Genomic DNA, 55,336 nt, shown 5'->3' with positions numbered 1-55,336 from the left:
TTTCGCCTTCGACCACCCGGGTCAGGCTGCGGTCGACGGCCAGGGTGGTGCCGCGTGGCAGCAGCGGGCTCATGTTGTGCCCGGGCATGCTCAGGCACAGGGCATCGCCCGGGTCGACGCCGACGGCGTCGAGGGCACGCAGCGGCAGGCGCAGGTAACGGTCTTCGACCGGTTTTAGCTGGCGGGTCTGGATGCTGTAGAACGGCACCTGGATGTCGTTGTAGCTATGCGCCGCCAGCGCGCTGGCATCGGGGCCTTCGACGCCTGGGCGGGCGGCCTGGCTGTTGAGGCGCGGCAAAGGGTTGGGGTGCTTGGGGCCTTCGCCGTTGCGCAGCCAGCGGCTGCGCACGCACAGCAGTTCGGCGATTTCATCCAGCCGGGCCAGGGGCACGCCGCGCTTGAACCAGTTGTTGACGTGCTGCGGCGTAACCTTGCGCTGCGCAGCAAAGTCGGAAGGGGACAGGTTGCACTCGCTCAGGAGCGCTTTGAGACGATCACCGGATGTATTCATGAGGCCCGAGTTTAGTGGGCTCGTACAGCCCGGGCTATAAACGCGAGGTTCATTTTCAAGGCTGGAAAATGGCTGGATTACAGGTGGTTGCTTAGGCTCGCGTAGGAGGTTTCTCGGCAAAAAAATCCACTTGAATGACGTTCGGAACTATCCTACGCACGCTGCTGCCTTTTCACTGTTGTGATAAAGGTGCTACAGGGTTAGTTTCCTCGGGTCGCTACGTTGGCGACCGGGTGTGAGAGCTCGAGTAGATAGTAGAAGCAGCTAGTTATGGCAGCTGTGCGCGGGCAGACCTCGGTCTGGCCGGGTTTCCTATGTCTACCGGTCTCTCACCCCGCGTACGGCTGCCACCCTAATCCTGTGAGAGGGATGCGGAGGTAGCTCCTGATAGATATAGGAGGTACGTCATGAAGAAGATCGTCCCCGACCCACCGTATTCCGATATATCTCGCAACAACACCACCACCCCCTACTTCTCCATCCACAGCGACCTGATCCCTCCTGATTCCCTGGCCTATGCCAGCGAACTGCTGCGCGGTATCCATGAAACCACCGACGAATTCTGCCGAGCCCATGCCAACGAACCCGGCCAGGGCATGCTGGTGAATGTGCTGCATTCGGCCGAGATGGCCAGGGCGTTGGTCGAGCATGCGCTGAGCAAGCTGCTGGCCGTGGAAGAGGGAGTGATGGCATGAGCAAGGATTCGTACGACGAGACGGTAGGTATCGCGAGCTTTATCAGCAGCCAGCAATTGCCCATGGGGCTATTTCGGATTACGCCGGGCGTGCCGTGCGATTACGCGCTGGAGCAGGCTTCAACCCTGCTGGGATGTGTGCACAAGCTGATCCGGGCGGGGGTTATGGATGAAGACGGCGACATGATGTGGGCCGCTTTTTATCTGAGCGGGCTCGCCAAGGCGATTGTTGATGATGTGGGTTTGGGAATGAATCGGGCTTAAGAAGGTAGCTGTCTTTGCTGTGGGAGCGGGCTTGCCCCGCGATGCGATGTGGCTGACAGTCAGCTATCGCGGGACAAGTCGAGGCGTCGCACCGCCGCTCCTACCTTGATGGGTTGTTCTTGCCCTGAAACAAAAAGCCCCGCGTGTGCGGGGCTTTTTGCTCAAGCGCTTGCTTAGCCTTTGTAAGCGGCAACCGACTTGGTGATCGCAGCGCGGGCGGCGTCAGCGCCATCCCAGCCTTCGATCTTGACCCACTTGCCTTTCTCGAGATCTTTGTAGTTCGCGAAGAAGTGCTCGATCTGCTGGATCAGCAGGGCTGGCAGGTCGGTGTATTCTTTGACGTCGACGTACAGTTGCGACAGTTTGTCGTGCGGTACGGCGATGACTTTGGCGTCGCCGCCGCCGTCGTCGGTCATGTTCAGGATGCCGACCGGACGGGCGCGGATGACCGAGCCTGGCGCTACCGGGTACGGGGTAACAACCAGCACGTCGAGGGGGTCACCGTCGTCGGCCAGGGTGTTGGGGATGTAGCCGTAGTTGGCCGGGTAGAACATCGGGGTAGCCATGAAACGGTCAACGAACAGGCAGTCGCTGTCCTTGTCGATCTCGTATTTGATCGGCGCGTGGTTGGCTGGAATCTCGATGGCGACGTAGATGTCGTTCGGCAGGTCTTTGCCAGCCGGAATCTTGCTGTAGCTCATTGGGCAGTGCCCCCATGTTTGGCCAAAAATTGGTCGCGATTATAGGCACATTCCAGCGCGCTTGCCACGCCCGGGCGGATGTCCGGCAGGCTCAGTCCTGCGCGTCCTGGTAATGCGGGTGGTGGCGCTGCAACTGCTGCAGGCGGGCCAGCGGGTCCTGGCGGTAGAAGCCGCGCAATTGCTGGTACACCGCGGGGTAGGCGTCGTTGAGCAGGTCCGGGGCGCTGAAGAAGTATTCGCAGGTGACGGCGAAGAATTCTGCCGGGTTTTCCGCGGCATAGGGGTCGATGGCGGTTTCGGCGTCGGGGTTGCGGTCGAGCTGGGCGTTGAGGTCGTCAAAGGCCGCTTGCATGACCTGGGCCCAGTCGCTGACGCGCAGGTCACTGTGCAGCGGCGGCAGGCCGTTGGCGTCGCCATTGAGCATGTCGAGCTTGTGCGCCAGTTCGTGGATCACCAGGTTGTAGCCTTCCCAGCCGCCACTGGCCAGCACGCCAGGCCAGGCCAGGATCACCGGGCCCTGCTGCCAGGCTTCGCCGCTGTGCTCGCCGTCCCATTCGTGTTCGATGCCGCTGGCGTCGCGATGGCGCTGGGGGCTTACGAAGTCGTCGGGGTAGAGGATGATTTCGTGAAAACCCTGGTACCAGTTCAGCTCGCCCAGGTGCAGCAGCGGCAGTTGCGCCTGGGCGGCAAGAAACAGCCGCTGCTCGCCGTCCAGCTCTACCCCGGGCAGGGCGGTCAGGTGCTTGTGATCGAGGAACAACACGCAGGCTTCACGCAGCCATTGGTCTTCTTCGTCGCTCAGGCCATCGAGCATCGGCAGGCGCTCGCGCACCCGCTGCCAGCGCTGCGGGTCGAGCGGGTGTCGGGCCAGGGTGCGGCGACGGCGCCAGGCGCTCAGCGACCACATAAACCGGGCTTAGTGAACCTTGGCTTCGTTGCGGCCCATGCGGCTGCGCACGATGCCGATGATCATCGGCACCAGCGACAGCAGGATGATGGCGACGATCATCAGCGACAGGTTCTGCTTGATGAACGGCACGTTGCCGAAGAAGTAGCCGAGGGTGACCAGGCCGCCTACCCAGAGCACGGTGCCGGCGACGCTGAAACCGAGAAAGCGCGGGTAGTGCATTTTAGCGATGCCGGCGACGAACGGCGCAAAGGTGCGCAGGATCGGCAGGAAGCGCGCCAGGGTCACGGTCTTGCCGCCATGGCGCTCATAAAAGTCGTGGGTCTGCTGCAGGTAGTCGCGGCGGAAGATCTTCGAGTTGGGGTTGCGGAACAAGCGTTCGCCTGCTGTTCGGCCAATCACGTAATTGGTGCTGTCGCCCAGGATGGCCGCCGCCATCAGCAGGCCGCCGAGCAGTACCGGGTCCATACCGCCGCCTGCGGCCACGGCGCCGGCGATGAACAGCAGGGAGTCACCCGGCAGGAACGGCATGACCACCAGACCGGTCTCGCAAAAGATCACCAGGAACAGGATCGCGTAGATCCACGGGCCGTAGTTGTTGACCAACAGGTCCAGGTAGGCGTCGAGATGCAGAATAAGGTCCAGCGGGTTGAAATCCATGTACAGCACCTTGTGTTCTTGACCCGGGCGACGGGCTTGCGATGGCTGGCAGTGCGAATGCGGACGGTCGCTACCCGGAAGTTGGGTAAAGTTTCACACACAATGAAGAGGCGCATTATACGGCTACGAACAGATTGTGCCTGCGCAGTTTGTAGCGGCGGATGTCGAATGAATGTGAACGGCAGGCATCGCGCCTGCCGTTGCGCCCGGATCAGTCCGAGTGAATAGGCAGGATGTAGCTCTTGAACTCGGTGTCTTCGTGAAATCCGATGGACTCGTAGGTTTTCATCGCCACTTCGTTGTCGCTGCTGGTCGATACCCGCAGGCGCACGGCGTTGGTTTCCTTGGCCAGCTTCTTGGCTTCGCGCATCAGGTGGTCGGCCACCAGCATGCGCCGGGAGTCTTCGGCGACATAGATGTCGTTGAGAATCCACACGCGCTTGAGCGACAGCGACGAGAAGCTCGGATAGAGCTGGCAAAAGCCCATCAGTTTGCTGTCGTCATCGTCCGGCAGGGCCAGGTAGATGATCGACTCGCCACGCTCCAGGCGTTTTTCCAGGAACGAGCGCGAGGAGTCCGGGTAGGGCAGCTGGCCGTAGAACTCGCGGTATCTGACGAACAGCGGGGCAAGCAGGTCCAGATGTTCCAGGGTTGCTTTGATGATTCGCATAAGCAGGCCTCAGGGTCCATGGGAGTTTGCGGCGAATCGCCGGCAGCCTTGGCAGATGCTGCCTGAAAGCAATTAGAAAGCGCAATCTACGATCTCAAGGTTTACTCAACAGGAAATTTCCGCTTTTCGGCGCATCGGTGTCTGACTCAAGGGTTTGCACCTGGGCTTCGTCCTTCAGATTGACCCCCGACAACTGCCGCCGACAGGCCTCGCGCATCAGGTACAGCAAGCGGTGGGCGGCCATGCCGTAGCTCAGGCCTTCCAGGCGCACGTTGGAGATGCAGTTGCGGTAGGCGTCGGTGAGGCCGACCTTGGGGTTGTAGGTGAAGTACAGCCCGAGGCTGTCCGGCGAGCTCAAGCCCGGGCGTTCGCCGATCAGGATCACGGTCATTTTCGCCCCGAGCAGCTCGCCCACTTCATCGGCCACCGCCACCCGGCCTTGTTCGACCAACACCACCGGTGATGTCGACCAGCCGTCGGCGGCGCTCTGTTCTTCCAGGCGGGCGAGAAACGGCAGGGTATGGCGATGCACGGCCAGGGCCGAGAGACCGTCGGCAACCACGATGGCCAGATCGACGCCGCCGGGGTTGGCCTGGGCGTGTTCGCGCAGCCGTTGTGCTGAATCTTCGTGCAGGCGGCGCCCCAGATCGGGGCGTTGCAGGTAGCTGTGACGATCGGCGGCGGCGCTGTGCAGCAGCAGGCTTTCACGTCCGCGCTCGCTCAATTGCTGGCGCAGGCCGGCATGGTCGAAGGCCAGGTGCACGGCGTCGCGGGCCTGGGCGTGGGCGAACTGAAAGTCCAGCTGGGCGCCGGTCGGCAGGCTGGTGCCGGTGCGGCCCAGGGCGATGCGCGCCGGGGTCAGGCGGCGCAGTTCCAGCCAGGGATTGGCGCTGTTGTCGTGTTGGGGAGTATTGGCCATAGTCGACTCGCTTATCCCAGTTGCGCCAGGGCCTGGCGGAAGGCCGGTGGCAGGTTGTCACCGAAACGCACCCGGCCGTCGGCCTGGGTGAAGATACCCATGCGCGCCAGCCAGCTTTCGAACTCCGGCGCAGGCTTGAGGCCCAGGGTTTGCCGGGCGTAGAGCGCATCATGGAATGAAGTGGTCTGGTAGTTGAGCATGATGTCGTCGGAGCCGGGGATGCCCATGATGAAGTTGATACCGGCCACACCCAGCAGGGTCAGGAGCATGTCCATGTCGTCCTGGTCGGCTTCGGCATGGTTGGTGTAGCAGATGTCGCAGCCCATGGGCACGCCCAGCAACTTGCCGCAGAAGTGGTCTTCAAGCCCGGCGCGAATGATCTGCTTGCCGTTGTACAGGTACTCCGGGCCGATGAAACCGACCACGGTGTTGACCAGAAACGGCTTGAAGTGACGGGCCACGGCGTAGGCGCGGGTTTCGCAGGTCTGCTGGTCGACGCCATGGTGGGCGTTGGCCGAGAGGGCGCTGCCCTGGCCGGTCTCGAAGTACATCAAGTTCTGCCCGAGGGTGCCGCGGTTGAGGCTCAGACCTGCGTCGTAACCCTCCTTGAGCACATTGAGGTTAATGCCGAAGCTGGCGTTGGCCGCTTCGGTTCCGGCAATCGACTGGAACACCAGGTCCAGTGGCACGCCGCGGTTGATCGCCTCGATCGAGGTGGTGACGTGGGTCAGCACACAGGCCTGGGTGGGGATGTCATAGCACTGGATGATGGCGTCGAGCATCTCCAGCAAGGCGCAGATCGAGGCAATGCTGTCGGTGGCCGGGTTGATGCCGATCATCGCATCGCCATTGCCGTAAAGCAGACCGTCGAGAATGCTCGCGGCAATCCCGGCCGGCTCGTCGGTCGGGTGGTTGGGCTGCAGGCGGGTCGACAGGCGCCCGCGCAGGCCCATGGTGCCGCGAAAACGGGTGACCACGCGGATCTTCTGCGCCACCAGCACCAGGTCCTGCACGCGCATGATTTTCGACACGGCCGCAGCCATTTCCGGGATCAGCCCCGGGGCCAGGGCACGCAGGCTGTCTTCATCGGCGGCTTCGCTGAGTAGCCAGTCACGCAGCCCGCCGACGGTCAGGTGGCTGACGGCGGCAAAGGCATTGGCATCATGGGTGTCGATGATCAGCCGGGTGACTTCATCGTCTTCGTAGGGGATCAGCGCTTCAGTCAGAAAATGCTTGAGCGGGATGTCGGCCAGGGCCATCTGCGCCGCTACCCGTTCGCCGTCGTTGCTGGCGGCGACACCGGCGAGAAAGTCACCCGAACGCGCCGGGCTGGCCTTGGCCATGACTTCCTTGAGGCTGTCGAAACGGTAGGTCTGGTTGCCTGCCGTGTGAACAAAACTTGCCATACAGACTCTCCAGAACGCCGCAGGGCTGGCCTGCGGCGTAGGTGGCGTTGATCAGTGCAGGGCCTCTTCGGCCTTCTGGATCGCGGCGAATTCTTCTTCCGGGGTCCCGGCGACCAGGTGGTGCCGGCTGTAGAAAGCAAAGTAGGCAATCAATACCGCATAAATCGCCGCGGCGCCAATCACTACCCGTGGGTCGACCAGAAAGCCCGCCACCACCGCGATGCAGGCCAGCACCAGGGCCACGCCCGAAGTGAAGATGCCGCCCGGGGTGCGATACGGCCGCTCCATTTTCGGCCGACGGATGCGCAGGGTGATGTGCGCGGCCATCATCAGTACATAAGACAGCGTAGCGCCGAACACCGCGACCAGGATCAGCAGGTCGCCCTGGCCGGTCAGCGACAGGCCAAAGCCGATGATCCCGGGGATCACCAGGGCCAGTACCGGCGCTTTGCTCTTATTGGTTTCCGAGAGCTTGCGTGGCAAGTAGCCGGCACGCGACAAAGCAAAAATCTGCCGCGAATAGGCGTAGATAATCGAGAAAAAGCTGGCGATCAGGCCGGCCAGGCCCACCAGGTTGACGAAACCGCCCATCCAGGTCGAACCGCCGTAGGCCTTCGACAGCGCCTCCACCAACGGGTTACCGGAGGCTTTGAGCGCCTCGGCACCGGCACCACCCGGGCCGACCACCAGGATCAGCAGGGCAAAGGCCAGCAACACCAGCATGGCGCCGATCAGGCCGCGGGGCAGGTCGCGCTTGGGGTTCTTGGTTTCTTCGGCAGCCAGCGGCACACCTTCGACGGCGAGGAAGAACCAGATCGCGTAAGGGATCGCCGCCCATACCCCGACATAACCGAATGGCAGGAAGCTGCTGGCGCCGACGGCGTCGGTCTGGGCTATATCGAACAGGTTGTTGACGTCGAAGTGCGGCACCATCGCCACCAGGAACACGCCCAGGGCAATGGCGGCCACGGCGGTGATGATGAACATCAGCTTGAGCGCTTCACCGACCCCAAAAATGTGGATGCCGATGAAGATGATGTAGAAGGCCAGGTAGATCATCCAGCCGCCGATGCCGAACAGCGACTGGCAGTAGGCGCCGATGAACACGGCAATGGCCGCCGGGGCAATCGCGTATTCGATGAGGATCGCCGTGCCGGTGAGAAACCCGCCCCAGGGCCCGAAGGCGCTGCGGGCAAAACCGTAGCCACCACCGGCGGTAGGGATCATCGACGACAGCTCGGCCAGCGAGAAGCACATGCACAGGTACATGGTCGCCATCAGCAAGGTGGCGAGGAACATGCCGCCCCAGCCACCCTGGGCCAGGCCGAAGTTCCAGCCGGCATAGTCGCCGGATATCACGTAGGCAACGCCCAGGCCCACCAGCAATACCCAGCCGGCGGCGCCCTTTTTCAGTTCACGTTGTTGGAAATAGTCGGAGCCGACCTTTTCGAAGTCGACAGAAGAGCCTGCCGGCACGCTGCCGGTATGATCGCTTGGCATAGGATTCACCTGTTGTTTTTATCAATACCGGCGGGTGCCGGTTTGTCTGGTGATGGTCTTGCAGGAAGCGAGCCAGCGCGGCCCCGGTTCGAAGCCGCGCTGTATCTCGTTTAGAAGAAGCCCAGCGGGTTGATGTCGTAGCTGACCAGCAGGTTTTTGGTTTGCTGGTAGTGATCGAGCATCATCTTGTGGGTTTCACGGCCGACGCCGGACTTTTTGTAGCCACCGAACGCGGCGTGGGCCGGGTACAGGTGGTAGCAGTTGGTCCAGACGCGACCGGCCTTGATGCCGCGGCCCATGCGGTAGGCGCGGTTGATGTCGCGGGTCCAGACTCCGGCGCCGAGGCCGAACTCGGTGTCGTTGGCGATCGCCAGGGCTTCGGCTTCGTCCTTGAAGGTGGTGATGCTCACCACCGGGCCAAAGATTTCTTCTTGGAACACGCGCATCTGGTTGGTGCCCTTGAGCAGGGTCGGCTGGATGTAATAGCCGGTCGACAGGCTGCCTTCGAGTTTTTCCACCTTGCCGCCGGTGAGCAGTTCGGCGCCTTCCTTCTCGGCGATTTCCAGGTACGAGAGGATCTTGTCGAACTGTTGCTCGGAGGCCTGGGCGCCGACCATGGTGTCGGTGTCCAGCGGGTCGCCGCGCTTGATCTGCTTGATCTTCTTCATCACCTCTTGCATGAACGCCGGGTAGATCGACTCCTGCACCAGTGCCCGCGATGGGCAGGTGCACACCTCGCCCTGGTTGAAGAATGCCAGCACCAGGCCTTCGGCGGCTTTCTCGATGAAGCTCTGCTCGGCCTGCATGATGTCTTCGAAGAAGATGTTCGGCGACTTGCCGCCCAGTTCGACGGTTGACGGAATGATGTTCTCGGCGGCGCATTTCATGATGTGCGAACCGACCGGGGTAGAGCCGGTAAAGGCGATCTTGGCGATGCGCTTGCTGGTGGCCAGGGCTTCACCGGCTTCGCGGCCATAACCTTGCACCACGTTGAGCACGCCAGGCGGCAGCAGGTCGCCGATCACCTCCAGCAGCACGCTGATGCCCAGCGGGGTTTGCTCGGCCGGCTTGAGTACCACGCAGTTGCCGGCGGCAAGGGCCGGGGCGAGTTTCCACGCGGCCATCAGGATCGGGAAGTTCCATGGGATGATCTGGCCGACCACACCCAGTGGTTCATGGATGTGGTAGGCAACGGTGTTGCCGTCGATTTCGGCGGCGCTGCCTTCCTGGGCGCGCAGGCAACCGGCGAAGTAGCGGAAATGGTCGGCAGCCAGCGGGATGTCGGCGTTGAGGGTTTCGCGGATGGCCTTGCCGTTGTCCCAGGTTTCGGTGATGGCCAGCAGTTCGAGGTTCTGTTCGATACGGTCGGCGATTTTCAGCAGGATCAGCGAACGTGCCTGCACCGAAGTTGTGCCCCAGGCATCAGCGGCGGCGTGGGCGGCATCCAGGGCTTTTTCGATGTCTTCGGCAGTCGAGCGGGGGAATTCGGCGATCAGTTGGCCGTTCACCGGCGAGGTGTTTTCGAAGTACTGGCCTTTGACTGGGGCAACGAACTCGCCACCGATGTAGTTCCCGTAACGGCTCTTGAAGGAAACCTTGGCGCCTTCGGTACCGGGATGTGCATAACGCATGATGTTTCTCCTGGCTATTGTGCTTGTTGGGGAGGATGTAAAGCATAGAGCAAGGGTTGGGCCAGTGTGGCCGACCCCAGTTAAATCAAGGGCTTGGCAGGTTTTTACGCAGGTGCAGGAAGGGCGCTGTAGCGGCGCCGGTACAGCCTGGGTGACACTTTGTACCGTTGCTGACACAAAGCGTGACCCGGCGGTCAAGCCAGCATTGCATTGCGCCGACGGGTGGAGGATGCTGGGCTTATCTCGTCTGCGGAGAACAATAAAAAGTGCAGAGCAATCACCTTAGCCGGCATGCCCGGCAAGTCCTCACCGTGACCCAGGGCAAGGCCCTGGCACAGGGCCCCGGCAGCGATCCGTCGATTGCCCGTTCCTGGCTGCGTTGCCTTGAGGACTATCACCTGGATCCGGCCCAGAGCATGGCCCCGACCGTGCTCGAGCACGGCCGCGTGCTGGAAAGCCGCGAGCGCTTGCAGCAGGTACTGCAGATCGCAGGCAACGAGATGAACAGCCTGCACCAGCAGCTGTCCGGTGCCGGCCATGCGGTGCTGCTCACCGATGCCCGCGGGGTCATCCTCAATTGCGTCACCGCGCCTACCGAACGGCGCATCTTCGAGCGCGCCGGGCTGTGGCTGGGTGCCGACTGGAGCGAGGCACGTGAAGGTACCAACGGCATCGGCACCTGCCTGGTCGAGCGCCAGGCGGTAACCATCCACCAGGATGAGCACTTTCGTGGCCGTCATACCGGCCTGACCTGCTCGGCCAGCCCGGTGTTCGACCCGCACGGCGAGTTGCTGGCGGTGCTCGATGTCTCGTCTGCCCGCGCTGATGTTTCGCGCCAGAGCCAGTTTCACACCATGGCGCTGGTCAACCTCTCGGCGAAGATGATCGAGAGCAGCTACTTTTTGCGCTATTTCGATAACCAGTTCCTCCTGCGCTTTCATCTGCAGGCCGAATCGGTAGGAATGTTCAGCGAAGGGCTGCTGGCTTTTGATGGCGACGGGCGGATCTGCGCGGTCAACCAGAGCGCCTTGAACCTGCTGGGCACCATCCGTGGCGGTGTGCTCGGCAAGCCTGTGGATATGTTCTTCGATTGTGCCCAGGACGAGCTGTTCAGCCGCGCCACTGCCCAGGCCAACACCAGTTGGCCATTACGCACCCGCGATGGCCGGGTATTGTTCGCCAGTCTGCGCGGCCAGGTGCGTTCGCTGCCGCCGGCAGCGGCGCCGTTTGTTGCCCCGGCGAAAACCTCGCAGCCCGGTGGTATCTGCCTGGTCGATCCGGCCCTGCAGAACGATTTTCGCCGGGCCGTTCGTGTGTTCGAACGCGATGTGCCATTGCTGCTGCGCGGCGAGACCGGTTGCGGCAAGGAGGCCTTCGCCAAAGCCGTGCACCAGGCCAGCCAACGCAGCAGCAAGGCGTTTGTTGCCCTCAACTGTGCGTCGATCCCCGAGAGCCTGATCGAGAGCGAGCTGTTCGGCTATCGCGGCGGCAGTTTTACCGGGGCGCGCAAGGAGGGCATGCGCGGCAAGCTGCAGCAGGCCGACGGTGGCACGCTATTGCTGGACGAGATCGGCGACATGCCGCTGGCCCTGCAGACCCGTTTGCTCCGGGTGCTGGAAGACCGCATGGTGGTGCCCATCGGCGGCGAACCGCAGGCCGTCAACGTGCGCATCATCAGCGCCAGCCACCGCAACTTGCTCGAGCGGGTCGAGGATGGCAGTTTCCGCGAAGACCTTTACTACCGTCTCAACGGCCTGGAAATCGATCTGCCGGCCTTGCGCGAGCGCAGCGACAAGTCGCAGTTGCTCGACTTCATCCTGGCCGAAGAGGCCGGTGAGCAAAGCGTAAGCCTGGACCCTGCGGCGCGCCGGGCGTTGCTCGACTTCGCCTGGCCGGGCAACGTGCGCCAGCTGCGCAACGTCCTGCGTACCTTGGTGGCGCTGAGCGAAGAGGGGCACATCGAGTTTGCCGACCTGCCGGCGGTCGTTCGCCAGCCGCCGACACTTATCAAAAGCTCCTCACCTGTGGATAACCCCGCGCCGCTGCTGGACAGCGCCGAGCGCAACGCCTTGCTGGCAGTGCTGGAGCAGCAGCGCTGGCACATGACCCATGTCGCCGCGCAGTTGGGGGTTAGCCGTAATACCTTGTATCGAAAACTTCGCAAACACGGCATCGCCCGGGACGCCTGAGCGAAACACAGGATGCGATTTGTCGCGCCCTAGGCTACCCTGCCTCGACGTTTTGCGAGGTCGATCATGCACATTCATATTCTCGGTATTTGCGGCACTTTCATGGGTTCGCTGGCCGTGCTGGCCAAGGAGCTTGGCCATCGGGTCACCGGCTCCGATGCCAACGTCTACCCACCGATGAGCACCCAGCTTGAAGCCCAGGGCATCGAACTGACCCAGGGCTATGACGCCGCCCAACTGGACCCGGCGCCCGACCTGGTGGTGATCGGCAACGCCCTGTCGCGGGGCAACCCGGCAGTCGAGTACGTACTGAACAAGGGCCTGCCCTACGTGTCGGGCCCGCAGTGGCTGGCCGACCACGTGCTGCAAGGCCGCTGGGTGCTGGCGGTTGCCGGCACCCATGGCAAGACCACCACCAGCAGCATGCTTGCCTGGGTGCTGGAGCACGCCGGCATGAGCCCGGGCTTCCTGATCGGCGGCGTGCCGCAGAATTTCTCGGTCTCGGCGCGCCTGGGCGGCACGCCGTTCTTCGTGGTCGAGGCCGACGAATATGACAGCGCCTTCTTCGACAAGCGCTCGAAGTTCGTGCACTACCGTCCCCGTACCGCGATCCTCAATAATCTTGAGTTCGATCATGCGGATATCTTCCCTGACCTGGCCGCCATCGAGCGACAGTTCCACCACTTGGTGCGAACCATTCCAAGCGAAGGCCTGGTGATCCATCCGACCACCGAGCCGGCCCTTGAGCGCGTGATCAAGATGGGCTGCTGGACGCCGGTGCAGACCACCGGTGAAGGCGGGCAGTGGCAGGTCAAACTGCTCAGCGCCGACGGTTCGCGTTTCGAAGTCAGCTTCGAAGGCGAAACCCAGGGCGTGGTCGAGTGGGAGCTGACCGGGCAGCACAACGTCGCCAACGCCCTGGCTACTTTGGCGGCTGCACGTCATGTCGGCGTGGTACCGGCCATGGGTATTGCCGCATTGAGCGCGTTCAAGAGCGTCAAGCGGCGGATGGAAAAGGTCGCTGAAGTACAGGGCGTGACCATCTATGACGACTTCGCTCACCACCCGACCGCTATCGCCACCACCCTCGATGGCTTGCGCAAACGCATCGGCGATGCTCCGCTGATTGCCGTGATCGAGCCGCGCTCCAACTCGATGAAGCTCGGCGCCCACCGCGATGGCCTGCCCGAGAGCGTCAACGATGCCGACCAGGTGATCTGGTACGCACCGCCGAACCTGGGCTGGGACTTGGCCGCCACCGCCGCCGAATGCAAGGTGCCGGCTGTGGTGGCCGACAGCCTTGAAGCGATCATCGAACGGGTCAAGAGCCAGGCCAAGCCCGGCACCCAGGTGGTGATCATGAGCAATGGCGGCTTCGGCGGCCTGCACGGCAAGTTGGCCGAGGCGCTGAAATGAGCGGGCCGGAACGCATCACCCTGGCCATGACCGGGGCTTCGGGGGCGCAGTATGGGCTGCGCCTGCTCGATTGCCTGGTGCGCGAAGACCGCGAGGTGCATTTTCTGATCTCCAAGGCCGCGCAACTGGTGATGGCCACCGAGACTGATGTGTTGCTGCCGGCCAAACCGCAAGCCATGCAAGCCTTCCTCACCGAGTACACCGGCGCTGCCGCCGGGCAGATCCGCGTGTATGGCAAGGAAGACTGGATGTCGCCGGTCGCCTCGGGCTCTGGCGCGCCGGCGGCGATGGTGGTGGTGCCGTGCTCGACCGGGACCTTGTCGGCGATTGCCACCGGCGCCTGCAACAATCTGATCGAGCGGGCTGCAGACGTGACCCTGAAGGAGCGTCGGCAGTTGATCCTGGTGCCGCGTGAGGCACCGTTCTCGACCATCCACCTGGAGAACATGCTCAAGCTGTCGAACATGGGCGCGGTGATCCTGCCGGCGGCGCCGGGCTTTTATCATCAGCCGCAGACCATCGACGACCTGATCGACTTTGTTGTCGCACGGATCCTCAACCTGCTGAACATTCCCCAGGACATGCTGCCGCGTTGGGGCGAGCATCATCTGGGCGCGGATGAATGAAGCGCCTGCTGGGCGTGATGCTGCTGTGCGTGATGGCTAGCGGTTGCGCCAGCGTGCGCACCCTGGATGCGGCCAAGCCGGGGGCGCCGGTGGTGTATGCCGGTACGCGCCTGGATCTGTATGCGTTGCAGGGCGGTTGTTGCGCCATTGACCGCTTTGGCGCCGAGGCGCCGAAGTATCCCGGGCTGGACCTGCCGGGTAGTGCCTTGCTTGATACCGTACTGCTGCCGCTGTCGGTATTGACCGCGCTGGGAATTGGCTTTCAGGCGACGGGCGGGTTGTAGCGGCTGGCCTGATCGCGGGGCAAGCCCGATCCCACACACTCTGTGGGAGGGGGTTGCCCCGCGATTGCTACTTGCCCAACCGGCGCAATTCATCCGACTCGACAATCCGGATCCCGTCCTGCTCTTCCAGCGCCAAACGCCACAGCGCCCTGGCCAGTTGGCAGGCCTCGATGCCCCGGTACTTGCCCGGGATCAGCTTCGACAGCGGCCCGGCCAAGCGTTCCGACATCCGCGGTTCGATGCGGTCACCCAGCAGCAGCGAAGGCCGGGCGATGGTCAGTTGCGGCCAGTCCTGGGCCTTCAATGCGGCCTCCATTTCGCCTTTGACCCGGTTGTAGAAGATCGGCGATCTGCGGTCGGCGCCCAGGGCGCTGACCACCAGAAGGTGCCGCGCGCCCAACTCTCGGGCGCGTTTGCCGAAGGCGACGACCATGTCCAGGTCGACCGCGCGAAAGGCCGGCTCGGACCCTGCCTGCTTGATCGTGGTGCCCAGGCAGCAGAAGGCGATGTCGACGCGACCTGCCAGTTGCGGGAGGAACACCGCCGGGTCACCCACCGGGTTTTCCAGGTGCGGGTGTTCGGCCAGGGGGCGACGGGTGGGGGCCAATACGCGGCTGACGGTGGGCTCGTTGAGCAGCCGATCAAGTAAGTGTTCACCGGTAAGACCGGTGGCTCCGGCAAGCAGGATGTGCTGAGGCGTCAAGTACATGATGTCTCTCCCTTGATACAGTCAGCTTAGTGGTTGCCAGCATTTTTTGCATGCTCGGCCTGTTGCTTGCCCGCATCACTTTGCAAGGCTTTGCGCGCTTGTTGCTGGCGCAGGCGCTGCCAGTGATCGAGTACGCCCTTGGGTGCCCAGATCTGCGGCTCGGAGGCATCGAAGCCTTCGATTGCCTCACGCTCGGAGACGCTGGCGCTGGCCCGCTCGAAGGCCTGCTGCAGGTCGTCGGTCTGGTTCAGGGCCTGGGCGAACAGGGCGTCGCCAAAGTAGGTGAAGTCGGCTTCTTCGGAGCAGCCGAACGACACCCGGTCGGCGCGCGAGGCGGTCATGATCAGGGTCCGCTCGTCTTTGAGCGGGGCGATATAGCCGCCTGAATAACAGGCCGAGATGACAATGATCTTGTCGCGGTCTTTCAAGGGCGCCAGGGTCGTGGCCAGGGCATCGGCGGGCAGGTCTGCCAGTTGCAGGCGCGGCTGGTCGAGTACCAGTTCGTGCTCGTGGCTGCCGTGGCTGGTCAGGTAGATGAACACCAGGTCTTCCGGGCCGCTGCGTTCGGCCAGGGTGCGCACGGCGCGGGCAAGGTTCTCGCGGGTGGCCATGGGCCGGTCGCTGAGGTGGTCGCGGTGGTTGACCAGGCTGATCTGGCCGACCGCGCCAAAGCGGCTCTTGAGCATGTTGCTGACGTAATCGGCCTCGCGCAGGAACACGCTCTGTTTGCCATCGCCCCCCAGGGCCAGGCTGTAGAGTTCGATGTCCGGGGTCGAGGCCGGCACCTTGGCCAGCGCTTGGTCGAGCAGGCCGCCCTGGTTGAGCAGCGCCAGTTCCAGCGGGTCGGGCAGCAGTTTGCCGTGCTCGTCGCGCACGCGCTGGCCATTGAGCCACTGGCCGCTTTCATTGCGCCCGTCGAGCAGGGTCAGGCGGCCGTTGCCCTGGTAGGTGTCGTTCTCGAAGCCGCCGACATAGACACTGCCGTCCGGCAACTGCAGGCGCCCGTTACCGGAAAACCGCCAGTCGCGAAAATAACCCTTGTAGTGGCTGCCGTCGCTGCCGATCAGCTCGCCCTTGCCGCTGAGCGAGCCGTCCTTGAACTGGCCGATCCACACGTCACCATCGGTGTTTTCGTAACGGCCGCGGCCTTCCAGGCGGTTGTCATGGAAGGCACCGATGTACTGGTCGCCTTCGGCGCTGTTGAAGGTACCGCTGCCTTCGAGCTGGCCGTTGACGAAACGGCCGCTGAACTGGTTGCCGCTGGCGTCGCTGCGGATGCCTTCGCCATTGGGTTTGCCGCGGGCGAACAGGCCCTGGTATTGGCTGCCGTCAGCCAGTTCGAGATGGCCGGCGCCGTGGTACTGGTCGTCCTTGAACTGGCCACGGTAAAGCAGGCCGGGTTCCTTGAGGGTGCCTTCGCCGTCGCGGCGGCCGAGCTTGAACCCACCGGTGTAGCTGCTGCCCGGTGTTTTCAGGGTGCCCAGGCCGTGGAACAGGCCCTGCTGGAACCCGCCGCGGTAGACCTCGCCATTGCTACCATGCCATTCACCCTGGCCATGCCACTGGCCATTGAGGAAGTTGCCCTTGTACCAACTGCCGTTGGGGTAGTCGATGCGCCCGGCACCTTGCAGCAGGCCGTCGACCACCTCGCCCCGATAGCGGCCGCCATCGGGCAGGCGCGCATCGGGCGGCGACAGGGGTTCGCCGTCACCGCAAGCGGCCAGTAGCAGGGTCAGGGCAAGGGGAACGAGTGGGCGCATGGCGGGGTCCGGACAAGTGAGGCCCCGAGTATGCCGTAGAACGCGGGGGGTGAAACAGTCGCCAGGACGGTTTCACCCAGTGCCTGGCTCAGATGAAGCAGAGCGACAGCGGTTCGGCGATATAGGCAGGTTTTTCCTGGCCTTCGATTTCCAGGGTGGCGGTGACCTTGAGCAGCCACTGTCCGGGTTTCTTCTCGGTCACCTCGGCCAGATCGACCTTGAGCCGCACCTTGCTGTCGACTTTCACCGGCTGGATGAAACGCACGCTGTCCAGGCCATAGTTGACGGCCATTTTCAGGCCTTCAGGCACAACCAGAATGCCTTCCATCAACTTGGGGATCAGCGACAGGGTGAGAAAACCGTGAGCGATGGTGCTGCCAAATGGCGTTTTTGCCGCCTTGTCCGGGTCGACATGGATGAACTGAAAGTCGCCGGTCGCCTCGGCAAACAGGTTGATGCGCTGTTGATCGATGGTCAGCCATTCGGAACGTCCCAGTTCCTTTCCAACGTACTGCGAAAGCTCTGCAACAGGTACATAGGGCATTGTGACTCTCCAGATTGTCTTTGGTTTTGTTATGACTTCGGCAGATTCGAAAGTCTAAGATCAGCACGCCTGCAGGAAGTGGTCAAGTCGGCGAAGATCGGCTTATAGCCCGGTCGTTAGCGTGCTTATAATGGCCGCCAGGCCTCAAGGAGATGCTTATGCTGTTGCGTGGTTTGACCTGGCTGGTGCTGTTCCAGTTGCTCGGAACGGCGATCAATCACCTGGTGGTGCCGATCCTCCCCGGGCCGATCATCGGCCTGCTGTTGCTGCTGGTGTACCTGATGCTGCGTGGCGAGGTGGGCGCGCCCCTGAGCGAGGCGGCCAACAGCCTGCTGCGCTACTTGCCACTGCTGCTGGTGCCGCCGGCGGTGGGGGTAATGGTCTATGCCGCGGATATCGCCGCCGACTTCTGGGCCATCGTCGGCGCCCTGGTGCTGTCGGCGCTGCTCACCCTGGTGTTCGTCGGCGTGCTGATGCACAAGCTGATGGCCCGCCAGGGCAGCCATGAGGAGCAGCCATGAGCCTGGACTGGAGCGGCGCCGTTAACGCCGTCATCCACCATCCGCTGTTTGGCATCGGCATCACCCTGGGCGCCTACCAGCTGGTGCTGGCGGCCTACGAGAAAACCCGCTGGATCTTCCTGCAGCCGGTGCTGGTGTCGATGCTGGTAGTCATTGGCGTACTGCTGGGCTGTGGCCTGACTTACAGCGAATATCGCAAAAGCACCGAGATCATGAACATCCTTCTGGGCCCGGCGACCGTGGCCCTGGCGGTGCCGCTCTATCTCAACCTGCGGCGCATTCGCCAGCTGTTCTGGCCGACCTTTACTACGCTGGTAATCGGAGGGGTGTTCGCCACCGGCGCCTGCCTGTTGCTGGGCTGGTGGTTTGGCGCCGAGCACATGATCCTGATGACCATGGCGCCAAAATCGGTGACCTCGCCGATTGCCATGCTGGTGGCCGAGCAGATTGGCGGTGTGGCCGCGCTGGCGGCGGTGTTCGTGTTGATCACCGGGGTGATCGGGGCGATTTTCGGCCCGGCGCTGCTGTCGCGTTGTGGTGTGCACAGCCCTGAAGCGCGCGGCATGGCTTTAGGCGTGACTGCGCATGCGGTTGGTACTTCGGTAGCGCTGCAGGAAAGTGAAGAATGCGGGGCCTTCGCGGCCCTGGCGATGAGCCTGATGGGGGTTGCCACGGCGGTATTCCTGCCACTGGCGGTTAGCCTGGTTGCTTGAGGAGTTGCAATGACGTTACCCCTGTTTCCGCTCAATACCGTGCTGTTCCCGGGCTGCTTTCTCGATCTGCAGATCTTCGAGGCGCGTTACCTGGACATGATTGGTCGCATCATGAAGCAGGGCGGCGGTTTTGGCGTGGTGTGCATCCTTGAGGGCGAGCAGGTTGGCGCTGCGCCCAGCGGTTTCTCGCAGGTTGGCTGCGAGGCGCTGATTCGCGATTTTCAGCAGCAGGACAACGGCCTGCTGGGGATTCGGGTCGAAGGCACCCGGCGCTTTCGTGTCGGGCCGTTCGAGGTGCAGAAGGACCAGTTGCTGGTCGCTGATGTGTCGTGGCTGCCGGAGCTTGCCGACGAGCCGCTGGAAGATGACCATCACGACTTGCTGGCGCTGCTGCAAGCCCTGGGCGAGCACCCGATGGTCGAGGCGCTGGGCATGCCGGTGACGGTGCAAGGCCAGCAGGCCCTGGCCAACCAGCTCGCCTACCTGTTGCCGTTCGTTGAAGAAGACAAACTCGACCTGCTGGCCATCGACTCACCGCTCAAGCGCCTGGAGGCTATCCAGGCGCTGCTTGACCGGCTGCAAGGCGAGCTGTTCGCCTGATGCCTCAGTACTGGTAGCGCAGCAAGGCGTGCGGCAGCGAGTGCAGGGCGAAGAACGCCAGCAGGGCGACGCAGGCCGGCAGGATCAGCCACCAGACCCGTAGCGGCAGGGCGGTGAGTGGTTGCCGGTATTGGGTCAGGGTCAGGCTGGTAGCGCACACGCAGCAGGCGAGCATGGCGCCGGCGAGGATGTCGGTCGGCCAGTGCGCCCCCAGGTACACCCGTGACAGCGCGATCGCCAGTGCCGGAATGCAACCCAGCATGATCCAGGTCAGGCGCATGCGCGGCGGCTGCCCGCGCCCGGCCAGCACCGCCAGTACCAGGAAGAACGCAAACGACGCCGAGCTGTGGCCGCTGGGCATGCTGTAGGTGGTCAGCGGATCAGTGAGTACCTCCGGGCGCGCCCGGGCAAACAGCCACTTGAGGCTGCCATTGGCCAGGGCCGTGCCGATCAGGGTGCTGCCGGCGAAAATCGCCGGGCGCCACTGGCGGGCCAGCAATAACAGGCCGGTGAGCAGGCTGCCGAGGAAGAACTGGGTTCGGAAATCGCCGAGGCGGGTGATCAGTACCACTGTGCCGTCGATGGCGCGGCTGCGGTTCTCCTGGATCAGGGTCATCAGGCCCTGGTCGAACTGGGTCAGGTATGGCCAGCCGAGAAACAGCCCGGTCAGGGCCAGCAAGCTCATCCCGGCAATCAGCCGGGTGCCGCGGCGCATGCTGCGCAGGCTGCTGTTGATGCTCAGGCCGACCAGCACCGCCAGGCCGCCCATCACTACCCCAGCCTGTGGCCAGAAGCCTTCCGGCAACGGCAGGCGCATGGCCGCGCCGGTTGCCCAGCCCGGCAGCAGGTAAGCCACTGCCCAACCGGCCCCGGCCAGCAGGCTGACGGCGATAAAACGCGGCAGCGGCATGTCGAACATGCCGGCGACCATGGGCAGCATCGGCCGCAGCGGGCCGATGAAGCGCCCGACTAGCAGGCTGGCGATACCATAGCGCTGAAAGTAGGTTTCGGCGCTGCCGATCCATTCCGGATGGTGGCGCAGCAGCGGCAAGCGGCGGATGTTCTGGTGAAAGCGCCGGCCTAAGGTGTAGGAGATCGCGTCGCCGAGCAAACCACCGGCAAAGCCCAGCAACAGGGTTTCGCCAAGGCTCAAGGCACCGCTGCCGGCCAGTACCGCGACGGCGAACAGCAAAACGGTGCCGGGGACGATAATCCCGGCAATCGCCAGGCATTCCACGCAGGCCACCAGAAAAATCGCTAATCCCAGCCACTGCGGGTTGGCGCTGAGCCAGGTGGTCAGGCTGTCGAGCCATGGGCCCATCGTGTCAGTTTCCTTGTGTCAGTAAAAAGTAGTCCCGGCCTTCGACTTGGCCCCGGCGCAGCGGGTTCCGTGTGCAATGGCGGGCAAAGTCGGCGTCGACGAAACGGTAGGGCAGATGTTCATCGCGGCCGTGGGGAATCCCCAAGCGGGTGGTCTGGATAATTTGTTTCACTTTGATACCGCAGTCCTCGACAAACAGCTGCTCGGGATCAAAGCGTTTGCCGTCCCAGTGCGGCACTTTCAGGCCCAGGGCCTTGCACAGCAGGGTCTGGCCGGCGCACAGGCGTTCGGGCGGGCGCGCCTGGCCGCTGGCGTCAGGGTTGTTCAGTTGCATCTGTGCCAGGCTGTTGTCATCCGACAAGGCATCGACGAAGGGGTAGGCCGATTTGATCAACACCGCATTGCCCGGCCCGTGGGCGCTGAAGTTCAGCGAGTCGCCGCCCCGGGCGTAATACATGTAGATGTGCCCGCCGTCGAGAAACAGCGCCCGGCGTTTTTCGGTGTAGCCGAGCGAGGCGTGGCTGCCCTTGTCGCTGAGGTAGTAGGCCTCGGTCTCGATGATTCGCGCCGCCAGCCAGTACGGGCCGTGGCGGTGGCGGATGACCTTGCCCAGCAGGGCCCTGGCCAATTCGCCAGCGTCGCGGTCGAAGAAGCTGTCGGGCAGGGCCTTGGGCGGGCAGGGGGCGGAGTCTGGCATGCGGGCAGGTTCGCGGGTGGACAGGTGGGCGATGATAGCAATTTCTGTCTTAACCAACCCTGAATGGCCATTATGAAGCGAGGGGCCGGCACTCTTTTCGACCATCCGCCTGTCACCGCTGGGCGTGGGGCCACACGACAGTTATAATCATCCGATTTTCCCCTTCGCCAAGACCACTGAGCCCATGACTGAGTCCGTTCTTGACTACATGACCCGCCTGGGTCGCGCTGCCCGCGCGGCGTCGCGCGTGATCGGCCGTGCCAGCACTGCGCAAAAGAACCGCGCCCTGCAAGCCGCCGCCAACGCCCTGGACGCTGCCCGCGCCGAGCTGACCGCCGCCAACGAGCTGGACCTCGCTGCTGGCCGCGCCAATGGCCTGGAAGCGGCCATGCTCGAGCGCCTGGCGCTGACCCCGGCACGCATCGACGGCATGATCGTCGGCCTGCGCCAGGTGGCCAGCCTGCCGGACCCGGTCGGCGCGATCCGCGACATGAGCTACCGGCCATCGGGTATCCAGGTCGGCAAGATGCGCGTGCCGCTGGGGGTAATCGGCATCATTTACGAATCGCGTCCGAACGTGACCATCGATGCTGCCAGCCTGTGCCTGAAGTCGGGCAACGCCACCATCTTGCGCGGCGGCTCCGAAGCCATCCATTCCAACCGTGCCATTGCCGCCTGCATCCAGCGCGGCCTGGCCGAGGCCGGCTTGCCGGCGGCGGTGGTGCAAGTGGTCGAAACCACCGATCGCGAGGCGGTTGGCGCATTGATCAGCATGCCGGAGTTCGTCGACGTCATCGTGCCGCGCGGCGGCAAGGGCCTGATCGAGCGCATCAGCCGCGACGCGCGCGTGCCGGTGATCAAGCACCTCGATGGTATCTGCCACGTCTATGTGGCTGAGCACGCCGAGCTGGACAAGGCCCGGCGCATCGCCTTCAACGCCAAGACCTACCGCTACGGCATCTGCGGGGCGATGGAAACCCTGCTGGTCGATCAGTCGGTCGCGGCCGAGTTCCTGCCGGAAATGGCCCGCCAATTTCGGGAAAAAGGCGTCGAACTGCGCGGTTGTGAGCGCACGCTGAAAATCATCGAGGCGCTGCCGGCGACCGAAACGGACTGGAACACCGAATACCTCGCGGCGATTCTGTCGATCCGCGTAGTGGACGGTCTGGACCAGGCCATCGAACACATCAATCGCTATGGCTCGCACCATACCGATTCCATCGTTACCGAACACCAGGCGCAGGCTCGCCAGTTCATGGCCGAGGTCGATTCGTCGTCGGTAATGATCAATACCCCGACCTGCTTTGCCGACGGTTTCGAGTACGGCCTGGGCGCGGAGATCGGGATTTCCACCGACAAGCTGCACGCCCGTGGCCCGGTTGGCCTGGAAGGCCTGACCTGCGAAAAATACGTGGTGATCGGCGACGGTCAGCTGCGCGGACAGGAGTCGCTCTGACTTGGCCGAGCGCAAACCGCTCGCCCCAGTCTCGACGATGTCGCCCGCCCGGCGCATCGGCGTGCTCGGCGGGACTTTCGACCCGGTGCACATCGGACACCTGCGCAGTGCGCTGGAGGTCGCCGAAGTGCTGGCGCTCGACGAGCTGCGGCTGATGCCCAACGCCCGCCCGCCGCACCGTGATACGCCGCAAGTGTCGGCCCAGGACCGGCTGGCGATGGTCCAGTGCGCGGTTCAGGGCGTGCCTACGCTGTCGGTCGATGCCCGCGAACTGGCCCGTGACAAGCCGTCGTACACCATCGAAACGCTGGAACTGATGCGTGCTGAAATGGCCGCCTCGGAGCAGCTGTTTCTGCTGCTGGGCTGGGACGCGTTCTGCGGCCTGCCCAGTTGGCACCGTTGGGAAGAATTGCTGCAACACTGTCACATCCTGGTGCTGCAACGCCCGGATGCCGACGTCGAGCCGCCGGATGCCTTGCGCAACCTGCTGGCCGCACGTTCGGTCAGTGATCCGCAGGCCCTTGAAGGGCCTGCCGGGAATATTGCATTCGTCTGGCAGACGCCGCTTGCGGTGTCAGCCACGCAGATCCGACAGCTGCTGGCCAGCGGCAAGTCGGTGCGGTTTCTGGTGCCGGACGCAGTACTGGCCTACATCGATGCGCACAACCTTTACCGTGCGCCGAACTGAGGGTGCTGAGAAGCGCCTCATACTATTGAGTTGAATGAGTTTTATATGACCAAGCAAAAACACAACGTCAGCGCCGAAGAGCTGGTCGAACTGACCAAGTCCGCCCTGGAAGACGTCAAGGCCCAGGACATCCAGGTTATCGACGTAAAAGAAAAGCACAGCCTGACCGACTACATGATCATCGCCACCGGTACCTCCAACCGCCAGATCAGCGCGATGCTGGAAAAGGTCCGTGAGCAGGTCAAGGCCAAGGGCGTGCAGCCGTTGGGCGAAGAAGGCAAGGGCGACAGCGACTGGGTACTGCTGGACCTGAATGATGTCATCGTCCACATGATGACTGCCGCTGCCCGTCAGTTCTACGACCTTGAGCGTCTGTGGATGGGTGCCGAGCAGAGCCGTGCCGCCGATGGCAAGCACCACAGCCCGGAAAACACCCACGACTTTGCAGACAAGCTGAAAGATCGGGAATAAGGAAGGCTCGTGCGTCTGCGTCTGATCGCGGTCGGCTCGCGCATGCCCAAGTGGGTCGAGGACGGTTGGCATGAATATGCCAAGCGCCTGCCCGCGGAGCTGTCGCTGGAGCTGGTGGAAATACCGCTCAATACCCGGGGCAAGAATGCCGACGTCGCCCGCCTGATCCGTCAGGAGGGTGAGGCCATGCTCGCCAAGGTCCAGCCAGGGGAACGGATTGTCACCCTGGAGGTCCATGGCAAGCCCTGGAGTACCGAGCAACTGGCGGTCGAGCTGGACCGCTGGCGGCTGGATTCGCGTACCGTCAACTTCATGGTCGGCGGCCCCGAAGGGCTGGCGCCGGAAGTCTGTGCGCGGGCCGAGCAGCGCTGGTCGCTGTCGCCGCTGACACTGCCCCACCCGTTGGTAAGGATACTGATCGGCGAACAGCTGTACCGCGCCTGGACCGTATTGTCCGGGCACCCCTACCACAAATAAGCCTTAAGCCTTTTCAATGTCGCAGCCGATTCGCCTCAAGGATCACGAGAAAGACGCCCGTCTGGTGCGTAGCCGCGTCGTGGTCGGTGCAGTGGCGATCGTCCTGCTGATTTGCGTGTTGATCGCCCGCCTGTATTACCTGCAGGTGATCCAGTACGACTATCACTCGACCCTGTCGGAAAACAACCGGGTGCATGTGCAGCCGATTCCGCCGACTCGCGGGCTGATCTTCGACCGCAACGGGGTGATCGTCGCCGATAACCGGCCAAGCTTCAGCCTGACCATGACCCGTGAGCGCTCCGGCGACTGGCAGCAGGTACTCGATGTGATCGTCGAGGTGCTCGAGCTGACCCCGGACGACCGCACCCTGTTTGAAAAGCGCATGCGCCAGGGCCGCCGGCCGTTCGAGCCGGTGCCGATCCTGTTCGAGCTGACCGAAGAGCAGATCGCCCGGGTTGCGGTGAACCAGTTCCGCCTGCCCGGCGTTGAGGTGGTCGCCCAACTGGTGCGCCATTACCCGCAGGGAGCGCACTTTGCTCACTCGGTCGGTTATGTCGGGCGGATCAACGAGAAAGAGCTCAAGACCCTCGACCCGGTCAACTACAGCGGCACCCACCATATCGGCAAGACCGGCATCGAGCGCTTCTACGAGCCGGAACTGCACGGCCAGGTGGGTTACGAAGAGGTTGAGACCAACGCCCGTGGCCGGGTATTGCGGGTGCTCAAGCGCACCGACCCGATCCCCGGCAAAGACATCGTCCTGAGCCTCGACATCAAGCTGCAGGAAGCTGCCGAGGCCGCGCTGGGCGGGCGCCGCGGCGCCATTGTCGCACTCGACCCAAATACCGGCGAAGTACTGGCGATGGTCAGCCAGCCAAGCTTTGACCCCAACCCGTTCGTCACCGGCATCAGCTTCAAGGCCTATGCCGAGCTGCGCGATTCGATCGACCGGCCGCTGTTCAACCGCGTGCTGCGCGGCCTGTACCCGCCGGGTTCGACCATCAAGCCGGCAGTGGCCATCGCCGGCCTCGACAGTGGTGTGGTCACCGCCAGCAGCCGAGTGTTCGACCCGGGCTTCTACCAACTGCCCAATTATGACCACAAGTACCGCAACTGGAACCGCAGCGGCGACGGCTGGGTCGACCTCGACCTGGCGATCATGCGCTCCAACGACACCTACTTCTACGACCTGGCGCACAAGATGGGCATCGACCGTCTGTCCAGCTACATGAACAAGTTCGGCCTCGGGCAGAAAGTCTCCCTCGACATGTTCGAGGAGTCCGCCGGCCTGATGCCGACTCGCGAATGGAAGCGCGCCACCCGCCGCCAGGCCTGGTTCCCGGGCGAGACGCTGATCCTCGGTATCGGCCAGGGCTACATGCAGACCACGCCGCTGCAGATGGCCCAGGCCATCGCCCTGATCGCCAGCAAGGGCAAGTGGAACCGTCCGCACCTGGCCAAGACCATCGAAGGCCAGCCACCGGTGGACGAGAACCCGATGGAAGACATCGTCTTGCGTGACAAGTCCGACTGGGCCAGGGTCACCCATGGCATGGAGCAGGTGATGCACAACGCCCGCGGTACCGCCCGCGCCGCCGCCGCCGGTGCCCAGTACCGGATTGCCGGCAAGAGTGGTACCGCCCAGGTGGTAGCGATCAAGCAGGGCGAGAAGTACGACCGCAACAAGGTTCAGGAACGCCACCGCGACCACGCCCTGTTCGTCGGCTTCGCCCCAGCAGAGAACCCGAAGATCGTGGTTTCGGTGATGATCGAAAACGGCGAAGCGGGTGGCCGCGTCGCGGCGCCGGTGATGCGTCAGGTAATGGACGCCTGGTTGCTCGACGAGCATGGCCGGCTCAAATCCGAGTTCGCTCCCGCCACCGTCGTTCAGGAATCGGCCCAGTGAAGAACAATTTCGATCGCATGCTTTCCAGCGAGGACGTAATGCGTCGTCGCGCAAGCTTCCTGCAGCGCATCCATGTCGACGGCCCGTTGCTGATCCTGCTGCTGACCCTGGCTGCCGGCAGCCTGTTCGTGCTCTATTCGGCCAGCGGCAAGAACTGGGACCTGCTGCTCAAGCAAGCCAGTTCGTTCGGCATCGGCCTGGTGTCGATGTTCGTCATTGCCCAGCTCGAACCACGTTTCATGGCGCGCTGGGTGCCCCTTGCCTATGTGGTCGGGGTGATCCTGCTGGTGGTGGTCGACGTCATGGGCCACAACGCCATGGGCGCCACGCGCTGGATCAACATTCCCGGGGTGATCCGCTTCCAGCCCTCGGAGTTCATGAAGATCATCATGCCGGCGACCATCGCCTGGTACCTGGCCAAGCGCTCGCTGCCGCCGCATTTGAAGCACGTGGTGATCAGCCTGATCCTGATCGGCCTGCCGTTCATCCTCATTGTGCGCCAGCCAGACCTGGGTACCGCCTTGCTGATCCTCGCCTCCGGCGCCTTCGTGCTGTTCATGGGCGGCCTGCGCTGGCGCTGGATCCTCAGCGTGGTGGCGGCGGCAGTGCCGGTGGCGGTGGCGATGTGGTTCTTCGTCATGCACGACTACCAGAAGCAGCGGGTACTGACCTTTCTCGACCCGGAAAGCGATCCGCTGGGCACCGGCTGGAACATCATCCAGTCGAAAGCGGCGATCGGCTCGGGCGGGGTGTTCGGCAAGGGCTGGCTGCTGGGCACCCAGTCGCACCTGGACTTTCTCCCGGAAAGCCACACCGACTTCATCATCGCCGTGCTCGGCGAGGAGTTCGGCCTGGTCGGCATCTGCGCGCTGCTTTTGATCTACCTGCTGCTGATCGGCCGCGGCCTGGTGATTACCGCCCAGGCCCAGACGCTCTACGGCAAGTTGCTGGCCGGCAGCCTGACCATGACCTTCTTTGTTTATGTGTTCGTCAATATCGGTATGGTCAGCGGCTTGTTGCCCGTGGTGGGGGTGCCGCTGCCCTTCATTAGTTATGGCGGAACTTCGTTGGTGACGCTGCTGTCAGCGTTTGGGGTTTTAATGTCGATCCATACGCATCGCAAATGGATTGCGCAGGTTTGAATAAGGTGAAGAATTACATGCAAGCAATGCGTGGCTGGGCGGCTCGTTGTGCGCCCTGGGTCGGCTTTGTAGGTTTGCTCGGCGGCGCGCAAGGCGCTGCTGCCGGCGACTACGACGGCTCGCCCCAGGTAGCCGAGTTCGTCGGCGAAATGACCCGCGACTACGGTTTTGCCGGTGAGCAACTGATGGGGGTGTTTCGCGAGGTTCAGCGCAAGCAGTCGATCCTTGACGCGATCTCGCGCCCGGCTGAACGGGTAAAGCCCTGGAAAGACTACCGGCCGATGTTCCTCACCGACGCCCGCGTCGCCCGCGGCGTCGACTTCTGGCGCCAGCATGAGGCCACCCTGGCCCGCGCCGAACAGGAGTACGGCGTGCCGGCCCAGGTGATCGTCTCGATCATCGGCGTCGAAACCTTCTTTGGCCGCAACACCGGCAATTACCGGGTGATTGATGCGCTGTCGACCCTGGGCTTCGATTACCCGCCGCGTGCCGAATTCTTCCGCAAGGAGCTGCGCGAGTACCTGTTGCTGGCCCGTGAAGAGCAGGTCGACCCACTGACCCTCAAGGGCTCCTACGCCGGGGCCATGGGCTTGCCGCAGTTCATGCCGAGCAGCTTTCGCGCCTACGCCGTGGATTTTGACGGCGACGGCCACATCAACATCTGGAACAACCCGGACGATGCCATCGGCAGCGTTGCCAGCTACTTCAAGCGTCATGGCTGGGTAGCCGGCGAACAGGTGGTCAGCCGCGCCACGGTGCGTGGCGAACGCGTCGACGAAGGCCTGAGCCCGGGCATCGACGCGGTCAAGACGGTCGGGGAGTTGCGGGCACTGGGCTGGTCGAGTCATGATGCGCTGCGCGATGATCTGCCGGTCACCGCCTTCCGGCTCGAAGGTGACAACGGCCCGGAATACTGGCTGGGCCTGAAAAACTTCTACGCGATCACTCGCTATAACCGCAGCGTGATGTATGCCATGGCAGTGCATCAGCTCTCGGACCTGCTGGTTCAAGCACGGGGCGCCAAGTAATGCGCGTAATGTTCTCCGCTACATCGCTGAAACTGCTTGGTTGCGCGGCCCTGGGCCTGGTGCTGGTGAGCTGTTCGAGCAGCCGCCCGAGCACCTCCACCCCGGGTAATGCCAATGTCGTGCGGGCCAAGCCTGGCCTGGACATCAACCGGGCCCACAAGGACGGCGCGCCATGGTGGGACGTCGACGTCTCGAAGATCCCCGACGCGACCCCGACCGTGCACACCGGCAACTACAAGGCCAACCCCTACACCGTGCTGGGCAAGACCTACTTCCCGATCCCCGACTCGCGCAACTACCGCGCCGAGGGCACGGCATCCTGGTACGGCACCAAGTTCCACGGCCAGAACACCGCCAACGGCGAGGTCTATGACCTCTACGGTATGAGCGCGGCGCACAAGACCCTGCCGCTGCCGGCCTACGTCAAGGTTACCAACCTCGATAACCAGCGCAGCGTGATCCTGCGGGTCAACGACCGCGGGCCGTTCTATTCCGACCGCATCATCGACCTGTCGTACGCGGCGGCGAAGAAGCTTGGCTATGCCGAGACCGGCACCGCGCGGGTGCGCGTCGAAGGCATCGACCCGAAACAATGGTGGGCCCAGCGGGGCCAGCCGGCGCCGATGGTCCTCGACCAGCCGCAAGTGGCCCAGACCCAGGCGCTGCCGGCCAGCACCGGCACGGTCGAGCAATGGACGCCACCGCCGCAGCAGCACGCCGCTGCGGTCGTACCCCTGCAAGTCGCCAGCAACAACACGATGGCCAGCAATGGTCTTTACTTGCAGGTCGGCGCTTTTGCCAACCCCGATGCCGCCGAACTGCTGCGCTCCAAGCTCAGCAGCATGGTCAGCGCACCGGTGTTCATCAGTTCGATCGTGCGCAACCAGCAGACCCTGCACCGGGTCCGCCTGGGGCCGATCAACAGCCAGGGCGAAGCCCAGCAGATGCAGGACAGCGTGCGCCTGGCCAATCTGGGGCAGCCCAAAGTCGTCACGGCAGACTGATCGGGGGGACTGATCGGTTTGTCATGCAGCCGGGCGCAGCCGCCATGTACAATGGCGGTTTTGCCCGTCAGGCCATGCGCCTGTAAACGTTTTGCCCATGAGGGCATGAGCCCATTAGCCATTTCGAGAGACGGATGAACATAACCAGCTTTGCCAAACGCCTTTGCCTGCTTGTACCGCTGATGATTGCCCCTGCCGCCTTCGCGGCAGAGCAAATGATGCCGTCGCCGCCGCAACTGGCTGCCAAGTCCTACGTGCTCATGGAAGCCTCCAGCGGCAACATCCTGGTCGAGAACAATGGTGACCAGCGTCTGCCTCCGGCGAGCCTGACCAAGCTGATGACCGCCTACATCGCGACCCTGGATATCCGCCGCGGGCAGATCGGCGAAAACGACCCGGTCACTGTCAGCGAAAACGCCTGGCGCACCGGCGGTTCGCGGATGTTCATCAAGGTCGGCACCCAGGTCAGCGTCAGCGACCTGCTGCACGGCATCATCATCCAGTCGGGTAACGACGCCAGCGTCGCCCTCGCCGAGCACATCGCCGGCAGCGAAGACGCCTTCGCCGACATGATGAACAAGACCGCCGGCGACCTGGGCATGAGCAACAGCCACTTCATGAACCCGACCGGCCTGCCGAACCCCGAGCACTACTCGTCGGCTCATGACATGGCGGTGCTGGCGCGCGCGATCATCCACGAAGACCCGGCTCACTATGCGATCTACTCGCAGAAAGAGTTCTTCTGGAACAACATCAAGCAGCCTAACCGCAACCTGCTGCTGTGGCGCGACAAGACCGTCGACGGCCTGAAAACCGGCCACACCGACGAAGCTGGCTACTGCATGGTGTCTTCGGCAGTACGTGACGGCATGCGCCTGATCGCCGTGGTCTTCGGTACCAACAGCGAGCAATCGCGTGCGGCCGAAACCCAGAAGCTGCTGACCTACGGCTTCCGCTTCTTCGAAACCCAGACCTTCTACCAGAAGGGTACCGAGCTTGCCCAGGCACCGGTCTGGAAGGGCGCAACCAATCAGGTCAAAGCCGGTCTCGCCGAAGACCTGACCATGACTTTGCCTAAAGGCCAATTGAAAAAGCTGGCCGCAAGCATGACCATGAACCCGCAATTGATCGCTCCGATCAACAAAGGTGACGTGATCGGTAAAGTGGAAGTCAAACTGGATGACAAGGTTGTCCACAGTGCCGACCTGATCGCGCTGGATGGCGTTGAGGAAGGTGGTTTCTTCCGTCGTGTGTGGGATAGCATTCGGCTATTCTTCTACGGGTTGTTCAACTGATATCGTGACCTGCCACGCCCCCGCCACTCATGCGGGGGCGTTGTTGTTGCCACGGCTTACGAGGCCGTTACTGCTATGACCGAAGCTGACAAGTCGCACAAAATCGAATTCCCCTGCGCCGATTACCCGATCAAGGTCATCGGCGACACCGTGGTCAATTTCAAGGACACGGTGATCGAGATCCTCAAGAAGTACGCCACGGTCGACATGAGTACCCTGGCTGAACGTCAGAGCAAGGAAGGCAAGTACACCACGGTGCAACTGCACATCATCGCCACGGGTGAAGACCAGCTGCACGATATCAACAGCGCCCTGCGCGCGACCGGAATCGTGAAAATGGTGCTCTGATGCCCGCGTGCCTCGGCTTTCGCGACCTCGGCCTGCTGCCTTACGAGCCGGTGCTGGAGGCCATGCGTCGGTTTACCGACCAGCGTGGCCCGGGCACCGCGGATGAGGTATGGCTGGTTGAACACCCGGCGGTGTTCACCCAGGGCCAGGCTGGCAAGGCCGAGCATCTGCTGGTACCGGGTGACATCCCGGTGGTGCAGACCGATCGCGGCGGCCAGGTGACCTATCACGGCCCGGGTCAGCTGGTGGCGTACCTGCTGCTGGATGTACGCCGCCTGGGTTTTGGCGTGCGCGATCTGGTCAGCCGCATCGAGCGCTGTCTGATCGAGTTGCTGGCCAGTTACAACGTCGAGGCGGCGGCCAAGGCCGATGCCCCAGGCGTTTATGTCGACGGGGCGAAGATCGCCTCGCTCGGCCTGCGGATTCGCAATGGCTGTTCGTTCCACGGCCTTGCCTTGAACGTGGACATGGACCTGGCGCCATTCCGCCGGATTAACCCCTGCGGGTATGCGGGGCTGGCCATGACCCAGCTGCGCGACCAGGCAGGCTCGATCGAACTCTCTGAGGTAAGGGCAAGGCTGCGCGGGCAGCTGGTCAAGCACCTCGACTATGCTGAGCAGACGACCCTTACGGGCGGAATCTTCTGAATATGACTACTGTTGTGCAAGAACCAGTGCAAAGCGTGACGCCAGCGCCTCGGCCGAAGGTCGAGGCGGGTGTCAAACTGCGTGGCGCGGAAAAAGTCGCGCGTATCCCGGTAAAGATCATCCCCACTGACGAGCTGCCAAAGAAGCCTGACTGGATTCGCGTGCGTATCCCGGTTTCGCCGGAAGTCGACCGCATCAAGCAACTGCTGCGCAAGCACAAGCTGCACAGCGTCTGCGAAGAAGCCTCCTGCCCGAACCTGGGCGAGTGCTTCTCGGGCGGCACCGCGACCTTCATGATCATGGGTGACATCTGCACCCGTCGCTGCCCGTTCTGCGACGTCGGCCATGGCCGGCCGAAGCCCTTGGACGTCGACGAGCCGAAGAACCTCGCCGTGGCCATTGCCGACCTGCGCCTGAAGTACGTGGTGATCACCTCGGTGGACCGCGACGACCTGCGCGACGGTGGTGCCCAGCATTTTGCCGACTGTATCCGTGAGATCCGCGCGCTGTCGCCGGGTGTGCAGCTCGAGACCCTGGTGCCGGACTACCGCGGGCGCATGGATGTGGCCCTGGCGATTACCGCTGAAACCCCGCCGGATGTGTTCAACCACAACCTCGAAACCGTACCGCGCCTGTACAAGGCCGCGCGTCCGGGTTCGGACTACCAGTGGTCGCTGACCTTGCTGCAGAAGTTCAAGGAACTGGTGCCGCACGTACCGACCAAGTCCGGGCTGATGCTGGGCCTTGGCGAAACCGATGAAGAAGTGATCGAAGTGATGCATCGCATGCGCGAGCACAACATCGACATGCTGACCCTCGGCCAGTACCTGCAGCCGTCGCGCAGCCACTTGCCGGTGCAGCGTTTCGTGCACCCGGACACCTTTGCCTGGTTCGCCGAAGAAGGTTACAAGATGGGCTTCAAGAACGTTGCTTCCGGTCCGCTGGTGCGTTCTTCGTACCATGCCGACCAGCAGGCGCATGAGGCCAAGATCAAGCTCTGATCGACAGCCTGGTTGTCTCGATGCCGATGTCTGCTGCAAAGCGACATCGGCATTTTTGTTTGCCGACCTGTCCACACAAGGAGTCGTCTGGATGAACCTTCCCTTCACCCATCAGGCCGATGTGCTGTCTCACGCCCAGCCGTTGCCCATGGCCTTGCCCGCTGGCGGGCTGATCGCAATCATCGCCCCGGCAGGTCCCGCCCAGGTCGATACGCTCAAGGTCAACCAGTGGTTCGAAGCGCGCGGCTATCGCTGCCGGATCTACCCGGGAGTGACCGCCGCCGAGGGTTATCTGGCCGGTAGCGATGCGCAGCGCCTGCAAGACCTGCACAGTGCATTTGCCGCTAAGGATGTCGATGCCATCATCTGCCTGCGCGGTGGCTACGGCAGTATGCGCCTACTGGAAAACATCGATTTCGACTTGCTGCGCCGGCATCCCAAGCCGTTGGTCGGCTACAGCGACATTACCGCGCTGCACACGGCGATTGCCCGTCATGCCGGGTTTGTGACTTTCCATGGTGCCATGCTCAAGTCGGAGCTGCTGGGCAACAAGCAGGAGCCGACACTCTCTTCGCTGTTCGAGCAGCTGCGCGGCCAGCTGGGCGCCGGTGACCGTCTTGAGCACCCTCAGGCCTGGCCATTGACCAGCATCCTGCCAGGCTCTGCCAGCGGGCCTTTACTGGGGGGGAATCTGTCGTTGTTGTGCGCGACCCTGGGCACCCCGGCAGAACTCCACTGTGATGGCGGTATTCTGTTTATCGAAGACGTCAACGAGCCGCTGTACCGGGTCGACCGCCTGCTGACGCAATTGCGTCTGGCGGGTAAGCTCGAAGGGATTCGTGGCGTGCTGGTCGGGGATTTTGCCGGGATTGCACTAGAGGCGCTGGCGCCCTTGCTGCGCCAGTTCTTTGCACCGCTGCAGGTGCCGGTGCTGGCCGGCTGGCGCAGTGGTCATTGCGACCCGAACCTGACGTTGCCGATGGGGGCCAGGGTGTGCCTGGATGCCGATGGCAAGTGTTTGCGACTGGAGCAGGATTTGTTTGAGCGCCATCGCGGGCAGGCCAGAGTGACCTGCCCCGCGAGGTGCTTCAGCGCTGACGCAAGCTATCGAGCAGCTTGTGCGTCGGATAGCCATCAGCCGGCCAGCCCAGCGCCTGCTGGGCGCTGCGGATGGCCTTGCGGGTGTTGGCGCCGATAATGCCGTCGGCGGCGCCGGCGTCGTAGTTGCGGGCACTGAGCAGGGTCTGCAGCTCGACACGCTCGCTGCGGCTCAGTGGCAGGTCATCCTTGGGCCATGAGCCGGCAATGTAGCCCGAGCCATCGAAGCGCTGGCCGAGCAGGCCGACGGCCATGGCGTAGGACGACGAGTTGTTGTATTTGAGGATCGCGCGGAAGTTGTCCAGTACCAGGAATGCCGGGCCGCGATAACCGGCCGGCAACAGCAGGGCGGCGGACAGCTGCTCGCTGCCGGCTGGCAAGCGTACACCGGCGGGCAGTTTCAGGCCCATCTGCAGCCATTCCGATACCGGCTTGCGCTGGCTGCCATCGGCCAGCCAGTAGTCGAAGCCAGGCGCCAGCTGCACCTCAAAACCCCAGGGCTCGCCGCGTTTCCAGCCGGAGCTTTGCAGGTAATGCGCAGTCGAGGCCAGGGCATCAGCCGAGCTGTTCCAGATATCCCGGCGGCCGTCGCCGTCAAAATCCACGGCATGGGTGTTGTAGGTGGTGGGGATGAACTGGGTCTGGCCCATGGCCCCGGCCCACGAGCCCTTCATGGCGTCGGGCTGGATATCACCGTTTTGCAGGATTTGCAGCGCCGCGATCAACTGCGCCTGGGCGAATGCCGGGCGGCGGCCTTCATAGGCCAGGGTGGCGAGAGAGCGGATAACCGATTTGTTGCCCTGGAACTGGCCAAAGTTGCTCTCCATTCCCCACACCGACACCAGCACATTGCGGTCGACGCCGTAGCGTTGTTCGATCTGGCTCAGCAACTCGGCATGTTTTTCCAGCAGGCCTTTGCCGTTGCGTACCCGCAGTGGCGACAGCGCACCATCGAGGTACTCCCATACCGGCCGGGTAAACTCAGGCTGGCTGCGGTCGGCCTTGATCACATCCATGTCGGGTGTGACACCGAGGAATGCGCGGTCGAAGGTGCTGGCATTGATACCCGCTTGCAGGGCTTGCTGGCGGAATCCCGCCTGCCATTGGGCGAAGCTTTGCAGCGGCTGGATCTCGCTGAGCGTGTCGACGGCAGGGGTGGGCAGGGTGACGACTGGAGCCGGTTGGGCAGGGGCCAGCGGCAGCGCATCGGCGGCGGTGGGTTTCTCCGCGCAGGCGACAAGCAGGATGAGGCTGGAGGCGGCAATCAGCTGGCGAGGTTGCCAGCGACGGGAAAGACAAAGGGGCATGCACAGGTCCAGGTATTTCAGGTCAGGTGCCGACCATACCATGCCTGCCGGATTCTTGCCTTTATGCGGCCAAAAAGTAAGAAGCCTCCCAATCTCTCGATTGGAAGGCTTCGCGGCGGTAGCTGCCTTTGCCTTTGCCGGCGCGTTCCTGGCGGCTGCGGAACAAGGGCTGGGCGACGATGGATTTGGCCTTGTTGGGCCCGGGCTTTGCGGGTTTTTTGCTCATGACAGGGAGTCCTGCAGGGTGGGTGTGGGGCGCAATATAGGTGTGAAGTTATCGCGGGGCAAGCCCGCTCCCACACAAATCGGTAGGAGCGGGCTTGCCCCGCGATACATTTCACTCCGCCGGCAAAGCCAGGCGCTGCCCCGCCATCAACAACGACAAGCGCGCCAGGCTGGTCCACGCTGAACCCTGGGCCTGGCCCTTGATCTGCGCATCGATGCGCTGGGCATCCTGCAGCAACTGGCTCCAGCGCTGCGCCGAATGGCGTTGCAGGGCTTTGCTCATCAGCGGCTTGCGCTTGTCCCAGACCGGCGGCCGGGCCTGGCTGAAGGCCTTGTCCAGCGGCACGCCCTGGCTGAACTGCTGGGCAAGCCCGGCCAGCAGGCGCAGTTCCCGGGCCAGGGCCCAGAGAATCACCGGTGGCTCGACACCTTCGCCGCGCAAGCCCTCAAGCATGCGCAAAGCATGGGCTGCCTCGCCATTGAGGATCGCATCGACTAGGCCGAACACATCGAAACGGGCACTGTCGGCTACCGCCGCCTGGACCGTTTCAACCGTGATCTGATTGCCTTCGGCCAGCAGCTTGAGCTTCTCGATCTCCTGGGCTGCTGCCAGCAGGTTGCCTTCAACCCGGGCGGCGATCAGGTCAACCGCGTCGCGCTGGGCGCTCAGCCCGGCCTGGGACAGGCGCTGGCTGATCCATTGCGGCAACTGGTGGCTGTCTACCGGCCAGATCTGCACGAACTGGACGTGCTGGCCTTCGATCAGCGCCTTGCCCCACTTGGTCTTCTGCGCACTGCCATCGAGCTTGGGCAGGCTGATCAGCAGCAGGGTGTCTTCGGCAGGCTTGGCGCAGTACTCGATCAGTGCTGCCGCGCCCTTGTCGCCAGGCTTGCCGGAGGGCAGGCGCAGCTCGAGCAGGCGGCGCTGGGCGAACAGCGACAGGCTGGCCCCGGCCTGGAGCAGGGTGCCCCAGTCGAAGTTGGCGTCGGCGCTGAACACCTGGCGTTCATCGAAGCCTTGCTGGCGCGCCGCGGCACGCACGGCGTCGGCCGCTTCCTGGCACAGCAGCGGGTCATCGCCGCTGATCACGTAAACCGGCGCGAGGCTGCCTTGCAGGTGTTTGTTGAGCTGGGCGGGAGTTAGTTTCATGATGGCAGACGGGGCACCGAAGTGCCCCGTTCAGTCTCAGTTGCGCGGCAGTTGCAGCGGCGACTGCTGAGGCGTTTCGTCCTGGGCACGGCGGGCAGCTTCCAGGGCGTCGGCTTCGGCTTGCGCACGTTCGTCAGCCTTTTGTTGCAGGCCTTCAAGCTGGCTCGGGGTCAGCAGTTGCAGGCGTACGAGCATGTTCTGCACCAGGTCGCGGCGCATTTCCTTGCGGGTCTGGTTGGCTTCCTGGTCGGAACCGGTGATGTTGTTGCCGTCATGCACGTAGATCTTGCGCACTTCGAGCTTGTCGTTGAGCAGGTTGGTGTCGTTGTGACCTTCGATGCTGTAGCTCAGCACGGTGGTCAGTTCGTACTCGGCCGAGCGCCCGGAACCGGCGTAGGTTGCCGCACGCTGGGACTCTTGTTCGTTGGTCAGCACCAGCTTGTAAGGCGCGCCGGCGTGGACATTGACGCCGTTGCTTTGCAATGCCTGGCGCAACTGCAGCACGGTATCGCCGTAGGCGTTACGCGCGCTCAGGTCCAGTTCCTTGATCGCCAGTTCCGTGTTGCCGGTACCGCGCAGCTGGAAACCGCAGGCGCTGAGCATAACGGCCAGGCCCATTACCAGCAGATTGCGTTTGATCATGTTGTAGCTCCCTTGTGGGCCGATTCTGTGCGCCGGCCCGCGCTGTGGCGGGCCGGCTTTTCCTGTCAGTTGGCGACGATGTTGACCAGCTTGCCCGGTACCACGATGACCTTGCGGATGCTCAGGCCTTCGGTGAAGCGCAGCACGTTCTCGTTGCTGCGCGCGGCGGCTTCGACTTCTTCACGGCTGGCCGCGGCCGGCATTTCGATCTGGCCACGCAGCTTGCCGTTGACCTGGATGACCAGGACGATGCTGTCCTGGACCAGGGCGCTCTCGTCCAGTACCGGCCAGGCCGCATCGATCACTGCGTCCTGGTGGCCCAGGCGCTGCCACAGCTCGTGGCTGATGTGCGGGGTAATCGGCGCCAGCAGCAAGGTTACTGCTTCCAGGCCTTCCTGCAGCAGGGCGCGGTCCTGTTCGCTGGCTTGCGGGGCTTTCTCCAGTACGTTCATCACGGTCATCACCTGGGCGATGGCGGTGTTGAACTTGTGGTGCTGGCCGACATCGGTGCTGGCCTGCTTGATGGCTGCGTGGATGGCGCGGCGGATCACTTTTTGCCCGTCATCGAGGCTGGCGACATCCAGCTTGCCCGGCAGGCCCTGGGCCACGTGGGCCTGGGCCAGGCGCCAGACGCGGCGCAGGAAGCGGTTGGCACCTTCGACGCCGGAGTCGGACCATTCCAGGCTCATGTCCGGCGGCGAGGCGAACATCATGAACAGGCGGCAGGTGTCGGCGCCGTAGGCTTCGATCATCGCCTGCGGGTCAACGCCGTTGTTCTTGGACTTGGACATCTTCTCGGTGCCGCCGATCTCGACCGGCAGGCCGTCGGTTTTCAGCGTGGCGCCGATGATCTTGGCCTTGGCGTCGCGCTCGATCTCGACGTCGGCCGGGTTGAACCAGTCCTTGCCGCCGTTGCTGGCAACGCGGTAGTAGGTTTCGGCAACGACCATGCCCTGGGTCAGCAGGTTCTTGAACGGCTCGTTGGAGGTGACCAGACCTTCGTCGCGCATCAGCTTGTGGAAGAAGCGCGCGTACAGCAGGTGCAGGATCGCGTGTTCGATACCGCCGATGTACTGGTCGACCGGCAGCCAGTGGTTGGCCGCTTTCGGGTCGACCATGCCGCCTTCGTAGTTTGGCGAGGCGTAGCGGGCGAAGTACCACGACGACTCGACGAAGGTGTCCATGGTGTCGGTTTCACGCTTGGCCGCGGTGCCGCATTTCGGGCAGCTGCACTCGTAGAACTCGGGCATGCGCGCCAGCGGCGAGCCGGCGCCATCGGGCACGACGTTTTCTGGCAGGATGACCGGCAGTTGCTCTTCCGGTACCGGCACATCGCCACAGGACGGGCAGTGGATAATCGGGATCGGGCAGCCCCAGTAGCGCTGGCGGCTGATGCCCCAGTCGCGCAGGCGGAACTGGGTGCGGGATTTGCCCAGCTCTTTCTTGATCAGCGCCACTTCGATGGCGTCGAACGCGCCGGCGAAGTCCAGGCCGTCGAATTCGCCGGAATTGATCAGCTGGCCGTGCTCGCCATAGGTGGCCAGCCACTCGTTGCCGACTTCATCGCCAGCGCTGGTGCGCACCACTGCCTTGACCGGCAGGTTGTACTTGTGGGCGAACTCGAAATCGCGCTCGTCGTGTGCCGGTACCGCCATTACTGCGCCATCGCCGTAGTGCATCAGCACGTAGTTGGCGACCCACACCGGCAACTTCTCGCCGGTCAGCGGGTGCTCGACGAACAGCGAGGTGGCCAGGCCCTTTTTCTCCTGGGTGGCGATGTCGGCTTCAGCGACGCTGCCGCTCTTGCATTCATCGATGAAGGCTTGCAGCTCGGGGTTGCCCTGGGCAGCCTGGGTGGCCAGCGGGTGCTCGGCGGCAACGGCCACGTAGGTGGCGCCCATCAGGGTGTCCGGACGGGTGGTGAAGACTTTCAGCACCCCGGCGTGGCCGATGCTGGCCTGGTCGTAGGGGAACTGCACTTCCATGCCGCGGGACTTGCCGATCCAGTTGCGCTGCATGGTCTTGACCTGCTCAGGCCAGCCCGGCAGCTCGTCGAGGCTTTCCAGCAACTCGTCGGCGTAGTCGGTGATCTTGAAGTAGTACATCGGGATTTCGCGCTTCTCGATCAGCGCGCCCGAACGCCAGCCGCGACCGTCGATGACCTGCTCGTTGGCGAGCACGGTCTGGTCGGCCGGGTCCCAGTTCACGGTACCGTTCTTGCGGTAGATCACGCCTTTTTCGAACAGGCGGGTGAACAGCCACTGTTCCCAGCGGTAGTAGTCCGGCTTGCAAGTGGTGACTTCACGCGACCAGTCGAATGCCAGGCCCAGGCTCTTGAGCTGGGTCTTCATGTAGTCGATGTTTTCGTAGGTCCACTTGGCCGGGGCGACGTTGTTCTTCATCGCGGCGTTTTCCGCCGGCATGCCGAAGGCGTCCCAGCCCATTGGCTGCAGGACGTTCTTGCCGAGCATGCGCTGGTAACGGGCGATCACGTCACCAATGGTGTAGTTGCGCACGTGGCCCATATGTAGCTTGCCGCTTGGGTACGGGAACATCGATAGGCAGTAGTACGTGTCCTTGCCTGGCTGTTCACTGACTTCAAAAGACTTTCGCTCATCCCAGTAAGACTGGGCGGCGGCTTCGATTTCGCGGGGCTGATAGAGTTCGTGCATGGCTACTTTGCGCTGAGAAATGGGAGACCTTATCCAGGCAGCGATCAAACCGCTGCATCGGCAATCCGGTGTCAAGTATGGTGAACGCCCTAGCATACATGACCCCTGTCCACCGAGGGAAACCCTGATTGCACCGCCTTTGGCGCGGCGGGCCGTTGGTCGCGGCGTCCGGCTGCTTTTGCGAGTAACGCTAAGCTCATGTGTGGGGGGAGATATATTTATCTTCAATGAGGTGAACGGATGGGAGAGTCGCAGCAACAAGTAACCAAACCGGAGCTTTACGAACGGCTGATCGATCGTCTGGGCCTGGCCCTCGAGGTCGCCAGAACCTCCGTTCGATTACGCGATGAAGTGCCTGCTGAATTGGAGTTGCGTGGTTTGAGCCGCGCTGAATTCGAAGTGATCAAGGCCTATCTGGAATCCCTTCCGGAGGGCGGGCATGGACGCGTCGGCGCATTGCCACACGTGGAGACGCCACCTGCGGCCAGAGTTGTCTGGCTCAAGGACAAGCGCTCCGCTACCACAGCGAAGTCCAGGACGCTGCATTTCAAGTAGCTGTTCGGGTTTTTCCGGCGCAAGGCGGAGTGCGCCACTGCAGCAAAAACTTCCCGGAGCGGCACCTGACTATTGTTGCCAGGTGCCGTTCCTCTTAGGCTGCGCACCTCCAAGGAGGTGTCCTGTGCCCATTCGCTATCTCATCAAACAAATGATCATGCCGCCCGGCATCCTGTTTCTTTTGCTGATTGCTGCCTGGTGGCTGCCCAAATCCTGGCCGCGGCTGTCGACCCTGTGCTTTGTCCTGGGCCTGGGCGGCTTGTGGCTGATGAGCCTGCCGATCGTGGTGGAGCAGGCTGCCCGGCAACTGGAAAGCGAGCCGGCCCTGGCCAGCAGCCAGTGGGCGGGGCTTGCGCAGCAGGCCGATGCCATCGTCATCCTCGGGGCCGGGCGCGAGCGCGGCGACCCTGCCTGGGACTCGCAGGACCAGCCCACGGGCGTGGCCATGGAGCGCATGCGTTACGCCGCGCAACTGGCCAAGGCCTCGGGGTTGCCAGTATTGACCAGCGGCGGATTGCATTACGGTACGCCGCCCAGCGAAGCGCAGCTGATGGCCGATTCCTTGCAGCGAGACCTCGGGGTCAGCGTGCGCTGGAAGGAAGAGCGCAGCCGTACCACCTGGGAAAACGCGCAGATGAGTGCCGAGTTGTTGCAGCCTCTGGGGATCAAGCGCGTAGTGGTGGTGACCCAGGCCTGGCACATGCAGCGTTCACGCTGGAGCTTCGAACAGGCGGGGTTTGTCGTGGTGCCGGCACCGGTGGGCTTTCTGGGTCGTGACCATGCCCGGCCCTTCGGTGGCTGGCTGCCGGAAGGCAAGTCGCTGTGGCAGAGCGGCCAACTGCTCAATGAGGCAGTCGGCCTGCTCGGCTACAAGCTGTTCTACTAGACGGTCTTGGCGATCCGGCTGGCCAGCAGGGCCCAGCCCAGCAGCAACGCGCAGAGAATCACCAGTGGCCAGGAGCGCCACTGCAGGTACGGGGTGAGTTGCTGCATCGGCACCACTTCGCCATAGAGGATGCCACGCTCGAACTGCGGGATCTGTGCGGTGATGCGCCCGAACGGGTCGATCAGGCCGGTGACGCCGTTGTTGGTGGCGCGGATCATCCAGCGGCCGGCTTCCAGGGCACGCATCTGCGCCATCTGCAGATGCTGCAGGGGGCCGATCGAGGTGCCGAACCAGGTGTCGTTGCTGATGGTCAGGAGGATATCGCTGCGGGCCGCCAGGCTTGCGGCAAACTCCGGATAAACCACTTCGTAGCAGATGTACGGCGCGATTTGATAGCCCTTGGCCTGCAACAGTGGCTGATCGGCCGGGCCACGGGCGAAGTCCGACATTGGCAGGTCAAAGAAGGCGATCAGGCCACGGAGCATGTCCTGCAGCGGCACGTACTCGCCAAATGGCACCAGTTTTTGCTTGAGGTAGGTGCCATCGCCTTCGCCGGTGACAGTGATGCCGTTGTAATAGCGGCGTTGCTCGTGCACCACTTCACGTACCGGAACCCCGGTGATCAAGGCGGTACTACGCTCGGCGGCGAAGTTGCCCATCATGTCCAGGTAGCCCTGGGCCTGATCCTTGAGGATCGGCACCGCGGTTTCCGGCCACACCAGCAGGTCGACCGGCTTGGAGCTGAAGCTCATGTCGCGGTACAGGGCCAGTTGAGCATTGACGTGTTCGGGGTTCCACTTCATTTCCTGCTCGACGTTGCCTTGCAGCGCAGCAACGGTCAGCGGCTTGCCCGCCGGGCTGGTCCAGGCGTGGTTTTTCAGCGCCAGGCCGATGGCCCAGGGCGCCAGCAGCAAGACCACGGCCACTGCCAGAAACGACGTGCGCGCGCGCAGGCGTGGCAGGTTGCACAGCAGCGCCGCGCACAGCGCCAGGCAGAACGAGATCAGCCACATGCCGCCCAGCGGCGCCAGGCCCGACAGCGGGCCGTCGAGCTGGCTGTAACCGGAGTACAGCCAGGGGAAACCGGTAAGGAACCAGCCGCGGAACGCCTCCTGGCCGACCCATAAGGCGGCGAAGCACAGGGCATCGGCCAACGGCGCCTCGTTGCGCCGTAGCCAGCGCGCCCAGAGCCAGGCGGGCAGGGCGAAGAACCAGGCAATGGCGGCAAAGAACGCCAGCAACAGCCCGGTGGCCAGCAGCGGCGTGGCGCCGCCGTAGGTATTGATGCTGACGTAGATCCAGCTGGTGCCGGCGGCGTACAGGCCAAAGCCGAAGCACCAGCCGCGGCCCAGGGCCTGGCGCGGGCTGAGCTCGCGCAGGCCGAGGTAGAACAGGCCGGCCGCAAGCAATGCCAGCGGCCAGATGTCGAACGGCGCCAGGGCCAGGGTGGTGATTGCACCGGCCGCCACGGCCAGCAGGTTACCGGGCCAGCCGGGGCGGGTGATCCAGCGCATGGTTGTCCTTAACGGGTGATAGGGGTCAGACGCAGCAGGTGAATCCGGCGGCTGTCGGCGTTGAGAATACGGAAACGGTACGGGCCGATCTCGGTGGTCTCGTTACGCTTGGGCAGGTGGCCGAAGGCGCTCATCACCAGGCCGCCGACGGTGTCGAACTCGTCGTCGGAGAACTGGCTGTCGAAGAACTCGTTGAAGTTCTCGATCGGCGTCAGCGCCTTGATCAGGAAGTCGCCGCTGGGCAGTGGCTTGATGTAGCTGTCCTCCTCGACGTCATGCTCGTCTTCGATGTCGCCGACGATTTGCTCAAGGACGTCTTCGATGGTCACCAGGCCCGCCACGCCGCCGTACTCGTCGATGACGATGGCCATGTGGTTGTGGTTGGCGCGAAACTCGCGCAGCAGCACGTTCAGGCGCTTGGACTCGGGCACGAAGGTGGCCGGGCGCAGCAGGTCCTTGATGTTGAAGCTGTCGCCGTTCTCCTTGAGGATCAACGGCAGCAGGTCTTTGGCCAGCAGCACGCCGAGCACGTCATCGTGGCTTTCGCCGACCACCGGGTAGCGCGAGTGGGCGGCGTCGATCACCGCCGGCAGGAACTCACGCGGCGACTGGGTCGCCTTGATGCTCATCATCTGCGAGCGCGGCACCATGATGTCGCGCACCTGCAGGTCGGCGACCTGGATGGCGCCCTCGACAATGGTCAGCGCCTCGCTGTCGAGCAGCTTGTTCTGATGGGCTTCGCGCAGCAGCTCAAGCAGCTCCTGACGGTTTTTCGGCTCGTGGGCAAAAGCCTGGGTCAGTTTGCCCAGCCAGGACTTTTGCCCGTTGCTCGATCGATCTTCGCTCATGGCGGTTACTCGTGATCCTTTGCAGATATCAGTGTTGAATTGTCGTCGTGTTCGTCGTCGGCGTACGGGTCCGGATGACCCAGTTCAGCAAGCAACGTTCGTTCCAGTGCTTCCATTTCCTCGGCCTCATCGTCGTCAATGTGGTCGTAGCCCAGCAGGTGCAGGCAACCGTGGATGACCAGGTGCGCCCAGTGGGCCTCGAGCGCCTTGCCCTGTTCGACAGCCTCGCGTTCGACCACGGCGATGCAGATCACCAGGTCGCCGAGCAGCGGAATGTCGAGCAACTCGTCAGGCACATCGGCCGGGAACGACAGCACGTTGGTGGCGTAGTCTTTGTGCCGCCAGGTGTGATTCAGTTCGCGGCCTTCGGCTTCATCGACCAGACGGATGGTCATTTCCGAGTCGGCCGTGCGCTGGCGCAGGGCCAGCTCGCACCATTGGCGGAATTGTTCTTCGGTCGGGTGGTTCGCATCGCTTGCCAGCTGCAGATCGAGCTCAAGCATCGCGGTGTTTGCCTTCAGCCGGGTTCTGCTGCTGGCTGTCGAAGCGCTCGTAGGCCTCGACAATGCGCTGCACCAACGGATGGCGGACCACGTCCTTGGGCTGGAAGTGCGTAAAGCTGATGCCCGGCACGCCCTTGAGCACCTCGATGACATGGGCCAGGCCCGACTTGGTGCCACGCGGCAGGTCGACCTGGGTGATGTCACCGGTGATCACCGCGGTGGAACCGAAACCAATGCGGGTGAGGAACATCTTCATCTGCTCGACCGTGGTGTTCTGGCTTTCGTCGAGGATGATGAAGCTGTTGTTCAGGGTGCGCCCGCGCATGTAGGCCAGCGGTGCGATCTCGATCACCTGGCGTTCGATCAGCTTGGCCACGTGTTCAAAGCCGAGCATCTCGTACAGCGCGTCATACAGCGGGCGCAGGTACGGGTCGATCTTCTGTGCCAGGTCGCCGGGCAGGAAGCCGAGTTTTTCACCCGCTTCGACCGCCGGACGCACCAGCAGGATGCGTCGCACCTGTTCACGCTCCAGGGCATCAACCGCGCAGGCCACGGCCAGGTAGGTCTTGCCGGTACCGGCCGGGCCGATGCCGAAGTTGATGTCGTTGCCGAGGATTTCCTTCACGTAGCGCTGCTGGTTCAGCCCGCGCGGACGAATCATGCCCTTGCGCGTGCGCAAGGAAACACTGACTTCGTTGACGGCCGGGTTCTCCAGCTCTTCGACGGCCGATTCCTGCAGGTACAGGTGGACCATTTCCGGCGACAGCTCGGTGGCCTTGGCCTCGCGATAGAGGCGGCGCAGCAGTTGCTCGGCAGAGGAGGTGTGCTTGGGTTCGCCGATCAGTTCGAACTGATTGCCGCGGTTGCGGATTTCGATGGCCAGGCGCTGTTCGATCAGGCGCAAATGCTCGTCGAACTGCCCGCACAGGTTGGCGAAGCGATGGGCCTCGAAAGGCTCGAGGATGAAACGATGTGGTTCGATAGGTGCGTTCAAGGTCGTTTTTCAGCCGCCCAACGGCAAAGGATATGGTCTCAAGGATAACCCTAGCCGCTGCAGGGCGAAAGCGCTGAAACGATCAAGGGTCGCCGGGCCTGTAACCAGGCCCGGCAGGACAGCTCAGTGGGCCAGCGAGCCGAACAGCGAGTGTGGGCGCGCGTCGTCGATATGGATATCGACGAACTGGCCGATCAGCTTGGGATTGTCGCAGCGAAAGTTGACGATACGATTATTCTCGGTACGCCCCTGCAACTGGCCAGGATCGCGGCGCGAGTAGTCGGTGACCAGAATGCGCTGGACCGTACCGACCATTTGTCGGCTGATCTCGAAGCCCTGGGTGTCGAGGCGGTGCTGCAGGGCCTTGAGGCGCTCTTTTTTCAGTTCTTCCGGGGTTTCGTCCGGCAAGTCCGAGGCCGGGGTGCCCGGGCGCTGGCTGTAGACGAACGAGTAGGAAAAATCGAAACCGACGTCGGCCACCAGCTTCATGGTCTGCTCGAAGTCTTTCTCGGTTTCGCCGGGGAAGCCGACAATGAAGTCCGAGCTGATGCAGATGCCCGGTACCGCCGCCTTGAGCTTGCGCAGCTTGGACTTGTACTCGAGGACGGTGTGGTTGCGCTTCATCGCCGCCAGCACCCGGTCGGAGCCCGATTGCACCGGCAGGTGCAGGTGCTTGACCAGCTCCGGCACCTCGGCGTGGGCCTGGATCAGGCTGTCGGAAAATTCCAGCGGGTGCGAGGTGGTGTAGCGGATGCGCTCGATGCCATCGACGGCGGCGACCACGCGGATCAGCTCGGCAAGGTCGGCCAGGCGGCCGTCGTGGGTCTGGCCGCGGTAGCCGTTGACGTTCTGCCCCAGCAGGGTGACTTCACGCACGCCGTTCTCGGCCAGGTGGATGACCTCGGCCAGCACGTCGTCGAACGGCCGGCTGACTTCCTCGCCGCGGGTGTAGGGCACCACGCAGAAAGTGCAGTACTTGCTGCAGCCTTCCATTACCGAGACATAGGCGGTGGGGCCGTCGATGCGTGGCTCGGGCAGGTGGTCGAATTTTTCGATCTCCGGGAACGACACATCGACCTGCGGCAGGCGCGTGGTGCGCGCCGCGTCGATCATTTCCGGCAGGCGGTGCAGGGTCTGCGGGCCGAAGACCACGTCGACATACGGCGCGCGCTTGCGGATCGACTCGCCTTCCTGGCTGGCCACGCAGCCGCCGACGGCGATGACCATGTCCGGTTTGAGGTCCTTGAGTTCACGCCAGCGACCCAGCTGGGAGTACACCCGGTCCTGGGCACGCTCGCGGATCGAGCAGGTGTTGAGCAGGATGACGTCGGCGTCTTCGGCGCGGGCCGTGACTTCAAGGGCTTGATGTTCACCCAGCAGATCGACCATGCGCGAGCTGTCGTACTCGTTCATCTGGCAACCGTGGGTTTCGATGTAAAGCTTCTTGGCCATGGGAGATCATCTGGTAATTCGAAGAACCGCACATTATAAGGGGCCGGCGCCGTGGATCCTAGCGTTGTCGGCCCGGTGCCTATGTTATAGTTTGCGACTTCTTTACCACCCTTGATTGTCCCCGCCCAAAATGACCAAACGCGAAGCTCCGATCTACAAAGTGATCTTTCTCAACCAGGGCCAGGTGTACGAGATGTACGCCAAACAGATCTACCAAAGCGATCTGTGGGGCTTCCTTGAGGTCGAGGAGTTTGTCTTTGGCGAGCGCACCCAGGTGGTGGTCGACCCGAGCGAAGAAAAGCTCAAGGCCCAGTTCGAAGGCGTGGTGCGCAGCTTTGTGCCGATGCATTCGATCGTGCGTATCGACGAGGTGGAGCGTCTGGGCACGCCGAAGATCAGCGAAGCACGCGGTACTGGCAATGTAATGCCATTCCCGATGCCAATGCCGGAAAAGTAAGCGGGGATCAGGGCAGCGGCGAGAAGGGCGTGCGGCCTTCGGCGGTCTGCAGCTCCAGCAGGTACTTGCGGAAAATCTGCCCCAGCACCTGGGTGGCGACTTCCAGTTCATCGCGGGGCATCTTCGCAGACACCTCGTCGGCCATGTCCAGGGCATCTTCGGCGCCGTTGACCGCCGCCATCTTCAGCACGATGTAGGCCTGCACATTGTTGGCCGCCACACCTTCACCCTTGTAGAACATGCTGCCCAGGCGGTATTGCGCCTCGGCGTGGCCTTGCAGCGAGGCTTGCTCGAAGTAGCTCAGGGCCTGGTTGAGGTCGCGCGGGGTGTTGGTGCCCTCGTAGTAGAACTCACCCAACTCGTACTGGGCCTGGGCATCCCCGGACTTTGCCGCGTCCTGGCAGGCGGCGAGGGCTTGCGGCAGGTCTTCGGGCTGGGAATCGAGGGTGCAGCGGCCCGTTGCCGGAATCAGCAACGAGTTACCGCCTGCCGTGGCCAGCAGGGGCTGAAGAAGCAACAGGCAGCCCAGGGCGAGGGCGCGGCCGGTGCGGTTCATGGGGATCGACATACCTCTGCAAAGCTGCGGCCAAAGTGTCTGGTGGCACATTATGGGATAAGCAGCGCCTACCTTACAAAGTCTTTACTCGATTTTCTGCTTTGCAAGGCCCCATCGCGGGGCAATCGTGCGCCTGCAGGCACACGATTGCCCCGCGATGGTCCACTGAATTACAGCTTGGCAAACGCCTTCTCAGCCGCATCCAGGGTGATCTGCAGCTCGGTGTCACCGTGGGCGATCGAGGTAAAGCCGGCTTCGAAGGCGCTTGGCGCCAGGTACACGCCACCTTCGAGCATCAGGTGGAAGAAGCGCTTGAAGTGCTCGGCATCGCTGGCCATGACGTCATCGAAAGTAACGATATCGTCGGCGCCACTGAAGTACAGGCCGAACATGCCACCGGCCTGGGTGGTGACGAACGGGATGCCAGCAGCATCGGCGCGCTGTTGCAGGCCATCGAGCAGGCGGCTGGTGAAGGCGCTCAGCTCGTCATGAAAGCCCGGGCGGCTGATCAGCTTGAGGGTGGTCAGGCCGGCGGCCATGGCCAGCGGGTTGCCCGACAGGGTGCCGGCCTGGTAGACCGGGCCCAGCGGCGCGATCTGTTCCATGATCTTGCGCTTGCCGCCGAAGCAGCCCACCGGCATGCCGCCGCCGACGATCTTGCCGAAGGTCGACAGGTCCGGGGTAACGCCGTAGTGCGCCTGGGCGCCACCCAGGGCGACGCGAAAACCGGTCATCACTTCGTCGAAAATCAGCACCACGCCGTGCTTGTCGCACAGTGTGCGCAGGCCTTCGAGGAAGCCCGGCGCCGGCGGTACGCAGTTCATGTTGCCGGCTACCGGCTCGACGATGATGCAGGCAACCTCCTGGCCGACTTCGGCGAGCATCTTCTCGACCGCGTCGATGTCGTTGAACGGCAGGGTCAGGGTGTGTTTGGCAAAGGCTGCCGGCACGCCGGCCGAGCTTGGCACGCCCTGGGTCAACAGGCCGGAACCGGCTTTGACCAGCAGGCTGTCGGAGTGGCCGTGGTAGCAGCCTTCGAACTTGATGATGCTGTCGCGGCCGGTGTAGCCACGGGCCAGACGGATGGCGCTCATGGTCGCTTCGGTGCCGGAGCTGACCATGCGGACCATTTCCATCGAGGGCACGATCGAGCAGACCAGGTCAGCCATTTCGGTTTCCATGGCGGTTGGCGCGCCATAAGACAAACCGTGTTCCAGCTGCTTGCGCACCGAGTCGAGCACGTCCGGGTGGCTGTGGCCAAGGATCATCGGGCCCCATGAGCCAACGTAGTCGACGTAGCGTTTGTCATCTTCATCGGTGACATAGGCGCCAGCGGCATGCTTGAAGAACAGTGGCGTGCCGCCAACGCTCTTGAACGCCCGCACCGGCGAGTTGACGCCACCGGGGATGTGTTTCTGGGCGTTGGCAAACAGGGTTTCGGAACGAGACATGATGGGCTCTCTCAATCAGGCAGAAGCGAACAGGGCGTTGAAGGCGCGTGCACGGCGGGTGACTTCCTGCGTGCTGTCGGCGCCAAACAGGCCGTGAATCACCGCAAGCAGGCTGGCGCCGTGGGCGACCAGCGGGGCGGCGTTGTCGAGGGTGATGCCGCCGATCACGCAGATCGGCAGCTTGATGCGGGTGCGCGCTTGTTCCAGCAAGGCGATGTCGGCGGCGGGCACGCCCGGCTTGGTCACCGAGTTGAAGAAGCGGCCAAAGGCGACGTAGCTGGCGCCTTCGCGGGCGGCCTGTTCGGCCAGCTCAAGCTGGGCATGGCAGGTCGAGCCGATGATCGCTTCGCGGCCGAGCAGGGTGCGCGCTGGCGTCAGCGGGCCATCGGTCTGGCCTAGGTGCACACCGACACCCAGGCGCGCGGCCAGCTCGGCATCGTCGTTGATGATCAGTTGGGTCTTGTAGCGTGCGCAAAGCTCGGCCAGGGCTTCGGCTTCGCGCAGCCGGTGGGAATCGTCCTGGCTTTTGTCACGGTACTGCAGCAAGGTCACGCCGCCTTCAAGCGCCGCTTCGACATAGGGCAGGAACTTGCCGGCCAGCAACTGGCTGTCAGTGATGGCATACAGGCCGCGTAACTTCATGGTGTAGACCTCAAGCGAAGATCAGGAACAGAAATCCAGGGGCAGGCGGCGCGGCACGTACTGGCCTTTGCCCAGTTGCTCGGCGTCGCGCAGGGTCCGCCAGGTGTAGTCCAGGGCCGAACGCACCGCGCTTTGCAGTTGCTCGCCAAGGGCCAGGCGGCCGGCCAGGGCGCTGGCCAGGGTGCAGCCGGAGCCGTGGTAGCTGCCGGGCAGGCGCTGGCAGGTCCAGGTATGACGCTGGCCGTCGCGGCTGTACAGGCGGTTGTGGATTTCGTGTTCGTCACCGTGACCGCCGGTGATCAGCAGGTGTCTGACAAACGGCAGGAGTTTTTCGGCGCATTCATCGGCGCTGCCGTCGGGCAGCTCGGCCAGGATGCGCGCTTCGGGAAGGTTGGGGGTAGCAATGGTTGCCAGCGGCAGCAGGCGTTCGCGCATGGCGTAGCCGACTTCATCCTTGCCCAGGCGGCCACCGCCGCCAGCGCGCAGGACCGGGTCGCAGACCAGCGGCAGGTGCGGGTGGGCACTGAGCAGTTCGACCACGGTATCGACCATTTCGGTCGAGCCGAGCATGCCCAGCTTGACCGCCGCTACGGTCGAATCGGCAAGCACGGCATTGGCCTGGGCCAGTACCCACTCGCGGTCGAGGACGCGGAAGTCAGTGACATTGACGGTATCCTGAACGGTCAGGGCGGTCACGGCCGGAGCGGCATGACAGCCTTGCGCAATCAGGGCTTCGATATCTGCCTGCAAGCCGGCACCGCCACTGGGGTCGTGGCCGGAGAGACAGAGGACAACGGGGCGGGAGCTGTAGGTATTCATGGTGCGCGAGCTTATCACCAAACGCTTTTGCTGGGTCCGCCCCGGCGCCGGGGATTTTTCAACGGGCGTTTGAACTGTACTTGTGAAATCGCTGAAAGTGGCGTTCTAGAGCCTTCGGCGTAAAGTTTTCAGTGGCATCTGGCAGGCTCGGAAAGCTATGCTAGAGTGCTCGAATAAACCGATAACGGTTACTGCCGGATTGCATCGCCTCAAACGGACAGGAGGCTACGCGACGCGACCGGGACAGGCCATGCTGGGGCTGTATGCGCTATTTGCTGATTGTTGTGCTGGGCTGGTTGCCGTTACTGGCCCCGGCGGTCGATTTCGACGACTCCACCCGCAGCTTGCCGCTGGGGCAAGTGATGCAAGTGTTCGAAGACCGCGATGGCAATGCCAGCATTGCGCAGGTCAGTGCGCCCTCGTTCGCCGAGCATTTTCGCCCGCATCGGGCTGAGGTCCTCAACGCCGGTTACTCCACCTCGGTGTTCTGGCTGAAAGTCCAGCTGCGCTACACCGCCTTGCCCTCGGCTGCGCCCCGCGCCTGGTTGCTGGAACTGGCCTACCCGCCGCTCGATCACCTGGAACTCTACCTGGCCGACGCCAGCGGCACCTTCCACCTGGCCCAGCGCACCGGCGACGCCTTGCCCTATGCCAGCCGGCAGATCAAACAGAACAACTACCTGTTCGAATTACCGTTCACCCCCGGCCAGACCACCACCGCTTATTTGCGCCTGCACAGCGAAGGGTCGGTGCAAGCGCCGCTGACCCTGTGGTCGGCCCAGGCCTACCTCGAAGCACAGCCCACCCGCTTGTACGTGTTGGGCCTGATCTACGGCGTATTGCTGGGGATGCTGGTGTACAACCTGTTCATCTACCTGAGCGTACGCGACACCAGTTACCTGTACTACATCCTCTACATCGCCTCGTTCGGCCTGTACCAGGTGTCGGTCAACGGCGCTGGCGTTGCGTATTTCTGGCCGGACAGTCCCTGGTGGGCGAACGCCGCCACGCCGATGTTCATCGGCGCGGCAGGTTTGTTCGGTTGCCAGTTTGCCCGCAGTTTCCTGCAACTGCGCAATCACAGCCGTGCCTTCGATGCAGTGCTCAAGGTGCTGATGGGCTGCGGCGCGCTGGTCATGCTGTTGTCGCTGACCAGCAGCTACGGTGTTGCCCTGCGCCTGGCCACCGCTTTGGCCCTGCTGTTTACCGTGTGCATTTTCGCCGCCGGGATTTTCGCCTGGCGCCGCGGTTTGCGCGTGGCCCGCTACTTCATCATCGCCTGGTCGGCATTCTTGCTCGGCGGCCTGGTCAACACCCTGATGGTGCTGGGTTACCTGCCGAACGTGTTCCTGACCATGTATGCCAGCCAGATCGGTTCGGCGCTGGAGGTCGGCCTGTTGTCCCTGGCCCTGGCCGACCGCATCAACAGCATGCGCGACGAGCAGGCCCGCACCCTGCGCGAAACCGGCCGCACCCTGGAACAGCTGAACATCGAGCTGGCCAACAGCAACCGTCTCAAGGACCAGTTCCTGGCTACCGTCACCCACGAACTGCGCACGCCGATGAACGGCGTAATCGGTTCGCTGGAGCTGATGCAGACCATGTCGCTGGACGGCGAGCTGGCCCAGTACCAGCACACCGCAAGCTCCGCGGCCCAGGACATGATGGGCATGGTCGATGACATCCTCATCCTCACCGAACTGCAGGCCGGCCGCCTCAGCGCGCAAAATGCACCGTTCAGCCTGCGCTCGCTGCTGCAGGAAGTGCGTGCCGAATACGCCGCGCCGGCCATGGCCAAGGGCTTGTACCTGAGCCTGGATATCCCGGCGGAGCTGCCTGACGTACTGATCGGCGATCGACACAAGCTGGCCATGTGCCTGGGTTACCTGATGGACAACGGCATCAAATTCACCCACCAGGGTGGAGTCATGTTGCAGGCCCGCGGCACACGGCTGGGGCCGGACCTGTTGGGCCTGAGCATCAGTGTCAGCGACAGCGGCATCGGTTTTGACTGCCTGGACGAAGCCACGCTGTACCAGCGCTTCTTCCAGGTCGACGGTTCGATGACCCGTGAATACGGCGGCTTGGGCATTGGCCTGGCGATTTGCCGGCAGCTGGTCGAGTTGATCGGTGCACGCCTGCAGCACGAATCCAACCCGGGCCTGGGCAGCCGTTTCGAGCTGAACCTGAGCGTGCCCTTGAGCCCTCCCCAGGCGCAGTTGGGCATGCCTCGGCCAGGGTTAAACCACGGCTAGTTAGGCGTTTTTGTCACTTTGACAGGGGGGCAGGGCGTGATTCACTGAAAATTCAGTCACGCCAGGATCCAGGAGGCCCCTCGATGAACCTGCACCAGTACGCTGAAACCCATGAGGTCACCAACCAGCCGCCGTCCCTGGACGGGGCCAACCTGTACCGCATCGACCTGCCACTGCAGGAATGGTCGCGGCGCTACGGGGCGGGTTGGGCGCAGGAGCGCATCGACGCGTACGGTGCCCTGGCCGGCGGGCCGCTGATGGCCGCAGGCTTTCTGGCCAACCAGAACAAGCCGCAGTTCAGCAGCCATGACCGTTATGGCCATCGCATCGATCTGGTGGAGTTCCATCCGGCCTATCATGAACTGATGCGCACGGCCATCGAGCATGGCCTGCCGTCCTTGCCCTGGACTGACCCGCGTGAAGGCGCGCATGTCGCCCGCGCCTCGATGACCTACCTGCACAGCCAGGCCGAAGCCGGCAGTGGTTGCCCGCTGACCATGACCTTTGCCGCGGTGCCGGCGCTCAAGTTGCAACCTGAGCTGGCCGAGTACTGGCTGCCGAAAGTGCTGGCCACCGAATACGACCCGCGCAACCTCGGCGATCGCCACAAGGTCGGCGTGACCCTGGGCATGGCCATGACCGAGAAGCAGGGCGGCACCGATGTGCGTGCCAACACCACCCGCGCCTATCCGGTGGGAGCACCCGGCCCGGGCCAGGCCTATGAGCTGGTCGGGCATAAATGGTTCTGTTCGGCGCCGATGTGTGATGCCTTCCTGACCCTGGCGCAGACTGACAAGGGCTTGAGCTGCTTCCTGCTGCCGCGCCACCGCCCGGATGACAGCCGCAACCAGTTCTATATCCAGCGCCTGAAGAACAAGCTCGGCAACTGCTCCAACGCCTCCAGCGAGGTCGAGTTCCGTGGCGCCCTGGCCTGGATGATCGGCGAAGAAGGCCGCGGCGTGCCGACCATCATCGAGATGGTGGCCATGACCCGCTTCGACTGCATGGTCGGCTCCAGCGCCCTGATGCGTCAGGCCCTGACCCAGGCTGCCCATCACTGCGCCCATCGCCAGGTTGGCGGGCGCTTGCTGGCCGAGCAGCCATTGATGCAGAACGTGTTGGCCGATCTGGCCCTGGAAAGTGAAGCGGCGCTGGCCCTGAGCCTGCGCATGGGCCGTGCCCTCGACCAGCCGGATGATCCGCACCAGGCGCGTTTTGCCCGCTTGATTACCGCCGTGGGCAAGTACTGGATCTGCAAGCGTGCGCCGGCAATGATCAACGAAGCGGCCGAATGCATGGGCGGCGCCGGTTATGTCGAAGACAGCATCCTGCCGCGGCTGTACCGCGAAGCGCCGGTCAACTCGACCTGGGAAGGTTCAGGCAATGTCCAGTGTCTGGACGTGTTGCGGGCACTGTCCAAGGAGCCAGGTGTGCTCGACACGTTGTTCGCCGAGCTCGGTGATGGCCACGGCGACCCGCGCCTGGCCGCACATATCGGTAACCTCAAGGCGGCCTTTGCCGACACCGCGGACATCCAGTACCGCGCCCGCCAGCTCACCGAAGACATCGCCGTCGGCCTGCAGGCCAAGCTGCTGCTCGAAGCCGGTAACGCCGCGGTCAGCGATGCCTTTATTGCCAGCCGCCTGGGCGGCAATGGCCGGGTGTATGGCGTACTGCCCCGTGGCGTCGACGTCGCCGCGCTGGTGCAACGCTCGACCCCGAACTGGCCGCTCTAACGTGCGTGCCTTTGCCGCCGGATATAGGCAAGATGGGCGTATGCATGTCAGACAGGAAGTACATTGTGAGCCGTACTGATGAAGCCTTCGTTGTCGTAGAAACCGCCGAGCAGGCCGTCGATCGCCTCGCCGCCCTGCACGAACAAGCCACCGCGGCCCTGAGCCAGGCGCTCAAGCGCTACCTCAAGGACCGCACCGAGCCGGATGCCGAGGAGCGCGCACTGTTCCGCTACCCCGAGCTGCGCCTGACCTACCAGTACCATGGCGAAGTGCCGGCGATCACCCGCGCCTACGCCAAGGTCCAGTTGCCGGGCACCTACAGCGTGACCGTGACCCAGCCGGCGGCGTTCCGGGGTTACCTGCTGGAGCAATTGAAGCCGCTGATGCGCGACTTCACCGTCACGGTTGAAGTGGGCGTCAGCCAGCAGAACATTCCGTACCCCTATGTGGTCGAGCAGGGCGACGAACTGGCCGGTACGGGCATTACGGCTGCGGCGCTGGCGCGGGTGTTCCCCAGCACCGATCTTTCTGCCGCCACCGATGGCATCGCTGACGGCCTGTACGACTGGGCCAACGTCGACCCGCTGCCGCTGGCGCTGTTCGACGCCGCGCGGGTGGATTTTTCCCTGCGCCGCCTGGTGCATTACACCGGCAGCGACTGGCGCCATGTGCAGCCGTGGATCCTGCTGACCAACTACCACCGCTATGTCGACCAGTTCATCAGCCACGGCCTTGAGCGGTTGCGTGACGACCCGCGTTTCGTACGCATGGTCCTGCCCGGCAACGTAATCATCGAAAAGGCCATGGACAACGGTGAAGCCCAGGCCCTGGTTGCCGGAGTGGTGTGGCACCGCTACCAGATGCCGGC

At 63.4% G+C, this 55,336-nt stretch carries 56 protein-coding genes (2 of these 56 running past the window's edge); 28 read left to right on the top strand and 28 right to left on the bottom strand.

The window, feature by feature from the left end; all coding sequences use genetic code 11:
• Nucleotides 1-511, bottom strand: partial view of an XRE family transcriptional regulator gene (locus tag LOY54_RS24140; protein WP_093379139.1) — the 5' portion only. 200 nt of this gene lie to the left of the window's left edge; only the first 511 of its 711 coding nucleotides appear in the window; it begins with the start codon at nt 509-511; its stop codon lies off the left edge, out of view.
• A gap of 407 nt (nt 512-918) precedes the next feature.
• On the opposite strand from LOY54_RS24140, the gene LOY54_RS24135 reads away from it, so the two are divergent.
• On the top strand, nt 919-1,206 hold the full coding sequence (locus LOY54_RS24135; RefSeq protein ID WP_258608192.1) for a hypothetical protein: 288 nt from the start codon (nt 919-921) through the stop codon (nt 1,204-1,206).
• Nucleotides 1,203-1,469 carry a DUF3077 domain-containing protein gene (locus tag LOY54_RS24130; protein ID WP_045199922.1) on the top strand — a complete coding sequence of 89 codons (267 nt, stop codon included), beginning with the start codon at nt 1,203-1,205 and terminating at the stop codon, nt 1,467-1,469. The genes LOY54_RS24135 and LOY54_RS24130 overlap by 4 nt, the downstream gene beginning before the upstream one ends.
• 173 nt (nt 1,470-1,642) lie before the next feature.
• On the opposite strand, the gene ppa is transcribed toward LOY54_RS24130, so the two are convergent.
• The 8 genes from ppa to LOY54_RS24090 form a co-directional block, all read right to left on the bottom strand.
• Nucleotides 1,643-2,170: an inorganic diphosphatase gene (gene ppa, locus LOY54_RS24125; protein WP_007933577.1), complete on the bottom strand. Its 528-nt coding sequence runs from the start codon at nt 2,168-2,170 to the stop codon at nt 1,643-1,645.
• A gap of 91 nt (nt 2,171-2,261) precedes the next feature.
• The gene (locus LOY54_RS24120; RefSeq protein ID WP_213603161.1) at nt 2,262-3,077 is read right to left on the bottom strand and encodes a zinc-dependent peptidase; all 816 of its coding nucleotides are present in this window, start codon (nt 3,075-3,077) and stop codon (nt 2,262-2,264) included.
• Nucleotides 3,078-3,086: 9 nt separating this feature from the next.
• Complete coding sequence (locus LOY54_RS24115) at nt 3,087-3,737, bottom strand: DedA family protein (RefSeq protein WP_038998563.1); 651 nt, start codon at nt 3,735-3,737, stop codon at nt 3,087-3,089.
• Nucleotides 3,738-3,948: 211 nt separating this feature from the next.
• Complete coding sequence (locus LOY54_RS24110; protein WP_123565102.1) at nt 3,949-4,407, bottom strand: GNAT family N-acetyltransferase; 459 nt, start codon at nt 4,405-4,407, stop codon at nt 3,949-3,951.
• A gap of 94 nt (nt 4,408-4,501) precedes the next feature.
• A complete protein-coding gene (gene eutC / locus LOY54_RS24105) occupies nt 4,502-5,326 on the bottom strand; it encodes an ethanolamine ammonia-lyase subunit EutC (protein WP_258608187.1) in 825 nt (274 codons plus the stop codon).
• 11 nt (nt 5,327-5,337) lie between these two features.
• Nucleotides 5,338-6,732: an ethanolamine ammonia-lyase subunit EutB gene (locus LOY54_RS24100; RefSeq protein ID WP_258608185.1), complete on the bottom strand. Its 1,395-nt coding sequence runs from the start codon at nt 6,730-6,732 to the stop codon at nt 5,338-5,340.
• Nucleotides 6,733-6,783: 51 nt separating this feature from the next.
• Nucleotides 6,784-8,232, bottom strand: coding sequence for an ethanolamine permease (gene eat, locus LOY54_RS24095; RefSeq protein ID WP_045199911.1), 1,449 nt, complete (start codon nt 8,230-8,232; stop codon nt 6,784-6,786).
• 110 nt (nt 8,233-8,342) lie between these two features.
• Nucleotides 8,343-9,863, bottom strand: coding sequence for an aldehyde dehydrogenase family protein (locus LOY54_RS24090; RefSeq protein ID WP_123565105.1), 1,521 nt, complete (start codon nt 9,861-9,863; stop codon nt 8,343-8,345).
• A 266-nt stretch (nt 9,864-10,129) separates the two neighbouring features.
• Between LOY54_RS24090 and LOY54_RS24085 the strand changes: the two genes are divergently transcribed.
• From LOY54_RS24085 to LOY54_RS24070, 4 genes are all read left to right on the top strand, one after another.
• On the top strand, nt 10,130-12,052 hold the full coding sequence (locus LOY54_RS24085) for a sigma-54-dependent Fis family transcriptional regulator (protein WP_258608183.1): 1,923 nt from the start codon (nt 10,130-10,132) through the stop codon (nt 12,050-12,052).
• A gap of 66 nt (nt 12,053-12,118) precedes the next feature.
• Entirely contained in the window at nt 12,119-13,468 is a 1,350-nt protein-coding gene (gene mpl / locus LOY54_RS24080; RefSeq protein ID WP_045199905.1) for a UDP-N-acetylmuramate:L-alanyl-gamma-D-glutamyl-meso-diaminopimelate ligase, read from the top strand.
• On the top strand, nt 13,465-14,094 hold the full coding sequence (gene ubiX, locus LOY54_RS24075) for a flavin prenyltransferase UbiX (RefSeq protein ID WP_045199899.1): 630 nt from the start codon (nt 13,465-13,467) through the stop codon (nt 14,092-14,094). Before mpl ends, ubiX begins: the two co-directional genes overlap by 4 nt.
• Nucleotides 14,091-14,378: a YceK/YidQ family lipoprotein gene (locus tag LOY54_RS24070; protein WP_093379169.1), complete on the top strand. Its 288-nt coding sequence runs from the start codon at nt 14,091-14,093 to the stop codon at nt 14,376-14,378. Before ubiX ends, LOY54_RS24070 begins: the two co-directional genes overlap by 4 nt.
• 67 nt (nt 14,379-14,445) lie before the next feature.
• Here the strand turns inward: LOY54_RS24070 and LOY54_RS24065 are convergent, their stop codons facing one another.
• From LOY54_RS24065 to LOY54_RS24055, 3 genes are all read right to left on the bottom strand, one after another.
• The gene (locus LOY54_RS24065; RefSeq protein ID WP_258608180.1) at nt 14,446-15,087 is read right to left on the bottom strand and encodes an oxidoreductase; all 642 of its coding nucleotides are present in this window, start codon (nt 15,085-15,087) and stop codon (nt 14,446-14,448) included.
• 26 nt (nt 15,088-15,113) lie between these two features.
• Complete coding sequence (locus tag LOY54_RS24060) at nt 15,114-16,847, bottom strand: C13 family peptidase (RefSeq protein WP_093379172.1); 1,734 nt, start codon at nt 16,845-16,847, stop codon at nt 15,114-15,116.
• Between the two features lie 88 nt (nt 16,848-16,935).
• Nucleotides 16,936-17,391, bottom strand: a complete 456-nt coding sequence (locus LOY54_RS24055; protein WP_045199890.1) for a MaoC family dehydratase — start codon at nt 17,389-17,391, stop codon at nt 16,936-16,938.
• A gap of 158 nt (nt 17,392-17,549) precedes the next feature.
• Between LOY54_RS24055 and LOY54_RS24050 the strand changes: the two genes are divergently transcribed.
• Genes LOY54_RS24050 through LOY54_RS24040 form a run of 3 tightly spaced genes read left to right on the top strand, consistent with a single transcriptional unit; the run spans nt 17,550 to nt 19,225 of the window.
• The gene (locus LOY54_RS24050) at nt 17,550-17,912 is read left to right on the top strand and encodes a CidA/LrgA family protein (RefSeq protein ID WP_045199889.1); all 363 of its coding nucleotides are present in this window, start codon (nt 17,550-17,552) and stop codon (nt 17,910-17,912) included.
• Nucleotides 17,909-18,625, top strand: a complete 717-nt coding sequence (locus LOY54_RS24045; RefSeq protein ID WP_045199887.1) for an LrgB family protein — start codon at nt 17,909-17,911, stop codon at nt 18,623-18,625. Before LOY54_RS24050 ends, LOY54_RS24045 begins: the two co-directional genes overlap by 4 nt.
• A gap of 9 nt (nt 18,626-18,634) precedes the next feature.
• The gene (locus LOY54_RS24040; RefSeq protein ID WP_258608178.1) at nt 18,635-19,225 is read left to right on the top strand and encodes an LON peptidase substrate-binding domain-containing protein; all 591 of its coding nucleotides are present in this window, start codon (nt 18,635-18,637) and stop codon (nt 19,223-19,225) included.
• Between the two features lie 4 nt (nt 19,226-19,229).
• On the opposite strand, the gene LOY54_RS24035 is transcribed toward LOY54_RS24040, so the two are convergent.
• Complete coding sequence (locus LOY54_RS24035; RefSeq protein ID WP_258608176.1) at nt 19,230-20,546, bottom strand: bifunctional DedA family/phosphatase PAP2 family protein; 1,317 nt, start codon at nt 20,544-20,546, stop codon at nt 19,230-19,232.
• 4 nt (nt 20,547-20,550) lie between these two features.
• A complete protein-coding gene (locus LOY54_RS24030) occupies nt 20,551-21,243 on the bottom strand; it encodes a DNA-3-methyladenine glycosylase (protein WP_258608174.1) in 693 nt (230 codons plus the stop codon).
• A 184-nt stretch (nt 21,244-21,427) separates the two neighbouring features.
• Between LOY54_RS24030 and LOY54_RS24025 the strand changes: the two genes are divergently transcribed.
• The 13 genes from LOY54_RS24025 to LOY54_RS23965 all read left to right on the top strand — a co-directional run bounded on the left by LOY54_RS24025 (nt 21,428) and on the right by LOY54_RS23965 (nt 33,904).
• Nucleotides 21,428-22,699: a glutamate-5-semialdehyde dehydrogenase gene (locus LOY54_RS24025; protein WP_045199881.1), complete on the top strand. Its 1,272-nt coding sequence runs from the start codon at nt 21,428-21,430 to the stop codon at nt 22,697-22,699.
• 37 nt (nt 22,700-22,736) lie between these two features.
• Nucleotides 22,737-23,387 (top strand): nicotinate-nucleotide adenylyltransferase, encoded by a 651-nt coding sequence (gene nadD / locus LOY54_RS24020; protein WP_050990013.1) that lies wholly within the window; start codon nt 22,737-22,739, stop codon nt 23,385-23,387.
• A 45-nt stretch (nt 23,388-23,432) separates the two neighbouring features.
• Complete coding sequence (gene rsfS, locus LOY54_RS24015; protein WP_045199877.1) at nt 23,433-23,858, top strand: ribosome silencing factor; 426 nt, start codon at nt 23,433-23,435, stop codon at nt 23,856-23,858.
• 9 nt (nt 23,859-23,867) lie between these two features.
• Nucleotides 23,868-24,335: a 23S rRNA (pseudouridine(1915)-N(3))-methyltransferase RlmH gene (gene rlmH, locus LOY54_RS24010; protein ID WP_045199875.1), complete on the top strand. Its 468-nt coding sequence runs from the start codon at nt 23,868-23,870 to the stop codon at nt 24,333-24,335.
• A 16-nt stretch (nt 24,336-24,351) separates the two neighbouring features.
• Nucleotides 24,352-26,241 (top strand): penicillin-binding protein 2, encoded by a 1,890-nt coding sequence (gene mrdA, locus LOY54_RS24005; protein ID WP_045199872.1) that lies wholly within the window; start codon nt 24,352-24,354, stop codon nt 26,239-26,241.
• A 38-nt stretch (nt 26,242-26,279) separates the two neighbouring features.
• Nucleotides 26,280-27,383, top strand: coding sequence for a rod shape-determining protein RodA (gene rodA, locus LOY54_RS24000; RefSeq protein WP_045200058.1), 1,104 nt, complete (start codon nt 26,280-26,282; stop codon nt 27,381-27,383).
• Nucleotides 27,384-27,400: 17 nt separating this feature from the next.
• A complete protein-coding gene (gene mltB / locus LOY54_RS23995) occupies nt 27,401-28,411 on the top strand; it encodes a lytic murein transglycosylase B (protein ID WP_045200056.1) in 1,011 nt (336 codons plus the stop codon).
• Nucleotides 28,411-29,415 carry a septal ring lytic transglycosylase RlpA family protein gene (locus LOY54_RS23990; RefSeq protein ID WP_258608172.1) on the top strand — a complete coding sequence of 335 codons (1,005 nt, stop codon included), beginning with the start codon at nt 28,411-28,413 and terminating at the stop codon, nt 29,413-29,415. The genes mltB and LOY54_RS23990 overlap by 1 nt, the downstream gene beginning before the upstream one ends.
• Before the next feature lie 134 nt (nt 29,416-29,549).
• Nucleotides 29,550-30,710: a D-alanyl-D-alanine carboxypeptidase family protein gene (locus LOY54_RS23985; RefSeq protein WP_045199868.1), complete on the top strand. Its 1,161-nt coding sequence runs from the start codon at nt 29,550-29,552 to the stop codon at nt 30,708-30,710.
• A gap of 75 nt (nt 30,711-30,785) precedes the next feature.
• A complete protein-coding gene (locus LOY54_RS23980; RefSeq protein WP_045199865.1) occupies nt 30,786-31,058 on the top strand; it encodes a DUF493 domain-containing protein in 273 nt (90 codons plus the stop codon).
• Nucleotides 31,058-31,705, top strand: a complete 648-nt coding sequence (lipB, locus tag LOY54_RS23975; protein WP_045199863.1) for a lipoyl(octanoyl) transferase LipB — start codon at nt 31,058-31,060, stop codon at nt 31,703-31,705. The genes LOY54_RS23980 and lipB overlap by 1 nt, the downstream gene beginning before the upstream one ends.
• Nucleotides 31,706-31,707: 2 nt before the next feature.
• Entirely contained in the window at nt 31,708-32,706 is a 999-nt protein-coding gene (gene lipA / locus LOY54_RS23970) for a lipoyl synthase (protein ID WP_010222903.1), read from the top strand.
• A 91-nt stretch (nt 32,707-32,797) separates the two neighbouring features.
• Entirely contained in the window at nt 32,798-33,904 is a 1,107-nt protein-coding gene (locus LOY54_RS23965; RefSeq protein WP_408980539.1) for an LD-carboxypeptidase, read from the top strand.
• Here the strand turns inward: LOY54_RS23965 and LOY54_RS23960 are convergent.
• The 5 genes from LOY54_RS23960 to leuS form a co-directional block, all read right to left on the bottom strand.
• A complete protein-coding gene (locus tag LOY54_RS23960; protein ID WP_045200053.1) occupies nt 33,795-35,111 on the bottom strand; it encodes a lytic murein transglycosylase in 1,317 nt (438 codons plus the stop codon). The genes LOY54_RS23965 and LOY54_RS23960 overlap by 110 nt on opposite strands.
• Before the next feature lie 61 nt (nt 35,112-35,172).
• Nucleotides 35,173-35,337, bottom strand: coding sequence for an alternative ribosome rescue factor ArfA (gene arfA / locus LOY54_RS23955; protein ID WP_045199858.1), 165 nt, complete (start codon nt 35,335-35,337; stop codon nt 35,173-35,175).
• A gap of 111 nt (nt 35,338-35,448) precedes the next feature.
• Nucleotides 35,449-36,486, bottom strand: coding sequence for a DNA polymerase III subunit delta (holA, locus tag LOY54_RS23950; RefSeq protein ID WP_258608169.1), 1,038 nt, complete (start codon nt 36,484-36,486; stop codon nt 35,449-35,451).
• Between the two features lie 36 nt (nt 36,487-36,522).
• The gene (gene lptE / locus LOY54_RS23945; protein WP_045199854.1) at nt 36,523-37,128 is read right to left on the bottom strand and encodes an LPS assembly lipoprotein LptE; all 606 of its coding nucleotides are present in this window, start codon (nt 37,126-37,128) and stop codon (nt 36,523-36,525) included.
• Nucleotides 37,129-37,193: 65 nt separating this feature from the next.
• A complete protein-coding gene (gene leuS, locus LOY54_RS23940) occupies nt 37,194-39,800 on the bottom strand; it encodes a leucine--tRNA ligase (protein WP_258608167.1) in 2,607 nt (868 codons plus the stop codon).
• 240 nt (nt 39,801-40,040) lie between these two features.
• On the opposite strand from leuS, the gene LOY54_RS23935 reads away from it, so the two are divergent.
• Both LOY54_RS23935 and LOY54_RS23930 read left to right on the top strand, forming a co-directional pair.
• Entirely contained in the window at nt 40,041-40,355 is a 315-nt protein-coding gene (locus LOY54_RS23935; RefSeq protein ID WP_045199850.1) for a hypothetical protein, read from the top strand.
• A 124-nt stretch (nt 40,356-40,479) separates the two neighbouring features.
• Entirely contained in the window at nt 40,480-41,241 is a 762-nt protein-coding gene (locus tag LOY54_RS23930; protein ID WP_258608165.1) for a YdcF family protein, read from the top strand.
• Here the strand turns inward: LOY54_RS23930 and lnt are convergent.
• The 5 genes from lnt to miaB form a co-directional block, all read right to left on the bottom strand.
• The gene (gene lnt / locus LOY54_RS23925; protein WP_258608163.1) at nt 41,238-42,755 is read right to left on the bottom strand and encodes an apolipoprotein N-acyltransferase; all 1,518 of its coding nucleotides are present in this window, start codon (nt 42,753-42,755) and stop codon (nt 41,238-41,240) included. The two genes, LOY54_RS23930 and lnt, sit on opposite strands and share 4 nt — an antisense overlap.
• Before the next feature lie 8 nt (nt 42,756-42,763).
• Nucleotides 42,764-43,603, bottom strand: coding sequence for an HlyC/CorC family transporter (locus tag LOY54_RS23920; RefSeq protein WP_010222913.1), 840 nt, complete (start codon nt 43,601-43,603; stop codon nt 42,764-42,766).
• A gap of 5 nt (nt 43,604-43,608) precedes the next feature.
• Nucleotides 43,609-44,106 carry an rRNA maturation RNase YbeY gene (gene ybeY / locus LOY54_RS23915; protein ID WP_258608161.1) on the bottom strand — a complete coding sequence of 166 codons (498 nt, stop codon included), beginning with the start codon at nt 44,104-44,106 and terminating at the stop codon, nt 43,609-43,611.
• A complete protein-coding gene (locus LOY54_RS23910; protein WP_258608149.1) occupies nt 44,099-45,100 on the bottom strand; it encodes a PhoH family protein in 1,002 nt (333 codons plus the stop codon). Before LOY54_RS23910 ends, ybeY begins: the two co-directional genes overlap by 8 nt.
• Before the next feature lie 123 nt (nt 45,101-45,223).
• A complete protein-coding gene (miaB, locus tag LOY54_RS23905) occupies nt 45,224-46,552 on the bottom strand; it encodes a tRNA (N6-isopentenyl adenosine(37)-C2)-methylthiotransferase MiaB (RefSeq protein WP_045199840.1) in 1,329 nt (442 codons plus the stop codon).
• 130 nt (nt 46,553-46,682) lie between these two features.
• Here miaB and LOY54_RS23900 point away from each other — a divergent pair, with 130 nt between their 5' ends.
• Nucleotides 46,683-47,009 carry a DUF1820 family protein gene (locus LOY54_RS23900; protein WP_010222917.1) on the top strand — a complete coding sequence of 109 codons (327 nt, stop codon included), beginning with the start codon at nt 46,683-46,685 and terminating at the stop codon, nt 47,007-47,009.
• 7 nt (nt 47,010-47,016) lie between these two features.
• On the opposite strand, the gene LOY54_RS23895 is transcribed toward LOY54_RS23900, so the two are convergent.
• From LOY54_RS23895 to LOY54_RS23880, 4 genes are all read right to left on the bottom strand, one after another.
• Nucleotides 47,017-47,565 carry a tetratricopeptide repeat protein gene (locus LOY54_RS23895; protein WP_045199838.1) on the bottom strand — a complete coding sequence of 183 codons (549 nt, stop codon included), beginning with the start codon at nt 47,563-47,565 and terminating at the stop codon, nt 47,017-47,019.
• 170 nt (nt 47,566-47,735) lie between these two features.
• Nucleotides 47,736-49,016 (bottom strand): glutamate-1-semialdehyde 2,1-aminomutase, encoded by a 1,281-nt coding sequence (hemL, locus tag LOY54_RS23890; protein ID WP_258608147.1) that lies wholly within the window; start codon nt 49,014-49,016, stop codon nt 47,736-47,738.
• Between the two features lie 15 nt (nt 49,017-49,031).
• Nucleotides 49,032-49,658 (bottom strand): thiamine phosphate synthase, encoded by a 627-nt coding sequence (gene thiE, locus LOY54_RS23885; RefSeq protein WP_258608145.1) that lies wholly within the window; start codon nt 49,656-49,658, stop codon nt 49,032-49,034.
• 21 nt (nt 49,659-49,679) lie between these two features.
• Nucleotides 49,680-50,477, bottom strand: a complete 798-nt coding sequence (locus tag LOY54_RS23880; RefSeq protein ID WP_045199832.1) for a hydroxymethylpyrimidine/phosphomethylpyrimidine kinase — start codon at nt 50,475-50,477, stop codon at nt 49,680-49,682.
• A 263-nt stretch (nt 50,478-50,740) separates the two neighbouring features.
• On the opposite strand from LOY54_RS23880, the gene LOY54_RS23875 reads away from it, so the two are divergent.
• The 3 genes from LOY54_RS23875 to amn form a co-directional block, all read left to right on the top strand.
• Complete coding sequence (locus LOY54_RS23875; RefSeq protein WP_258608144.1) at nt 50,741-52,732, top strand: hybrid sensor histidine kinase/response regulator; 1,992 nt, start codon at nt 50,741-50,743, stop codon at nt 52,730-52,732.
• A gap of 83 nt (nt 52,733-52,815) precedes the next feature.
• Entirely contained in the window at nt 52,816-54,468 is a 1,653-nt protein-coding gene (locus tag LOY54_RS23870) for an acyl-CoA dehydrogenase family protein (protein WP_258608142.1), read from the top strand.
• A 32-nt stretch (nt 54,469-54,500) separates the two neighbouring features.
• Nucleotides 54,501-55,336: the 5' portion of an AMP nucleosidase gene (gene amn, locus LOY54_RS23865; RefSeq protein ID WP_371128634.1), read on the top strand. The gene runs 670 nt beyond the window's last position; only the first 836 of its 1,506 coding nucleotides appear in the window; its start codon is at nt 54,501-54,503; its stop codon lies off the right edge, out of view.

Source organism: Pseudomonas sp. B21-032 (assembly GCF_024748965.1).
Taxonomy (GTDB): Bacteria; Pseudomonadota; Gammaproteobacteria; order Pseudomonadales; family Pseudomonadaceae; genus Aquipseudomonas.
Note: the sequence above shows the minus strand (reverse complement) of the source record. Positions and strands in the feature narration are given on the sequence as shown.

Excerpts from the sequence above, each read along its gene's own strand:
- LOY54_RS24135 (WP_258608192.1), top strand. The coding sequence starts at position 919 with ATGAAGAAGATCGTCCCCGACCCACCGTATTCCGATATATCTCGCAAC.
- LOY54_RS24130 (WP_045199922.1), top strand. The coding sequence starts at position 1,203 with ATGAGCAAGGATTCGTACGACGAGACGGTAGGTATCGCGAGCTTTATC.
- ppa (WP_007933577.1), bottom strand. The coding sequence starts at position 2,170 with ATGAGCTACAGCAAGATTCCGGCTGGCAAAGACCTGCCGAACGACATC.
- LOY54_RS24120 (WP_213603161.1), bottom strand. The coding sequence starts at position 3,077 with ATGTGGTCGCTGAGCGCCTGGCGCCGTCGCCGCACCCTGGCCCGACAC.
- LOY54_RS24115 (WP_038998563.1), bottom strand. The coding sequence starts at position 3,737 with ATGGATTTCAACCCGCTGGACCTTATTCTGCATCTCGACGCCTACCTG.
- LOY54_RS24110 (WP_123565102.1), bottom strand. The coding sequence starts at position 4,407 with ATGCGAATCATCAAAGCAACCCTGGAACATCTGGACCTGCTTGCCCCG.
- eutC (WP_258608187.1), bottom strand. The coding sequence starts at position 5,326 with ATGGCCAATACTCCCCAACACGACAACAGCGCCAATCCCTGGCTGGAA.
- LOY54_RS24100 (WP_258608185.1), bottom strand. The coding sequence starts at position 6,732 with ATGGCAAGTTTTGTTCACACGGCAGGCAACCAGACCTACCGTTTCGAC.
- eat (WP_045199911.1), bottom strand. The coding sequence starts at position 8,232 with ATGCCAAGCGATCATACCGGCAGCGTGCCGGCAGGCTCTTCTGTCGAC.
- LOY54_RS24090 (WP_123565105.1), bottom strand. The coding sequence starts at position 9,863 with ATGCGTTATGCACATCCCGGTACCGAAGGCGCCAAGGTTTCCTTCAAG.
- mpl (WP_045199905.1), top strand. The coding sequence starts at position 12,119 with ATGCACATTCATATTCTCGGTATTTGCGGCACTTTCATGGGTTCGCTG.
- ubiX (WP_045199899.1), top strand. The coding sequence starts at position 13,465 with ATGAGCGGGCCGGAACGCATCACCCTGGCCATGACCGGGGCTTCGGGG.
- LOY54_RS24070 (WP_093379169.1), top strand. The coding sequence starts at position 14,091 with ATGAAGCGCCTGCTGGGCGTGATGCTGCTGTGCGTGATGGCTAGCGGT.
- LOY54_RS24065 (WP_258608180.1), bottom strand. The coding sequence starts at position 15,087 with ATGTACTTGACGCCTCAGCACATCCTGCTTGCCGGAGCCACCGGTCTT.
- LOY54_RS24060 (WP_093379172.1), bottom strand. The coding sequence starts at position 16,847 with ATGCGCCCACTCGTTCCCCTTGCCCTGACCCTGCTACTGGCCGCTTGC.
- LOY54_RS24055 (WP_045199890.1), bottom strand. The coding sequence starts at position 17,391 with ATGCCCTATGTACCTGTTGCAGAGCTTTCGCAGTACGTTGGAAAGGAA.
- LOY54_RS24050 (WP_045199889.1), top strand. The coding sequence starts at position 17,550 with ATGCTGTTGCGTGGTTTGACCTGGCTGGTGCTGTTCCAGTTGCTCGGA.
- LOY54_RS24045 (WP_045199887.1), top strand. The coding sequence starts at position 17,909 with ATGAGCCTGGACTGGAGCGGCGCCGTTAACGCCGTCATCCACCATCCG.
- LOY54_RS24040 (WP_258608178.1), top strand. The coding sequence starts at position 18,635 with ATGACGTTACCCCTGTTTCCGCTCAATACCGTGCTGTTCCCGGGCTGC.
- LOY54_RS24035 (WP_258608176.1), bottom strand. The coding sequence starts at position 20,546 with ATGGGCCCATGGCTCGACAGCCTGACCACCTGGCTCAGCGCCAACCCG.
- LOY54_RS24030 (WP_258608174.1), bottom strand. The coding sequence starts at position 21,243 with ATGCCAGACTCCGCCCCCTGCCCGCCCAAGGCCCTGCCCGACAGCTTC.
- LOY54_RS24025 (WP_045199881.1), top strand. The coding sequence starts at position 21,428 with ATGACTGAGTCCGTTCTTGACTACATGACCCGCCTGGGTCGCGCTGCC.
- nadD (WP_050990013.1), top strand. The coding sequence starts at position 22,737 with ATGTCGCCCGCCCGGCGCATCGGCGTGCTCGGCGGGACTTTCGACCCG.
- rsfS (WP_045199877.1), top strand. The coding sequence starts at position 23,433 with ATGACCAAGCAAAAACACAACGTCAGCGCCGAAGAGCTGGTCGAACTG.
- mrdA (WP_045199872.1), top strand. The coding sequence starts at position 24,352 with ATGTCGCAGCCGATTCGCCTCAAGGATCACGAGAAAGACGCCCGTCTG.
- rodA (WP_045200058.1), top strand. The coding sequence starts at position 26,280 with ATGCGTCGTCGCGCAAGCTTCCTGCAGCGCATCCATGTCGACGGCCCG.
- mltB (WP_045200056.1), top strand. The coding sequence starts at position 27,401 with ATGCAAGCAATGCGTGGCTGGGCGGCTCGTTGTGCGCCCTGGGTCGGC.
- LOY54_RS23990 (WP_258608172.1), top strand. The coding sequence starts at position 28,411 with ATGCGCGTAATGTTCTCCGCTACATCGCTGAAACTGCTTGGTTGCGCG.
- LOY54_RS23985 (WP_045199868.1), top strand. The coding sequence starts at position 29,550 with ATGAACATAACCAGCTTTGCCAAACGCCTTTGCCTGCTTGTACCGCTG.
- LOY54_RS23980 (WP_045199865.1), top strand. The coding sequence starts at position 30,786 with ATGACCGAAGCTGACAAGTCGCACAAAATCGAATTCCCCTGCGCCGAT.
- lipB (WP_045199863.1), top strand. The coding sequence starts at position 31,058 with ATGCCCGCGTGCCTCGGCTTTCGCGACCTCGGCCTGCTGCCTTACGAG.
- lipA (WP_010222903.1), top strand. The coding sequence starts at position 31,708 with ATGACTACTGTTGTGCAAGAACCAGTGCAAAGCGTGACGCCAGCGCCT.
- LOY54_RS23965 (WP_408980539.1), top strand. The coding sequence starts at position 32,798 with ATGAACCTTCCCTTCACCCATCAGGCCGATGTGCTGTCTCACGCCCAG.
- LOY54_RS23960 (WP_045200053.1), bottom strand. The coding sequence starts at position 35,111 with ATGCCCCTTTGTCTTTCCCGTCGCTGGCAACCTCGCCAGCTGATTGCC.
- arfA (WP_045199858.1), bottom strand. The coding sequence starts at position 35,337 with ATGAGCAAAAAACCCGCAAAGCCCGGGCCCAACAAGGCCAAATCCATC.
- holA (WP_258608169.1), bottom strand. The coding sequence starts at position 36,486 with ATGAAACTAACTCCCGCCCAGCTCAACAAACACCTGCAAGGCAGCCTC.
- lptE (WP_045199854.1), bottom strand. The coding sequence starts at position 37,128 with ATGATCAAACGCAATCTGCTGGTAATGGGCCTGGCCGTTATGCTCAGC.
- leuS (WP_258608167.1), bottom strand. The coding sequence starts at position 39,800 with ATGCACGAACTCTATCAGCCCCGCGAAATCGAAGCCGCCGCCCAGTCT.
- LOY54_RS23935 (WP_045199850.1), top strand. The coding sequence starts at position 40,041 with ATGGGAGAGTCGCAGCAACAAGTAACCAAACCGGAGCTTTACGAACGG.
- lnt (WP_258608163.1), bottom strand. The coding sequence starts at position 42,755 with ATGCGCTGGATCACCCGCCCCGGCTGGCCCGGTAACCTGCTGGCCGTG.
- LOY54_RS23920 (WP_010222913.1), bottom strand. The coding sequence starts at position 43,603 with ATGAGCGAAGATCGATCGAGCAACGGGCAAAAGTCCTGGCTGGGCAAA.
- ybeY (WP_258608161.1), bottom strand. The coding sequence starts at position 44,106 with ATGCTTGAGCTCGATCTGCAGCTGGCAAGCGATGCGAACCACCCGACC.
- miaB (WP_045199840.1), bottom strand. The coding sequence starts at position 46,552 with ATGGCCAAGAAGCTTTACATCGAAACCCACGGTTGCCAGATGAACGAG.
- LOY54_RS23900 (WP_010222917.1), top strand. The coding sequence starts at position 46,683 with ATGACCAAACGCGAAGCTCCGATCTACAAAGTGATCTTTCTCAACCAG.
- LOY54_RS23895 (WP_045199838.1), bottom strand. The coding sequence starts at position 47,565 with ATGAACCGCACCGGCCGCGCCCTCGCCCTGGGCTGCCTGTTGCTTCTT.
- hemL (WP_258608147.1), bottom strand. The coding sequence starts at position 49,016 with ATGTCTCGTTCCGAAACCCTGTTTGCCAACGCCCAGAAACACATCCCC.
- thiE (WP_258608145.1), bottom strand. The coding sequence starts at position 49,658 with ATGAAGTTACGCGGCCTGTATGCCATCACTGACAGCCAGTTGCTGGCC.
- LOY54_RS23880 (WP_045199832.1), bottom strand. The coding sequence starts at position 50,477 with ATGAATACCTACAGCTCCCGCCCCGTTGTCCTCTGTCTCTCCGGCCAC.
- LOY54_RS23875 (WP_258608144.1), top strand. The coding sequence starts at position 50,741 with ATGCGCTATTTGCTGATTGTTGTGCTGGGCTGGTTGCCGTTACTGGCC.
- LOY54_RS23870 (WP_258608142.1), top strand. The coding sequence starts at position 52,816 with ATGAACCTGCACCAGTACGCTGAAACCCATGAGGTCACCAACCAGCCG.